Below are 55,591 nucleotides of genomic sequence, written 5' to 3' on the forward strand. Positions count from 1 at the left end.
TCTTCAGGAACGGCACGATGCCGTTGGAGTGGCCGTTGGTGCCGCGGATCAGCGAACCGCGGGCGCGGATGCGGGAGTACGAGAGGCCGATGCCGCCCGCGTGCTTCGACAGGCGCGCGACCTGGTGGTAGCGGTCGTAGATCGAGTCGAGCTCGTCCAACGGGGAGTCCAGCAGGTAGCAGGAGGACATCTGCGGATGCCGGGTGCCGGAGTTGAAGAGCGTGGGGGAGGACGGCAGGTAGTCGAGGCGGCTCATCAGCCGGTACAGCGAGGCCACCTCCTCGACCGCCTGGACGCTCTCGTCGGCGGCGAGGCCGCAGGCCACGCGCAGCATGAAGTACTGCGGGGTCTCGATGACCTGGCGGGTGATCGGGTGGCGCAGCAGGTAGCGGCTGTGCAGGGTGCGCAGGCCGAAGAAGCCGAAGCGGTCGTCGGCGCCCTCGGCGAGGGTGTGCTCGACCAGTGCGTCCAGGCGGCTCGCGTGGGTCCGTACGAACTCGGCCGTGCGGTCTGCGATGAGCCCCTCACGGTGGCCGACCTCGACGGAGGCGGAGAAGGAGGTGGCGCCCTGGCCGGCGGCCTCGTCGCGGACGGCCAGCGTCAGCAGCCGGGCGGCGAGCCGGGAGTAGGCCGGGTCCTCGGAGATCAGGCCGGCGGCGGCCTCCGTGGCCAGCCCGCGCAGTTCGGCCTCGTCGGCGGCGGAGCTGCGGCCGCGCAGCGCGGCGGCGGCGACCCGGCCGGGGTCGGTGTCGGGGAGGTCCGCCGTCAGTTCGGTGAGGGTACGCAGCAGCGTGGCCCCCGGGCCCTCGGTGGTGTCGCCAGAAGTGGACTCGGCGCGCGGTGCGGAAGGCGCGATGGTCACGGCGGGAGCTCTCCCTCGCTCGGCCCGGTCATCGGCGGAGCGGGGCGCGAGCGGGCGCATGCGGGCGCGCGGGAGCGCGTACACCGCATGGCGTCCACCGGCCCAACCGCGAGGCCCGGACGTGTCGGCACCCGGTTCGGTCGACCCGGGCGCACTGTCGGCAGGTCCTCGGACTTGCGGATACACCAATGGGTGTACTTCATACCGTTGCGGGACAGTTCCGGATTCGCACCGGATTCCCCTGCGGCGACAGCAGCCTTGAGCATACATGTGGGGGGCCGCGCATGCGCGACCCCCCACATGTTGTGTCGGTGCGGCTACAGCTCCAGACGGTACGTGAGCAAGGTCAGCCCGGGAACGGGCGCCCAGTCCCGCTCCGGCGTACGCACGAACCCGAGCCGCTCGTAGATCCGCTGGGCCCCCGTCATACCGCGCTGAGTGGACAGCACCAGGTGCGTGACCCCCGGCAGTTCGCGCGCCCGGGCCATGCACGCCCGCACCAGCGCCTCGCCCGCGCCGCGTCCACGCGCCTCGCGGGAGACGGCCAGCATGCGGAATTCGGCCTCACCGGGCCCGGCGATGTCGGCCAGCGGACTCCCGGGCGGGGCGAAGGTCACCCCGCCGAGGACGGCCCCCTCCTCGACGGCCACGAGCACCTCCCCGTCGGCGGCCCGCCCGGCGACATCGCGCAGGACCTTCGCGTAGAACGCCTCGCCGGAGCCGAGGAGCCCGTCGCCGACGTAGGCCTGCGCGGTGATCTCGCCCAGCTGTTCGTACTCGGCGGGCAGCGCCGCCCTGATCACTATGTCCATGGGGTCGAGTGTGCAGGACGGTGTCGGCGCCCGGCGTTACCGTGATGACCGTGATGACCGATCGGCCCCACATGCTGACCGAAGAGTTCGAAGAGCTCGCCCTGATCGCCCGCAACCGGATGGAAGGGCTGAGGCTGGAATTCATCGACGGGAAGCTGAGAAGCAAGGCGTTGCAGGACGGCGACCACGGGATGATCATCCAGTGGCTCACGCGGATCTGTATGCAGCAGCGGCCCGAGCTCTGGCCTCACCCGGGGCGGGGCCTCAAGGTGCAGGAGTGCCGGTCCGGCCGGGCGATTCCGGACGCTGCGGTGGCGCACTCGAAGGCGTTCGTCGGGCAAGGTGAGTGGTGCGACCCCGACTCCGTCCTCATGGCTGTCGAAGTCGTGTCGTGGGACTCGGACATCGACCACCGGGTCCGGCAGGAGAAACCCCGCGCCTACGCGGAGACCGGCATCCCCATCTACCTCCCCGACCCCGTCGGCATCACCCTCCAGACCGAGCCCCTCAAGGACTGGGTGCTGAGCACGCCGCAGGGCCCCGCCCGCGATGGGCAGGGCCCTGCGTACGGGCTCAGCAGCAGCCGAAGCCCTCGCGGGGGTCCGCCTCGCGGGCGTCCGTGCGGGCGCGTTCGAACGCGCGGCGGGTAAGGACCGCCGCGTCCGGGTCGTGGGAGCGGGCGTGGGCGACGTACCGGTCGTAGGCCGCCTCCCCCGAGAACTCCCGTACGAAGTACCGCGCCCTCGCCAGCGCGCTGCGCAGGCTCATCAGGCCACCGGCTCCTTGACCTGCCCGCCGCCCGAGTCCAGGCCCGCCGCGGCGAGCTCGGCCTTCTCCTCGGCGGTCGGGATCAGCCCCGCGGGAGCGATGATCTTCGACTCGGTCCAGGGGACCTCGGCCAGCTTCGCCGACTCCGGGTTGCCGATCGCCTTGAAGCAGGTGCGGGCCGCGTCGGCCAGCACGATGATGATCAGCAGCGCGAAGAGGGCGCACAGGACCCCGTCCACGGTGGCGTTGGTGACCACCGTGTGCATCTCGTCCATGTTCTTGGCGGGCGGCAGTACCTTGTCCGCGTCGATGCCGGCCTGGTACTTGTCGCGCTGGGCGAAGAAGCCGACCCGGACGTCCTCGGAGAAGATCTTCTGGTAGCTCGCGGTGAGCGTCACCGTGGCGTCCCAGGCCAGCGGAACCGCCGTCACCCAGGCCCACTTGAGCCGCCCCGACTTCACCAGCAGCGTGGTGCAGACCGCCAGGGCGACGGCGGCCAGCAGCTGGTTCGCGATGCCGAACAGGGGGAACAGCTGGTTGATGCCGCCCAGCGGGTCCTTCACGCCGACCCACAGGAAGTAGCCCCAGCCGCCGACCACGATGGCGCTGGCGAGCCACACGCCCGGCTTCCAGCTGACGTCCTTGAAGGACTTGTGCACGTTGCCCAGGGTGTCCTGGAGCATGAAGCGGCCGACCCGGGTCCCCGCGTCCACCGTGGTGAGGATGAACAGCGCCTCGAACATGATCGCGAAGTGGTACCAGAACGCCTTCATCGAAGCGCCGCCGATCACCGAGGCGAAGATCTCCGACATTCCGAGTGCGAAGGTCGGCGCGCCACCCGTACGGGAGAGCAGGCTCGTCTCCTCCACGTCCTTCGCGGCCTGGGCCAGGGCCTCCGGGGATATGGCGAAGCCGAAGTTCGTGACCGCCTGCGAGGCCGACTCCACCGTGGTGCCGATGACGCCGCCGGGGGAGTTGATGGCGAAGTAGAGGCCGGGCTCCAGGATGCAGGCCGTGATCACGGCCATGACGGCGACGAAGGACTCGGTGAGCATCGCCCCGTAGCCGATCATCCGGACCTGGGTCTCCTTCTGGATCATCTTCGGGGTGGTGCCCGAGGAGACCAGTGCGTGGAAGCCCGACAGGGCGCCACAGGCGATCGTGATGAACACGAACGGGAACATCGAGCCGGCGAAGACCGGGCCGTCGCCGCGCGAGGCGAAGTCGGTGACCGCGGGCATCTTCAGGGTGGGCATCGCGATGAACACCCCGATGGCCAGCAGGGCGATGGTGCCGACCTTCATGAAGGTGGAGAGGTAGTCGCGCGGTGCGAGCAGCATCCAGACCGGCAGCACCGAGGCCAGGAAGCCGTACGCGATCATCCAGATGACCAGCGTCTCCTTCTCCAGGGTGAAGGTGTCCGCCAGCGAGGACTCCGCGACCCAGCCGCCCGCGACGATGGCGAGCAGCAGCAGGGCCACACCGATCAGCGAGACCTCGGTGACCCGGCCGGGTCGCAGGACGCGCAGGTAGAAGCCCATGAAGAGGGCGATCGGGATGGTCATGCCGATGGAGAAGACGCCCCAGGGCGAGTGCGCCAGGGCGTTGACGATCACCAGCGCGAGCACGGCCAAGAGGATGATCATGATGGCGAACACGGCGATCAGGGCGGCGGCTCCGCCCACCGGGCCGATCTCGTCCCGGGCCATCTGGCCGAGCGAACGGCCGTCGCGCCGGGTGGAGAAGAACAGCGTCACCATGTCCTGCACGGCGCCGGCGAAGATCACGCCCACGACGATCCAGATGGTGCCGGGCAGGTAACCCATCTGCGCGGCGAGCACCGGCCCGACGAGCGGTCCGGCGCCGGCGACGGCGGCGAAGTGGTGGCCGAAAAGAACCCGTCGGTCGGTGGGGTGGAAGTCGACACCGTTGTCAAGGCGTTCGGCGGGGGTGGCCCGCGTCTTGTCCACCTTCAGTACGCGGTGGGCGATGAACCGCGAGTAGAAGCGGTAGCCGATGGCGTACGAGCCCAGCGCGGCGGCGAGCAGCCAGGCGGCGGAGATCTCCTCGCCGCGTGAGAGCGCCAGCACGCCCCAGCCGATGGCGCCGACGAGTCCGACGAGCACCCACACGGCGATGGACTTCGGAGAAGGCGAGCCCGGCCTGGTGGCCGGACTCGCCGCGTCCCGTTCTGTCCCTGTTGCTTCCGGTTCAGGCATGACCCTCGTCCCCTCGTCGATCATCTGCGTAAGGGCAGGGAATCTACGGGGAATCGCCCGGTGGGCGTAAGACCCCGTCCGTATTCCGGTCTGTGAAGATTCCGGTGGTGCGGGGCGGGGCGGGGCGTGTGCCGGGCGGCCGGTGTCAGACGGCCGGGCGCTTGAGCCTGGCGACGAACTTGTACCGGTCCCCGCGGTACACCGACCGCACCCACTCCACCGGTTCGCCGTCGGCGTCCAGGGAGTGCCGGGACAGCATCAGCATCGGCAGACCGACATCGGTGCCGAGCAGCCCGGCCTCGCGCGGGGTGGCCAGCGAGGTCTCGATCGTCTCCTCGGCCTCGGCCAGGTGGACGTCGTACACCTCGGCGAGGGCGGTGTAGAGGGAGGTGTACTTGGCGAGCGAACGGCGCAGCGCCGGGAAGCGCTTGGCCGAAAGGTGGGTGGTCTCGATGGCCATGGGTTCACCGCTGGCCAGTCGCAGCCGCTCGATGCGCAGCACCCGGCCGCCGGTGGTGATCTTGAGCAGTCCGGCGAGGGTGTCGTCGGCCGTCACGTAGCCGATGTCGAGCAGCTGCGAGGTCGGTTCCAGTCCCTGCGCGCGCATGTCCTCGGTGTACGAGGTGAGTTGGAGCGCCTGGGAGACCTTGGGCTTGGCAACGAAGGTGCCTTTGCCCTGGATTCGTTCCAGTCGTCCCTCTACGACCAGTTCCTGGAGGGCCTGCCGGACTGTGGTCCGCGAGGTGTCGAATTCGGCCGCGAGCGTGCGCTCCGGCGGCACCGGGGTGCCGGGCGGCAGTGTCTCGGTCATGTCGAGCAAGTGCCGCTTGAGTCGGTAGTACTTGGGTACACGCGCCGTGCGAGTGGCCGCCCCGCCTTCCGGCTCCGTGATCGCCCCTTCGGTGGCCATCGCCGCCCGCCTTCCCGACTCCAGTTTCGCTGCCGTCACCGGCTCCTCCGATATGTGCGGTCACATCGTGACACGTGTGGGGGGACAGGCCTTCTCTCTCCCCAGGTGTCGGTCCGATAACGGACCCGGCACCCGCTCATTAGACCCTTGACACCCCTAAAGGTCTAGGCCAAGCTCCAGCTACTGGTCTAAACCAATATGGATCAGATCCCGGCCCCACGTGCAGTACTTCGCGTATGTCACCGCGGCGGCCAAGGGAAGTGCAGGCAGGCATCCCTGAGGAGGGTGGCGTGAAGCGCAAGCTCATCGCGGCGGTTGGAGTCGCGGGCATGGTTATCGGCCTCGCGGCGTGCGGTGATTCCGGCAGCAAGGGCGGCGACAAGGCCTCCGGCGCCAAGGAACTCACCGTCTGGCTCACGGTCGACGCCCAGAACAACTGGCCGGAGCTGGTGAAGGCGGCCGACGACGCGATCGTCGCGAAGCACCCGGGCCTCACGATCAAGCACGAGTACTACAAGTGGGCGGACAAGAACGCCAAGCTGGACGCCGTCCTCGCCACGGACAAGGCCCCGGACGTTGTCGAGATGGGCAACTCCGAGATGATCGGCTACATGTCGACCGGGGCCTTCGCCGAGGTCGACCCGTCGAAGTTCGAGAACTCCGGCGCCTGGCTGGACGCTCTCAAGCAGTCCGTCACGTACGACGGCAAGACCTACGGCGTCCCCTACTACGCCGGCGGCCGCGTGGGCACCTGGCGCAAGGACATCGCCGCCGAGGTGGGCGTCACCGCGGCCCCGAAGACGTGGGCCGAGTACACCTCCGCCCTGGACAAGATCCAGGCCGCGAAGGGTGACAAGTTCAGCGCGCTCTACCAGCCCTCCCCGGACTGGTACGCCGCGATGTCCTTCGTCTACGACGCCGGCGGCGCCATCGCCAAGAAGGACGGCGACAAGTGGAAGGGCACCCTGTCCTCCCCCGAGTCGCTGAAGGGGCTGGGGCAGTACAAGGAGCTCATCGACAAGTACATGCACGCGGACAAGACCAAGGACGAGGCCGACCGCCCGGTCGTCTTCGGCCAGGGCAACTCCGCCGCCATCTTCGCCGCCGCCTGGGAGGGCGCCACCGCGGCCGCCCCGGAGAGCGACAAGGTCGGCGGGCTGAAGGAGAAGCTCGAGAACTTCGTGCAGCCCGGCCCGAACGGCAAGAACCTGCCCGTCTTCCTCGGCGGTTCGGACCTGGCCATCCCGGCCAAGTCCAAGTCCAAGGACATCGCGGCCGAGTGGATCAACGTCTTCACCGGCGCCCAGGGCCAGAAGGGCCTGATCGCCGAGGGCAACCTGCCCAACAACAAGACGGACCTCGGCCCGCTGAAGGCCGACCCGAAGACCCAGGTCGCCGCCACCGCGGCCGAGTCCTCCTGGTTCGTCCCGACGGCGTCCGGCTGGGGCCAGATCGAGAAGGCCAAGGTCCTCCAGACGATGCTCCGTGACATCGGCACCGGCAACAAGTCGGTCGAGGACGCGGCCAAGGCCGCCGACGCCGAGATCGACAAGGTCATCAACACCAAGTGACCTGTCGTCAGCAGGGCCCTGCCGAACCGGCGGGGCCCTGCTGCCCGTCAAGAGAGGGACCCCCGAGGAGCGCGCGATGAGTGCCGCACAGACAACCACCGCCGACCTGCCGCCGGCGCAGCAGAAGACATCCCCCGGAGCGAAGACGGAGACCACCGGCACGCCGGGCCGGCCCGACCGCAAGGGCCCCGGCGCCACCCCCTGGCTGCTGCTGGCCCCGTGCCTGCTGGTCATCATCCTCGTCATGGGGTACCCGCTCTTCAGACTGGTGTCCCTCTCCTTCCAGAGCTTCGGCAAGTCCGAACTGTGGGGCTTCAAGGAAGCCGAGTTCGTCGGCTTCGACAACTTCACGAAGATCCTCGGGGACGGCGAGTTCTGGTCCGTCGTCCTGCGCACCGTCGTCTTCGCGGCCGGCGCCGTCATCCTGACCATGGTCATCGGCATGCTCATCGCGCTGCTGCTGCAGAAGGTCTCCGGTTGGGTCAAGGCACTCATCAGCATCGCCCTCGTCGCGAGCTGGGGCATGCCCATCATCGTCGCCACCGCCGTCTTCAAGTGGCTCTTCGACGCCGACTACGGCGTCCTCAACTACCTGATGAGCAAGCTCCCCGGCGTCGACATGATCGGCCACAACTGGTTCGCCAGCGGCCCCCAGGGCCTCGCCGTGATCATGCTCCTGGTGGTCTGGGGCGCGGTCCCCTTCGTCGTCATCACCCTCAGCGCCGGTCTGACGCAGGTGCCCAAGGAGCTGGAGGAGGCCGCGCGCCTCGACGGCGCCGGCGCGTGGGGCGTGTTCCGCCACGTCACCCTCCCCATCCTCAAGCCGATCATCGTCATGCTGACGACCCTCTCGGTGATCTGGGACATGGGCGTCTTCCCGCAGGTCTTCGTGATGCGTAACGGCAACCCCGAGGCCGAGTTCCAGCTGCTGACCACCTACTCGTACCAGCAGGCCTTCGTGGTCAACGACTACTCGGGCGGCTCCGCCATCGCCCTCGTGACCGTCCTGCTGCTGCTCGGAGTGGTCGCCGTCTACATGCGCCAGATGCTCAAGATCGGAGAGGTGGAATGACCGTCACCGCCACGTCCACCGCGACCCCGCGCGTCGCCCGCCCGAAGCAGAGGAAGAAGTCCAAGCTCGGCTGGAACCTCGTCGGGCTGCTGGTCTTCGTCATCGCGGGCTTCCCGGTCTACTGGATGCTCAACACGGCCTTCAAGCCGGCCAAGGACGCGATCGACCCGAACCCGCACTTCTTCCCGACCACCTTCACCCTGGACAACTTCAAGCGTGCGCTGGAGATCTCCGACTTCTGGGGCCCTGTCGGCCGAAGCATGATCGTCTCCCTCGTCGTGGTGGCCATCGGCATCGTCGTCGGCATGCTGGCGGCCCTGGCCATCTCCCGGTTCGCCTTCCGCGGCCGCAAGATCGTGATCGTCGGCATCCTCGCCGTCCAGATGATCCCGCTCGTCGCGATGATCATCCCGGTCTTCCTGCTGCTGAACGACCTCGGTCAGTACGACCGGCTCACCGGCCTGATCATCACGTACCTGACCTTCATCCTCCCCTTCACGGTGTGGACGCTGCGCGGCTTCATCGTCAACATCCCGAAGGAGCTGGAGGAAGCGGCCATGGTCGACGGCTGCACCCCGACCGGCGCCTTCATGCGGGTGGTCTTCCCGCTGCTCGCCCCCGGCATGGTCGCCACCTCCGTCTACGGCTTCATCCAGGCGTGGAACGAGTACCTCTACGCCCTGATGCTGATGAGCCAGCAGAACCAGACGGCCACCGTGTGGCTCGGCAACTTCACCACCAAGAACGGCACCGAGTTCGCCCCCATGATGGCGGGCTCCACCATGATGGCGCTCCCCATCGTGGTCCTCTTCCTCATCGTCCAGCGCAAGATGGCCGCGGGCCTCACCGCCGGCGCCGTGAAGGGATGACGGCACCATGACTGTCCTCGCGCACCGCGTCGACACCCTCACCCGTGACGCCCTCGCGGTCCTCCAGCCCGGCTTCGAAGGCACCACCGCCCCCGCCTGGCTGCTCCGCCAGGTCGGCGAAGGCCTCACCGCCGTCGGCCTGTTCGGCCGCAACATCGCCTCGCCCGAGCAGCTCGCCGCGCTGACCGCGCAGCTGCGTACCGAGCGCGACGATGTCCTGGTCGCCATCGACGAGGAGGGCGGCGACGTCACCCGCCTGGAGGTCGGCGGCGGCTCGTCCTTCCCCGGCAACCTGGCCCTCGGCGCCGTCGACGACACCGGCCTCACCCGGGACGTCGCCCGCGAGCTGGGCCGGCGCCTCGCCGAGTGCGGGGTCAACCTCAACTGGGCCCCGTCCGCGGACGTCAACTCCAACCCGGACAATCCGGTGATCGGCGTACGGTCCTTCGGCGCCGACACCCACCTCGCCGCCCGGCACACCGCCGCCTACGTCGAGGGCCTCCAGGCGGCAGGCGTCGCCGCGTGCACCAAGCACTTCCCGGGCCACGGCGACACCAACGTCGACTCGCACCACGCCCTGCCGCGCATCGACGTGGACCTGGACACCCTCCAGGCCCGCGAGCTCGTCCCCTTCAAGGCGGCCATCGAGGCCGGCACCAAGGCCGTGATGAGCGCGCACATCCTGGTCCCCGCCCTCGACCCGACCCGCCCGGCCACGCTCAGCCCGCGGATCCTGACCGGTCTGCTGCGGGGGGAGCTCGGCTACGAGGGCCTCATCGTCACGGACGGCATGGAGATGAACGCCATCGCCGGGACGTACGGGATCGAGCGCGGCTCGGTCCTGGCCATCGCGGCCGGCGCCGACGCCATCTGCGTCGGCGGCGGACTCGCCGACGAGGCCACCGTCCTGCGGCTGCGCGACGCACTGGTCGCGGCCGTGCGCGAGGGCACGCTCCCCGAGGAGCGCCTCGCCGACGCCGCCGCCCGGGTCCGTGCGCTGGCCGCGTGGACCCGGGCGGCCCGGCCGGACGCGCGGCCGGAGGGGAGCCGCGCGTCCGGCATCGGCCTGACGGCCGCCCGCCGCGCCGTGCTCGTCACCGGCTCGGCGGGCCCGATCCGCGTCCCGTACGTGGCGACCCTGACCCCGGTCGCGAACATCGCGGTGGGCGACGAGACCCCGTGGGGCGTGGCCGGCGAACTGGCCGCGCTGGTACCGGGCACGGAGGCGGGTACCTACCCTCAGGGGGCCACGGCCGCGGACATCCTGGCGGCGGCGGGGGAGCGGACCGTCGTCGCGGTGGTCCGCGACGCGCACCGCCACCCGTGGATGACCGAGGCCCTGGACGCGCTGGTCGCCGCCCGGCCGGACACGGTGGTGGTCGAGATGGGCCTGCCCCGGGCGGAGCCCCGCGGAGCCCTCCACATCGCGACGCAGGGCGCGGCCCGGGTCTGCGGCCGGGCCGCGGCCGAGGTGATCGCGGGGTTGTAGCGCCCCTGCGGCGCCGCTGCTGGGGCTCCGCCCCAGACCCCGCGCCTCAAACGCCGGCGGGGCTGAAATACAGCCACCCGCACACGCGAAGGGCCGGGCCCCCTGACGGGAGTCCGGCCCTTCGACGCGTGCGGTACGGCTACCGCTACAGGCCCTGCCAGGCGGGCTTGTTGGCGTACGTGTGCCGGAAGTAGTCCGCCAGCTTCAGCTTCGACGCGGCGGCCTCGTCCACGACGACGGTCGCGTGCCGGTGCAGCTGCAGCGCGGAGGCCGGGACGAGCGCGGACAGCGGGCCCTCGACGGTCTGCGCGACGGCCTCGGCCTTGCCCTCGCCGGTGGCGAGGAGGACCAGGTGGCGGGCGTCGAGGATGGTGCCGATGCCCTGGGTGATGACGTGGTGCGGCACCTGGTCCATGTCGTCGTCGAAGAAGCGCGCGTTGTCCACTCGCGTCTGCTCCGTGAGCGTCTTGATGCGGGTGCGGGAGGCGAGGGAGGAACAGGGCTCGTTGAAGCCGATGTGACCGTCCGTGCCGATGCCCAGCAGCTGGAGGTCGACGCCGCCGGCCTCGGCGAGCGCCCTGTCGTAGGCCTCGCACGCGGCGACGATGTCCTCGGCCGCACCGTCGGGGCCCATGAAGGAGGCCTCGGACAGGCCGAGGGGCTCGACGACCTCGCGGAGCACGACGGCGCGGTAGGACTCGGGGTGCCCGGCCGGCAGGCCGACGTACTCGTCGAGCTGGCAGACGCGGGCCCTGGAGGCATCGACCTGACCGGCCTTGACCTTGGCCGCGAGGGCCTCGTAGACGGGCAGCGGGGTAGAGCCGGTCGCCACGCCGAGCAAGGCGTCGGGCTTGCGGCGTACCAGGGCGGCGATGGCCTCCGCGATGAGCTCGCCGCCTGCCTTGGCGTCCGGGACGATGACAACTTCCACGCGAGGGCCTGCCGATCTGGAGTGGGGTGTGTGGTATAGACCAATCTAGCAGAGGTGGCCGCTCCTGGCGGGGGGTCCGCCCTTATCCACGGCGGGAGAACCTTCAACCTTTTGGTTGTCCGGTCTACAACCGCCTTGTCCTCTACGGTGGTTTATGTAACTAAATCATGGTATGTGCGATTGGAGTGGTAGTCATGGGCAGGCGCACCACTTACGCCTTCGAGACCTACAGAGCCGTTGCCGACGCCGGTCGAGCCGAGCTGCTCGCCGCGACCACCTCCCCGTTCCAGATAGAGGTGCGGTTCATCGGAGGGCTGACGAGCGGCCAGAGGGACGTCTTCGCCGAGGCCGCCGAACGCTGGGCGAGGGTCATCGTGGGTGACCTGGAGACCGCGGTCATTCGCGACTTCAGCGGCGACGTCATCGTCGACGACCTCTTGATCGACGCCGAAGGCGTGCCGCTCGACGGCCTCTTCGGCGTTCTCGGGGAGGCGGGCCCGCGGGTCTTCCGGCGTGACACGGCGACCACCGGAGCACGCCTCCCCGCGAAGGCCATCATGAGGTTCGACACCGCCGACCTGGCCCAGATGGAAGACGAGGGCACGCTGCTCGACGTCATCACGCACGAGATGGGTCACTGCCTGGGGATCACCAGCCTCGTCTGGGACGACTTCGGCTTGCTGAAGGACTTCCCCGGCCCCGACCCCACCTTCGTCGGTCCCGGTGCCATGAAGGAGTTCGGCATACTCCTCGACGCCGATCAGCCCACCCCGGTACCGGTCGCGAACGTGGGCGGCCCGGGAAGTGCGGGCAGCCACTGGCGGGAGTCGCTCTTCGGCAATGAGCTCATGTCGCCGAACATCGGGATCGCCGGCAACCCGACGATCGAGAACAAGCTGAGCCGCCTGACGGCGGCGAGCCTGGGAGACCTCGGATACCAGGTCGACCTCGAAGGCGCCGAGGACTACGCGCTCCCGACCTTCCTCGAGATGGTCACGGCGAGCGCCGAGGTCTCCGAGGCACCGAGGGGCGTCATGCTCCCCACCGTCCCCAGCCGGATCCCCGCCGACCGTCCCTAGGGCGTGTCCCCCTAGAGCAGCGCCAGCTGGAGGCCGCCCGTCGCGTCCACGTGCTGGCCCGTGACCCAGCGGGAGTCCGCCGAGGCCAGGAAAGCCACCACGTCCGCGACCTCCTCCGCCGTGCCCACCCGGTGGAAGACCGAGCGGGCGGCCAGGTGGGCCCGGGTCGCGGGGTCCGCGAGCAGGCCCGCGTTCAGGTCCGTCTCGATGATGCCCGGGCCCACCGAGTTCACGGTGATCCCGCGCGGGGCCAGCGCGGCGGCCAGCGACCGGGTCATGGCGTTCGCCGCGCCCTTCGCCATGACCGTGGCCAGGATGGCCGGCAGGGCGAGGTCCGGGGTGCCGGTCACGTTCACGATCCTGCCCCCGTCCCGCAGGCGCGCCAGCCCGTGCTGGATGACGAAGAACGGCGCCTTGGCGTTGAGCGCGTGCGCCCGGTCGTACATCTCCTCGTCCGTCCCCTCGATCCCGGCGAAGAGCGCGGCGCCGGCGTTGTTGACGAGGATGTCCACGAGCTCGGTGTGCGCGGGATGGGCCTCGTACGCCGCCCAGAGCGCCCGCGCGTCGCCCGGCACCCCGAGCTCGGCCCCGATGGCGAAGGCCCGGCCGCCGGCCGCCTCGATCGCGGCCACGGTCTCCCCGGCCGCCGCTTCGTTGCGTCCGTAGTGCACCGCGACCAGCGCCCCGTCCCGCGCCAGCCGCTCCGCCACGGCCCGTCCGATGCCCCGGCTGCCGCCCGTGACCAGTGCCGTCTTCCCCTTGAGCACGCCCATGACGCGCCCCCCTTCGCAATCCCTAGTGGTCGCTACAGAAAGGACCGTATCAGATTTCCTAACGACCGCTATAGAATGTGCGCATGGTGACCGGACAGCGCGGCAGACCCCGTTCCTTCGACCGTGACGCCGCCCTCGACAAGGCGATGGCCGCCTTCTGGGAGCGCGGTTACGAGGCGACCTCCATCGCGGACCTGACCGCCTCGCTCGGCATCAGCGCCCCCAGCCTCTACGCGGCCTTCGGCGACAAGCGCACACTCTTCGACGAGGTCGTGGTGGTGTACGCAGGCCGGTACGGGGACTTCGCGAGCGTGGCGCTCGCCGAGGAGCCCACCGCCCGGGCGGCCGTCGAGCGCAGCCTGCGCGAGGCGGCCGAGGTCTACACCGACCCGGCCCACCCCCGGGGCTGCCTGGTGATCAGCGCCGCGATCAACACGACCTCGGACGAGGTCGCACAGGCGCTGCGCGAGCGGCGCGACGCCCATCTGGAGATGTTCGAGAGCCGGATCCGGGCGGACGTGGCCACCGGCGTGCTGCCCGCGGACACGGACGCGCGGGCGCTGGCCCGGTACGCCGTAACCGTAATCGTGGGGATGTCCCAGCAGTCGCGCGACGGGGCGAGCCGGGAAGAGCTGGAGGCGGTCGCGGCACGGGCCATGCTGGCCTGGCCGCCGACGGCGCGGTAGGCGGAGGTATCGCGCCCAGAAATTCCGCCCAGAAATTCCTCTGGGCCACGGTGCAGGACGGGACCCTCAACCCGTCCGGCACCGTAGCCCGGAGTACTTACGGCCGTCAGGTGTGCGGTTCCCGGCGGCCGGTGGGAGGTGCCTGCGCGGTCAGGGCAGAGCGCGCGGCTTACCTCGATCCGTCCTCCTGTGCGGGGAGGGCGGAGGCTTTGAATCAATTGTGGACTAGACCATTCTGATCTGTCCATCCAATGGCGGGGTACACAAGCCCGTCACTTCCTCCAACAGTACGCGGCCCCCGCCCCTCCTGGATACTCCTGAGTACCGCCGTGGGGAAAGTCATCACGCGTACCCGGGGTACGCTCGCAACGTGCCCTCCATGAACGACCTCGTACGCCAGCACACCGCTCTCAGTGAAACCGACCTGGAGTGGCTCCACCTGCTGGTCTCGGAGTGGCAACTGCTCTCCGACCTGTCCTTCGCCGACCTCGTGCTGTGGGTCCCCACCCTCGACGGCACGCGGTACGTCTCGGTGGCCCAGATGCGCCCGAACACCGGGCCCACCTCCTACCAGGACGACATGGTCGGCCACCTGGTCCCGCGCGGCCGCCGTCCGCTGCTGGACGCCGCGCTCGACGAGGGACGGATCGTGCGCGAGGGCGACCCGGAGTGGCGCGAGGAGGTGCCGGTCCGCGTCGAGTCGATCCCCGTCCGCCGTGAGGGCCGGGTACTGGGAGTGATCGCGCGCAACACCAACCTGCTCACCGTGCGTACACCGAGCCGGCTGGAGCTGACCTACCTCCAGTCCGCCTCCGACCTGGCCCAGATGATCGCGGCGGGCTCCTTCCCCTTCCCCGGCCAGCAGGTCGACATGGACGCCTCCCCGCGCGTCGGCGACGGCCTCATCCGGCTCGACGCCGACGGCGTGGTCACGTACGCCTCCCCGAACGCGCTCTCCGCCTACCACCGGCTCGGCCTCGCCTCCGACCTCGTCGGGCAGCACCTGGGCGACACCACCACCGAACTCGCCCCCTCCCGCGGCCCGGTGGACGAGGCCCTGGTCAAACTCGTCGGCGGCTGGGCCCCCCGGGAGACCGAGGTCGAGGGCAACGGCGGGGTCATCCAGCTCCGCGCCATCCCGCTCAAGCCGAAGGGCACCCGGATCGGCTCCCTGGTGCTCTGCCGCGACGTCACGGAACTGCGTCGTCGCGAACGCGAACTGATCACCAAGGACGCGACCATCCGGGAGATCCACCACCGGGTGAAGAACAACCTCCAGACCGTGGCCGCGCTGCTGCGGCTCCAGTCCCGCCGCATGGATTCGCCGCAGGGCCGCGAAGCGCTCAATGAGGCCGTGCGGCGGGTCGGTTCGATCGCGATCGTGCACGAGACGCTCTCTCAGAACCTGGACGAGCGGGTCGAGTTCGACGAGATCGCCGACCGCGTGATCGCGATGGTCTCGGAGATCTCCCCGGGCAAGGTGGACTGCCGGCGCACCGGCCGGTTCGGCATCCTGGACGCGGAGGTCGCCACTCCGCTGTCGATGGTGCTGACCGAGATCCTGCAGAACGCCCTGGAGCACGCCTTCACCCAGGGTGAGGGGGGCACCGTGGAGGTGGCCGCGCTGCGCACCGGAACCGGCCGTGCCGACGGGCGGCTGCTGATCACCGTGGTGGACGACGGCAGCGGTCTGCCCGAGGGATTCGACCCTCAGCGCGCCGGCAACCTCGGGCTGCAGATCGTACGGACCCTCGTGGAGGGGGAGCTCGGCGGAAGCTTCGACATGGTCCGGGTGGAGCCGCGCGGCACCAAGGTCGTCCTCGACATCCCGTCCAGCCCGCAGAAGTAGCAGTGGCGGCGTGACGCGGCGTGACCGGCGGCGCCCCGCCCGCCCGGACGCGTACGGAGCCCCGCACAGCACTGAGCCCCGGACCGAGATTCCGGTCCGGGGCTCAAGAGCACGTTGCTGAGCGCTTATACGGTTACTACGCGCTGCGCGTCGAGGCTCGAAAGTCGTTGTCAGGCGCTGGCGTTGCGCGCCCGGTTGCGAGCGGCGCGGCGCTTCATGGCGCGGCGCTCGTCCTCGCTGAGACCGCCCCAGACGCCGGAGTCCTGACCGGACTCGAGCGCCCACTGCAGGCACTGCTCCATGACGGGGCAACGGCGGCAGACGGCCTTGGCTTCCTCGATCTGCAGCAGCGCAGGACCGGTGTTGCCGATGGGGAAGAAGAGTTCCGGGTCTTCCTCGCGGCAAACGGCGTTGTGACGCCAGTCCATGGCTGCTCCATCTCCTTGTATTGCGAACAGGTTGCTTGTGAATGTGAACGCTTTCACGAATCCCCCCGTGAGGGAAGGGCGACCGCCCAGTTTCCCGGGTGATCAGTCAGAGATTCGTGGAGGGGTTCTGGCGATCTGTGTGGGTGCCGGGTTCTGCGGGCTGTCCCGATCGCCATGAAGAGATTCGCAAACCTCGGACGGGGATACAACCCCTTCCGGAAAGTTTTTTTTGATTCGTCGGTGTCTACTAGGTCACAGCCCTACATCGTGAGGGTGGACCGGCGTGTAAACGTTCGAGTGAAAGGCCTTCTGGCCCTTCCACTCACACAATCACACGCAGTGCACGGCGTACGCCTGTGAACCGAACGCTGGTCCGCAGCCCCAGGTGGTCTCCGTCCATCTGGAACGGAAGCGGCACCTTGGAATGCAAGGTGAAGTCGGTCAGATCGTGTAGAGACACCGCGTGCTTGCCGTGCGGACCCCGCTCAGGAGTGGAGGTCAGCAGCTGTGTCGCGTACCGGGCGACGGCCGGAGTTGACAAACGGTCCAGCGCCAATACGTCAAGCGCGGTATCGAACGACGCCTCCGGAGAGGCGTAAAGCGGACGATTGCCCAGATACGTCCACGGCGAGGTGTTGCACACTATCGACAGCACCAGGTCCGTCACCGGATCCGCGCCGGGGCGCTCCAGCGTGACCGTGCCCTGCCGGCGGTTCGGTTCCTCCCAGAACTGCCGCATCAGCTGTCGCACGTACAGGGCGTGCGTCGAACGCTTGCCGCGCTCCCGCTGCTGCTCCACCCGGCCCACCACGCCCGCGTCGAAACCGAAGCCCGCGCAGAAGGTGAACCAGCGCGCCGGCACCGACTCGTCCTCCGTGCCCGGGGCGCCGGCCGCCAGACCCAGGCCCACCGTCCGCTCCCGCCGCTCCCGCAGCGCGTCCAGCAGGGCGCCGGTCGCCTCGACCGCGTCGTTGGGCAGCCCCAGGGCGCGGGCGAACACATTGGTGGAGCCACCGGGAACCACCGCCAGCCGCGGCAGCCGCTCCGGATCGGGCCCGTCGTGCAGGAGCCCGTTGACCACCTCGTTGACCGTGCCGTCGCCACCCAGGGCGACGACGAGGTCGAGTCCCTCGTGCGCGGCCTTGCGCCCCAGGTCCCGGGCGTGCCCGCGGTACTCGGTGGTCACCGCCTCCAGCTTCATCTCGCTGGCCAGGGCGTGGGTCAGGACGTCGCGCGTGCGCGCACTGGTCGTCGTCGCTGCTGGGTTGGCCACGAGAAGTGCACGCATGAGCGCCAGACTACCCACCCCTTCCCACGTCGACCCTACTGCCCGTCCCCTCCGGGGCCGGGGGTGCGCCGCTACCCTGCTGGGGTGAGTAAGAAGCAGCCCGCGCAGGCCCCCGCCCCCACTCCCACCCCCGCCGCCGTCCCGCCCGCCGCACTGCCCGGCCGGCTGACCGCCGCCGCCGTGCTCACCGCCCTGGAGGGCCTGGCGCTGGCCGGCCTCGGTGTCTACATGCTGTTCGTGGGCATCGCCGGCGACCCCGACTCGCCGCAGCAGGCCGAGACGGGCGGGCTCACCCTGCTCGCGCTCGCCGCGCTGCCGCTGGTCGCGGCCCGCGGGCTGCGCCTGGGCCGCCGCTGGAGCCGCGGCCCGGCACTGATCACCCAGCTGATGGCGCTGCCGGTCGCCTGGACCCTCTACAGCACGGGCGGCGCGATGGTCGCCGCCGCGGTCGCGCTGGCCCTGGCCGTGGTGGCCGTCGTCGTGCTGCTGGTGAACCCGACGGCGACCGAGGCACTCGGTATCGGGCCCGGCGCACAGGCCCGATAACCGGACGCCCTCTTTCCGGCTACTCCTCCACCAGGAGCTACTCCTCCACCAGGAGCTTCTCGCGGAGCTGGGCCAGCGTGCGGGCCAGCAGGCGGGAGACGTGCATCTGGGAGATGCCGACCTCCTGGGCGATCTGCGACTGGGTCATGTTGCCGAAGAACCGAAGCAGGAGGATCCGCTTCTCTCGCGGCGGGAGGCCCTCCAGCAGCGGCTTGAGGGACTCGCGGTACTCGACGCCCTCCAGGGCCTCGTCCTCCGCGCCCAGGGTGTCCGCGACCGCCGGCGACTCGTCGTCGGTGTCCGGGACGTCCAGCGAGAGCGTGCTGTAGGCATTGGCCGATTCGAGCCCCTCCAGCACCTCCTCCTCGGAGATCCCCAGCCGTTCGGCCAGTTCGTGCACCGTCGGGGAGCGGCCGTGCTGCTGGGACAGCTCCGCCGTGGCCGTCGTCAGCGAGAGCCGCAGCTCCTGCAGGCGCCGGGGCACCCGGACCGCCCAGCCCTTGTCACGGAAGTGGCGCTTGATCTCGCCGACCACCGTGGGCGTGGCGTACGTCGAGAACTCGACTCCGCGGTCCGGGTCGAACCGGTCCACCGATTTGATGAGACCGATCGTCGCGACCTGGGTCAGGTCGTCCAGCGGCTCACCGCGGTTGCGGAAGCGCCGCGCCAGGTGTTCGACCAGCGGCAGGTGCATCCGTACGAGCCGGTTGCGCAGCTCCGCCTTCTCCACCGAGCCTTCGGGCAGCGCCCGCAGCTCGATGAACAGGGCCCGCGCGCCACTGCGGTCGCGCGGGTCCGGCAGCGCCGCGGACACCGGGAACACCGGCGGCAGGGGCGCCACCGGCACCTCGGGGGCCGCGGTGGCGGCCTCCGGTGGCAGTGCCGGCAGTGATGGCTGTGGTTGGTCGTGCTGGTTCTCGCTCATAGGGCCCGCCCGTCGCTCCGCCGAGTCCAAAAAGCCGTCTTCCGCATCCGCGTCAGCCGGGTGCGGCCGGGCGTGCTGCTGCTCCGGGATGCCGCCGTCGACCTCGTGCCGTACCCGGGGCCGATCCCCGCCCCGCACCGGGATCTCCCCGCCGCTCACGCCGGGCCTGGTCCCGCGCCGCGCTGTTTGTAGAGGCTGATGCTCACCGTCCGGTTCTCCTCGACCGTGGCCTCGACCTTGCCGGCCAGCGCCGACAGGACCGTCCACGCGAACGTGTCACGCTCCGGCGCGCGCCCGTCGGTGGTCGGCGCGGAGACGGTCACCTCCAGCGAATCCTCGATCAGCCGGAAGACGCAGCTGAGGACGGAGCCCGGCACGGCCTGCTGGAGCAGGATCGCGCAGGCCTCGTCCACCGCGATGCGGAGGTCCTCGATCTCGTCGAGGGTGAAGTCCAAACGTGCTGCGAGGCCGGCCGTGGCCGTCCGCAGCACCGACAGGTAGGCACCCGCAGCGGGCAGCCGGACTTCCACGAAGTCCTGAGTCCCGGGCTCGCCTGCGATCTGGGACACCCTCACCTCCAAGGTGGTACGAGCTCTGTTCGCCGGTGACGCTATCGCGATCCGGGCGATCGTGTCGCGGCACCCCTCGTGGCACCCGCTGTGAGCGCCCGCCAGTCATGCCTCTGCCCAGTGACTGATGGTAAGCCCATGGGTACGCACAGTGGCTAGGGGTCTGCGGGGCCCAAATCGGGGGAGCCGGCGGAGGGTTGACCTACCCCGCCTCACACGATCGAACCGTCGACAAAACACCATCGCCAGGTCTCGCCCGGCTCGAAGCTCCGCATCACCGGGTGGCCGGTCTCCTGGTGGTGCGCGGTGGCGTGCCGGAAGGGGGACGAGTCACAGCAGGCCACGTGTCCGCACCCCAGGCACATGCGCAGCTGCACGGGGTGGCTGCCGAGCACCAGACATTCGGGGCACGTCTGTGCAGACGGGATGGGCTCGGGGCGCGGCAGTTCGGCAACGTGGGTGCACTCGCTCATGATGGCCAGCGTACGACCAGGGTGCGGGCGCGCGACGATGTGCGGAGGGATCTTCCATGGAGGTATTGCCGCTGGTGGCGCTCGTCGCGGGCAGTGCGGCCGTGGCGGGGCTGGCCCGCCGTACGCCGGTGCCCGCGCCGCTGCTGCTGGTCGCCGCCGGACTGCTGGCCGCGTACGTCCCGGGCGTGCCCGCGTACACCCTCGATCCGCACATCGTGCTGCCGCTGCTGCTCCCGCCGCTGCTGCACACGGCCGCCGTCGACAGTTCGTACCTGGACCTGAGGACGAACATCCGGCCCATCGCGATGCTCTCCGTGGGCTACGTGCTCTTCGCGACGCTCGCCGTCGGGTACGCGACGTACCTGGTGGTGCCGGGACTGACCGTGCCGGTGGCGCTCGTGCTGGGCGCGGTGATCGCGCCGCCCGACGCCGTCGCCGCCACCGCGATCGCCCGCAAGCTCGGACTGCCGAACCGGATGACGACCATCCTGGAGGGTGAGTCCCTGGTCAACGACGCGACCGCGATCACCGCGTACAAGGTGGCGCTGGCGGCGGCGGTCGGGGTGAGCGCCGGCTGGGCGGGCGGGATCGCGGAGTTCCTGTTGGCCTCGGTGGGCGGGGTCGGCGTGGGCCTGCTGCTGATGGTGCCGATCCACCAGCTCCGCAAGCGGATGAAGGAACCCCTGCTCCAGAACACCCTCTCGCTGCTGATCCCCTTCGTGGCGTACGCGGCGGCCGAGCGGGTGCACGCCTCCGGAGTGCTGGCGGTGGTCGTGGTCGCGCTGTACCTCGGGCACCGCAACTGGCAGGTCGACTTCGCCACCCGGCTCCAGGAGGAGGCGGTGTGGAAGATGGTCGCCTTCGTGCTGGAGTCGGTGGTCTTCGCGCTGATCGGACTCCAGCTGCCGGTGGTCCTGAGGGGCCTGGGGGAGTACGAGGGCCTGGACGCGGCCTGGTACGCGACCGCCGTCTTCCTCGCGGTGGTGGTGGCCCGGTTCCTGTGGGTGTTCCCGGCGACCTTCGTGCCGCGCTGGATGTCGCGGCGGATCGTGGAGCGGGAGCCGGAGACCGACTGGAGGGCCCCGGTGATCGTGGGGTGGGCCGGGATGCGGGGCGTGGTCTCGCTGGCCATCGCCTTCTCCGTGCCGATGTCGGTCCCGCACCGGAACCTGATCCTCTTCCTGACCTTCACGACGGTCATCGGGACGCTGGTCGTGCAGGGGCTGACGCTGCCGCCGCTGATCAGGGCGCTGAAGCTGCCGCCGAAGGACGTGCGGGCCGAGACCCTGGCGGAGGCGCAGGCTCAGAGCGAGGCCTCGCGGGCGGCGGAGGAGCGGCTGGACGAGCTGCTGGAGGAGCCGGAGAACAGCACCCTGCCGCCGCCGCTGGCGGACCGGCTGCGGACGGTGCTGGAGCGGCGGCGCAACGCGGTGTGGGAACGGCTGGGCGAGGTCAACGCGCTGACGGGGGAGTCGGCGGACGACGTCTACCGGCGGCTCGCACGGGAGATGATCGAGGCCGAGCGGGAGGTCTTCGTCGCGCTGCGGGACGAGCGGCGGATCGACGACGAGATGCTGCGGGTGCTGCTGCGCAGGCTGGACCTGGAGGAGGCGGCGGCCTACCGCGAGGAGGCCTGACCCTGCCGGGGGCTTGGCGGGGTTGGCCGGGCCGAGCCCGGGGGTGCGGGTGCCGGTGTGAGGTGTCGGCCGGCCCGGCCCATCCTTCAGCCTCGCCGGCGCTTGAGGCGCGGTCCGGGGCCGAGCCCCGCTCCTCCAGCCTCGCCGGCGCTTGAGGCGCGGGGTCCGGGGCGGAGCCGCGCTCCTTCAGCCTCGCCGGCGTTTGAGGCGCGGGGTCCGGGGTCGAGGCCCGCTCCCTCTGCCTCGCCGGCGTTTGAGGCGCGGGGTCCGGGGTCGAGGCCCGCTCTTTCAGCCTCGCCGGCGTTTGAGGCGCGGGGTCCGGGGCGGAGTCCCGGGAAACGGAGAAAGGGCGGGGCGGGGAGCAGCTCCGCGCAGCGGGTGGGCCGCACCGGCTCGGACTGCCGGGCGCGGTCTGCTGCGGGGCCGCGGCTCGGGCGGACCGCCCGTCGCTCCGCCGCGCCTTCCGCGGCCTCCCGAGGGGTGCGGCTGGCCACGTACGCCGGAGCGCTCGCCTTCGTCCCGTACGCGGGGATGAAGCGGATCCAGGCGGCAGGCGGCGCCTTCGCCGGATACGGCTTGGACCTGGTGACGGCCACGCGCTCCTCCTGGCTGCGCACCCGCTCGGTCACGGCCGCCCCGTGATCACCGCGGCCAGAGTCGTGCCGGGCGGGAAGGTGCCGGAGGCGGTGAGCGTGGCCAGGGCCCACAGGAGCTTGGCCACGTAGATCCGCTCGACGGGCAGGCCGTGGCGGGACTCGAAGTCGGCGGCGAAGGCGTCGAGGGCGGCCGGGACCCGGGCGTAGCCGCCGTGGTGGAAGCCCTCGGCCAGGCTCCAGTCGCCCGCCGGGGCACCGAAGGCGGCCCGCTGGAGGGAACGTATCTCCTCGGTCAGGAAACCGCCCGCCAGGACCGGTACGCCGAGCGCCCGCTGTCCGGGGGCCAGCCCGGCCGCCAGGCCCGCCACGGTCCCGCCGGTGCCGCAGGCCACCGCCACCACCTCGGCCGCGCCCCGCAGCTCGCGGCCGAGCTCGGCGCAGCCCTCCAGGGCGAGGGCGTTGCTGCCGCCCTCGGGGACCACGTACGCGCCGGTCGCGCCCGCCCCGTCCACCAGCCGCGCCAGCGCCTGCGGCTCGGCCTTGCCGCGGTACTGCGACCGGGAGACGAAGTGCAGCCGCATGCCGTCGGCCGCGCACCGGGCGAGGGAGTCGTTCAGGGGCCGCCCGGCCAGCTCGTCGCCGCGCACGATGCCGACCGTGCGCAGGCCCAGCAGCCGCCCGGCGGCCGCGGTGGCCCGCAGGTGGTTCGAGTACGCCCCGCCGAAGGTGACCAGGCAGTCGTGCCCCGCCTCCACCGCGGCGCGGAGGTTCGGCGAGAGCTTGCGCCACTTGTTTCCCGGCAGCTCGGGATGGACGAGGTCGTCCCGCTTCAGCAGAAGCCGTACGCCGTGCCGGTCGAACCTGTCGTCGCGGATCTCCTGCAAGGGGGACGGCGGGCGTGGCTGCAAGAGCACGTCAAGGTTCGAGGGGCGGTTCACCCGTCCATTGTGGGGCGCTCCTGCCCGTGCCGTCGCACGTCAGAGCCCCGCCCACACCCATCGGGGCGCGCGAACGGGGCGGGAGCCGGCGCGCCCGGCCCCGCGCGTCCGCCTGCTCGTCGTGAGCGCCGGACTCGGCTCCACAGCCCTCGGCGACGCGTACCTAGGCCGACCCGTGCGCTGACAGGCCCTGCCGGGGGTTGCGGGCCCTTCCCAAGCGTCCTGAGCGGGCCGGCTGGTCGCCGTCCCCGTGCGGCTCCGGGGGCGGCGACCTTCACGGCCGGCCGGCGGGTGTCACTTCAGGCGCTCGTCGATGCGTTCGCGCAGGGACTCCATCGTGAAGCCCTTGGGGTCGATCTTGCCCGGCTGCCATTCGAGGTGGCCGATCACCGAGCGGGCCGTCCAGGCGTGGACCCGGCAGACGGCCGCCGCCGCGCGGGTGATGGCTTCGAGCTGGACCGCCGGCCAGGGGTCCTCGCCGTCGCCGAGGTTCTCGCACTCGAAGCCGTAGAAGTGGCGGTTGCCGTCGGTGTCCGCCTGCCGGTCCGGCGGGAGCCGCTTCTCCGCGATCACCGCCGCCAGGACGTCGGAGTCGCCGGAGCCGGCGTGGTTGGCGCGGCCGAAGCCGACCAGGTGGACGCGGCCGTCCTTGGCGATCACGCCGTGGCAGAGCGGGCCCGGCAGGGCGCTGTGGCCTTCGCGGCAGAGCTGGACGGTGTACGGGGTGCCGCGGGTGACGGTGTGGTGGATCATCACCCCGTGCACCGGGCCCCAGGGGCCCTTGTGATCGCGGTTGTGGGTGCGCCAGGCGCCGACTTCGACGACGGTCAGACCCTCGTTGCGCAAGGCGCTGATGAACCGGTCCGCGGACATGGGTGCGGCCATGGCCGCCTCCTTCGTTGCGGTGCGCGACGGATACCCTCTGTGCCCGTCTCGTCACTCAACGGTTTAGTGGAGGCGGCCCTTCCGCGGCTAGTGCCTTCGTACGGCGAGCGAGCCGATTCGGACACGAACACGGACACGAACGCGGACACGGACGCGCGTCCGGCCGAGGCGTCGACCTGTGTGTGCGTCAGGGCCCGGTCGCCGCGCGGTGGGTGCCCGAGCCGTCGCGGTGTGGACTCGCGTTCGAGCCCCGCCGTCGGGTCGGCTCAGGCGGGCCGGCAGGCGGTGGGAATCAGCCATCGGCCCGGGGGCGGCGGATGTCGACTCCCGTGTCGCCCTGCCCGAAATGCCCGGCATACCCGGCAGGCGTCCTGTCGGGGTCGCCGCCATGTCGTTCGTCGTCAGTCGGACCCGGGAGGTGGCGCCGGGCGGCCGCGCCAAACCACCACAAAACGGCGGCTTGGCTGAAACCGGTGGGGTGCAAGGGGCTCGCGGGGCGTCTGGGAGAAGAGTTGGACCCCAGAGAGTGCCCCGCCCCCGGATGGAGTAGTCCCACCCTTTTGTGTAATGGTCTCACCACGCTGCGTGCTGAAAGGCTCGTCCCGCAGGTCCACGAGTCATCGAAAGGGACATACATGTCGGTCCAGGCAGGCTCCGAGTCCGAGGCCCAGACACCGCAGCGCAGTCTCGGGACGACGGCCGCGCGGAACTTGGCCACCACGACCAAGTCCGCGCCGCAGATGCAGGAGATCACCTCGCGGTGGCTCCTGAAGATGCTGCCGTGGGTGTCGGTGCAGGGCGGCACGTACCGCGTCAACCGCCGGCTGAGCTACTCGGTCGGCAACGGCGTCGTGGAGTTCATCAAGACCGGGACCCAGGTCCAGGTCATCCCCGCCGAGCTCGGTGAGCTCCCGCTCCTGCGCGACTACGACGACGAGGCCGTCCTCACCGAACTCGCCCAGCGGTGCCGGCAGCTCGACTTCGAGGCCGGCCAGGAGCTCACCTCCTTCGGCAGCCCCTCCGACCAGGTATTCCTCCTCGCCCACGGCCGCATCGACCAGGTGGGCCCCGGCCCCTACGGTGACGACGCCGTCCTCCAGACCGTCGCCGACGGCGCCTTCTTCGGCGAGAACTCCCTCGTCGATGAAGAATCGATTTGGGAGTACACCGCCCGCGCCGCCACCTCCGGCACCGCACTGGTCCTGACCCGCCAGGACTTCCAGCTCCTCGCCGACCGGGTCGATTCGCTGCGCGAGCACGTGGAGCGCGTACGGGCCCTGCCCGCCCAGCGCACCAACAAGTACGGCGAGGCCGCGATCGACCTCTCCGCCGGCCACCAGGGCGAGGCCGTCCTCCCGGGCACCTTCGTGGACTACGAGGCCCACCCGCGCGAGTACGAACTCTCCATTGCACAAACGGTCCTGCGCGTGCACACCCGCGTCGCCGACCTCTACAACCAGCCGATGAACCAGACCGAGCAGCAGTTGCGGCTCACGGTCGAGGCGCTGCGCGAGCGCCAGGAGCACGAGATGCTCAACAACCGCGAGTTCGGCCTGCTCCACAACGCCGACTACGACCAGCGCATCCAGCCGCACGACGGCGCACCCAGCCCCGACGACATGGACCAGCTGCTCAGCATGCGGCGCGGCTCCAAGCTCTTCCTGGCGCACCCCAAGGCGATCGCCGCCTTCGGCCGCGAGTGCAACAAGCGCGGGCTCTACCCGGAGTCGGTGGAGATCAACGGCAATCGGGTGCCGTCCTGGCGCGGAGTGCCGATCTTCCCGAGCAGCAAGATCCCGATCAGCGACGCCCGCACCACGTCGATCCTGTGCATGCGTACCGGCGAGGAGGAGCAGGGTGTGATCGGCCTGCACCAGCCGGGCATCCCGGACGAGATCGAGCCGAGCCTGTCGGTCCGCTTCATGGGGATCAGCGAGCAGGCGATCATCTCGTACCTGGTCACCGCCTACTTCTCCGCCGCCGTGCTGGTGCCGGACGCGCTCGGCGTGCTGGAGAACGTCGAGATCGGCCGCTGGCGCTGAGTGCGGTGAACACCATCGCGACCGGCGAGGGTCAGGAGGCGGCGGCCCTGCTGGAACGGACGAGGGAAAAAGTCGACCCGGAACTGCGCCGGACGGTCGAGAGCCTGCCCGGTTCGATGCGGCGCGTGGCCATGTACCACTTCGGCTGGGAGCGCGAGGACGGCACCCCGGCCGCGGGCTGCGCCGGCAAGGCCCTCCGGCCGGCCCTGGTGCTGGCGGCGGCCCAGGCCCTGCGCGGGCCGGGGGCAGGGCCTGGAGCCGGGCCGGGGGCCGGGCCGGCTGACGACGCCGTACGGGCGGCGGCGGCCGTGGAGTTGGCGCACAACTTCACGCTGCTCCACGACGACGTCATCGACCGGGACGTCCGGCGGCGCGACCGGGCCACCGCTTGGACCGTCTTCGGGATACCGGACGCGATCATCACGGGCGACGCCATGATGGCCCTCGCGCTGCGGCTGCTCGCGGAGGATCCGCATCCGGCCTCGGCAGCGGCCTCGGCCCGGCTCGCGGCCTGCGTCATCGAGCTGTGCGGGGGCCAGCGGGCGGACTGCGCCTTCGAGCAGCGTACGTACGTCTCGCTCGACGAGTGCCTGGTCATGGCCACGGCCAAGACCGGGGCGCTGCTGGGCTGCGCGTGCGCGCTGGGCGCGCTGTACGCGGGGGCCGGGCCGGACGAGGTCGACGCCATGGACGCCTTCGGGCGGGAGGCCGGGCTGGCCTTCCAGCTGATCGACGACCTGATCGGCATCTGGGGGGACCCGGGGCACACCGGCAAGCCCGCCGGGGCCGATCTGATCGCGCGCAAGAAGTCCCTCCCGGTCGTGGCCGCCCTCACCTCGGACACCGCGGCGGGGGAGGAGCTGGCCGCCCTGTACGCGGGCCCCATGACCGGGGACGACGTACTCCGGGCCGCCGACGCGGTGGACCGGGCCGGGGGGCGCGACTGGGCGCAGGCCCACGCCGCGGACCGGATGGGCCGGGCGGTCCAGCAGCTGTCGCGTGCCGTCCCGGACCTCGGGGCGGCGGGCGGGCTGCTGGCGCTCGCGGAGTTCGTGACGCGTCGTACGAGGTGACGGCGCGGCGGGTGACGCGTCGTACGAGGTGACCGCGCAGCGGCGCGAGCAGGCCCGTCCCGGCATCACATGGTGCCGGAACGGGCCTTACCGCATGTTCGGGTCAACTCTAGGATCACTCACGGTTGTTGACACGTGAGCGAAGGGTGTGACCAGTGGCGCTGGAGATACGGCAGGCGGATCAGTCGGACCGGGACGCGGTGGCGCGGTTGCTCGACGAGGCCTTCCGCACCGACCCGGTGAGCAGCTGGGTCTTCCCGGACCCGGAGCACCGGGCCGCGGTGCACGGGAAGTTCCTGGGCGTCTTCGTGGACGTGGCGCTGGCCGAGGGCCGGATCGACTACGCGGTGGACGGCTCGGCGGCCGCGCTGTGGCTGCGGATCCCGGCGGGCGAGCCGGAGGGCGAGGACGAGATCCCGGCGCGGATGCGGGCGGTGGCCGACCCGGACAACGAGCGGTGCGAGCTGGTCGGCCGGCTCACGGGGGCGGTGCACCCGACGGCGGAGGAGCACGAGTACCTGCTGATGATCGCGGTCGCCCCGGGGCGGCAGGGGGAGGGGCTGGGCAGCGAGCTGATCCGGCCGGTGCTGGAGCACTGCGACCGCGAGGGCGTGCCGGCGTACCTGGAGGCGAGCAGCGAGCGCAGCAGGGGACTGTACGAGCGGCTCGGCTGGGAGCTCGCCGGAGAGCCGGTGCGGCTGCCGGAGGGGCCGCTGATGTGGCCGATGTGGCGCAAGCCGCGGGGGTAGGCACGCGAGGGTTGCGTAACCACTTCAGCTGAAGTACTTTAACCGGCGTGCCCCCGGTGCGGTGGCACTGTCGAACGGAAGAGAATCGCTTGCGCAAGCTCACGTACTTCATCGCCACGTCGGTCGACGGCTTCATCGGTGCCCCGGACGGCGACGGCGACTTCTTCTACAGCCACCTCGACCGCGAGTTCATCGACCACCTCAAGGCCGAGTACCCCGAGACCATCGCCGCCGAGGGGCGGGCCCAGCTCGGGATCCAGGACGCCGTGCCGAAGCGCTTCGACGCGGTGATCATGGGGCGCAACACGTACGAGCCGGGCCTCAAGCAGGGCGTCACCAGCCCCTACGGCCACCTGCCCGAGCAGTACGTCGTCTCGCGCTCCCTCACCACCCCGCCGGACCCGCAGGTGGAGCTCATCAGCGGGGACGTGGTGGCCCGGGTGCGCGAGCTCAAGGCCCGGGACGGGCTCGGCATCTGGCTGTGCGGCGGGGCGGACCTGGCCGGTCAGCTGATCGACGAGATCGACGAGTTCATCGTCAAGACGTACCCGGTCTTCGTGGGCACCGGGATGCCGATGTCACGGGCCGGCTTCGCGGTGCGTCCCCTGGAGCTCACCGGGGCCACGACCCTCGGCGGCGGCCAGACCATCACCACGTACGCCGTCAAGCGCTGACCGCGCCGGTCCCTGCGGTCGCTGCGGTCCCTGCGGTCGCTGCGGTCCCTGGTCACTCCGGCCCCTGCGGTCCTTCCGGCTCCAAAAGGTGCGGATCCGTCCTACCGTGGAGGTATGGCCGGTGAAGAGCAGCAGCACGCACACGAGACGGTGGCCCCGCAGGCCGGGCGCGAACAGCGGACGTGCCCGGCGTGCGGGAGCCCCGTCGACACGGTGCTCAGACGGCGCAAGTCCCTCGGGATCTTCATTCCGGAGTGGGTCCGGGGTCCTTGCAAGAACCCGGACTGCCCGGAGTACGTGGGCCCCGAGGAGCGGTGACTCAGCCCTTGGCGGCGAGATCCTTCGCGTCCAGGCCGGAGGCGAAGCCGTTGGCCCAGAGCTGGTTGACGCGCGCCCGCTCGGTGGAGTTCGGCGTGGCGTTCGTGCACGAGGTGCCCGGACCGCCACCCGACATCAGCTCGCTGCACGGGCCCGAGTAGTGGTCCGGCAGGCCCAGCACGTGGCCGGTCTCGTGCGAGGTCACCCGGGTGGAGTTGTAGATCTGGTTCTGCCGGTAGTCGAGGAAGATGTAGCCCCGACCGTGCCCGTCCGTGCTCGCGTACGAGCCGCGTGAGTCATTGCCCTCGCGGTACGAGAAGTTCCCGCCGGAGGACACCTCCTGCAGCTTGACGTTGGTCACCGAGCTGTTCCAGATCTGCGTGGAGCGGGCTATCTGGGTACGGAAGCTGGGCGCGTTGCGGGTGTTGTACGTGACGGTCACGGCCAGAGCGCCGGGGTTCGCGGCACGCTGCTCGGCGACCGAGCGCCGCACGGCCTCGAAGAAGGCGCGGTTGGCGGCCTCATTCTCCTGCGAGCGGTCGTAGGCGGCGTAGCTCGCGGCGTTGCCGGCGGGGGCGGGCGCGGCGGTGGCGGTGGGGACGACGCCGAGGGTGGCGGCGAGGCCGAGGCCGACGGTGGTGGCCAGCATGGCCTTTCGGGAGTGGCGCATGTGGGGGAGCTCCTACTCGTCCGGTGCGGTGGGGGGTGGTCGTTCGGTACCGGAGTCTGCGGGAGCGGAAGTGCCCGGCGGATGATGTCACTGCCCGATAGCGCCGGCCTATCGGGAAGATTTCGACAGCCCAACTAGCATGAGAATGGCGGGATTCGGGGGGCTATCGGTGGCTGGTGCGGTCCACCGGGACCGGCCTACTCTCGGGGCATGGAGCTCGAGGTCAGGCACCTGCGCGCGCTGTGCGCCATCGCCGATGCCGGCAGCCTGCACAAGGCCGCCCGGCAACTCGGCGTGAGCCAGCCCTCCTTGACGACCCAGCTGCGCCGCATCGAACGGGCCCTGGACGGCGAGCTGTTCCTGCGCGAGCGCACCGGGTGCCGGCCCACCCCCTTCGGCCGCACCGTACTGGGCCGGGCCCGCCCGCTGCTCGCCGAGATGGCCGCGCTGGTCGCGGAGGCCCGGGCGCTGGCCCACGGCCCCCGGCTGCGCATCGGCTCCACGGCCAGCCGGGCCCTGCCGGGGTGGCTGCGCAGGCTGCACCGGAGGCTGCCCGACACCGAGACCTCGCTGGTCGTGGACGTCTCCGCCAACGCGCTGCTCAGGATGGTGGACGCGGGGCAACTGGACGTGGCGTTCGTGCACGAGGTGGAGGGCAGCCCGCTGCGGGTGCCGGCCGGGCTCCAGACGCACGTGCTGATGGAGCGGGAGCCGCAGTTCGTCTCGATGTCGCGGGACCATCCGGCCGCCGTGCAGGATGTGGTCTCCTTACGGGACCTGGCCGCCGACCGCTGGATGGTGGACCCCTCGGTGGACGGCGAGTGGGACGGGCTGCGGCGCGTCTTCGCGGGGGCCGGGCTGGACCCGCCGGTGCTGCACGCCGACTACCACACGGCGGCCTCGCTGATCATCTCCGGCGAGGCGGTGGCGCCGTGCCAGCCGACGTCCGGGCCGCGCGAGGACATGGCTATCCGGCCGCTGTCGGGGGACCCGCTGGCGGTGCGGCTGCTGCTGGCGACCCGGCCGGGGGCGCATGCGGAGGTCTACGCGGATCTCCGCGCCGCCTATCGCGAGGCGGCGCTGCGGACGCCGCCGTACCGCGCGTGGCTGCGGCATCACGAGAGCCCGCTCCTGGAAGCGGCCTGACCCGCCTGCCCGCCTACGGCCGAGCCACCGCTCCCGGGGCTCCGCCCCAGACCCCGCGCCTCAAACGCCGGCGGGGCTGAAAAGACCGGGGCTCCGCCCCGAACCCCGCGCCTCAAACGCCGGCGGGGCTGGATCTTTCAGCCTCGCCGGCGTTTGAGGCGCGGGTCCGGGCGGAGCCCGGGAAACGGTGAAAGGGCGGGGCGGGGAGAGGCTCCGCGCAGCGGCTCCCGGCCCCGCCCAGCGCGACGTACGAGCGTTCGCCGTCCTAGATCGGCGTGTTCACACGCTCGGGCACATCACCTCACATCGCGGACTCCGGCAGCGCCCTTGACTTCGCCCGACCGCGATATATCGTGTTGAACAGAAGACGCGATATGTTGCGTGCGTCGAGCCCCGTCCGTGAACGCACGAGGAGGATCAGCACCATGGCAGAGCAGTCGTCCCAGCCGTCGCAGTCGACGTGGCACTTCGCCGGGCCCGGGAAGCTCACCTTCGAGGAGCCGGTCACCGAGCTCCGCGTGCGCGTCGTGAGCGGCACCGTGAACGTGGTCGCCGCCGAGGACGGGCCCGCCCGCCTGGAGGTGACCGAGGTCGACGGACCGCCCCTCTACGTCGTGCAGGACGGCGGCACCCTCACCGTCTCCTACGAGGACCTGCCCTGGAACGGTGCCCAGGGCTTCAAGCAGTGGTTCGAGGCCAAGCCCTGGAAGACCTGGTCCGGCTCGGCCTCCGGCCGCAAGGCCTGGGAGCGCAGCGCCGCCTTCACCCTCACCGTCCCCGCGTCCACCCGGGTCCACGTGGCCGCGGTCGACGCCACCGCCTTCGTCTCCGGCATCTCCGGCGGCACCGACGTCAACGGGGTCTCGGGCGACGCCACGCTGGTCGGGCTGTCCGGCCGGGTCAAGGCGCACACCGTCTCCGGCAGCGTCGAGGCCCAGTCGGTCACCGGCGACCTCGGCTTCCACTCCGTGTCCGGCGGCCTGACGGTGGTCGACGGCGCGGGCGTGAGCGTACGGGCCGACTCGGTCAGCGGTGACATGCTCATCGACCTGGACCTCGGCCCGGCCGCCGCGACACGCCCCGTGGACATCGCGCTGAAGTCCGTCTCCGGCCAGCTCGCGATCCGCCTCCCGCACCCCGCGGACGCCCGCGTGGAGGCCAACACCGCCACCGGCGGCGTGTCCAACGCCTTCGAGGACCTGCGGGTCTCCGGCCAGCTGGGCGCCAAGCGGATCGCCGGCACGCTCGGTTCCGGTACCGGCACCCTGCGGGCCACCACCGTCTCCGGCGCCATCGCACTGCTGCGCCGCCCGCACCCCGACGCCGACGCCTCGGCCCCCGCTCCCGCTCCCCTCGCGCTCGACAAGAAGGTGCTCTGACATGCCGCCCGTCTTCGCCCACGGCCGCCTCCGCCTCTACCTCCTCAAGCTGCTGGACGAGGCCCCGCGGCACGGGTACGAGGTGATCCGCCTGCTCGAGGAGCGCTTCCAGGGTCTCTACGCGCCTTCCGCGGGCACCGTGTACCCGCGCCTGGCGAAGCTCGAGGCCGAGGGCCTGGTCACGTACGCCACCGAGGGCGGGCGCAAGGTGTACTCCATCACCGAGGCCGGCCGCGCCGAACTGGCCGACCGCAGCGGCGAACTGGCCGACCTGGAGCTGGAGATCCGCGACTCGGTCACCGAACTGGCCGCCGAGATCCGCGACGACGTCCGGGGCGCGGCGGGTGACCTGCGGCGCGAGATGCGGGCGGCGGCCTCCGCGTCGGCGGCCCACGTGGGCGAGGACGAGTCCTGGAAGGCGGCCAAGGAGGAGCTGCGCAAGGCGAGGCAGGAGTGGAAGGAGCAGGCGCGCCGGGCGAAGGACGAGAGCCGCCGGGCCCGCGAGGAGGCGCAGCAGGCCCGCCGCCAGGCCAAGGAGGCCCAGGAGCGGGCCCGCGAGGAGGTGCAGCGCATCGCGGGCCAGCTCCAGGAGCAGTTCGCCAAGTCCGGGGGCGTCCTGGGCAGCCTGGCCGGCGCGTGGCTCGGCGGCGGTACGTCGGCCGTGCCGCCGGTGGCGGATGTGGCGGCGGATGATGTGGCGGCGGACGCGGACTGGGCCGAGGACCTGACGCCCACCGGCGACCCGGCCCGCGACCTGGACCGGCTGCTGGACCGCTTCCGCGACGAGGTGCGTGACGCTGCGCGCGACCACGGGGTGAGTCCGGCTCAGCTGGCGCAGGCGCGTACGGATCTCGCGGCCGCGGCGGCCCGGCTCAGGACGACCCTTCGGGAGGGGCAGGGGCAGTAGGTCCGGCTGACGCGCCGCCGCCGGGGCTCCGCCCCGGGCCCCGCGCCTCAAACGCCGGCGAGGCTGAAAGGCCGGGGCTCCGCCCCGGACCCCGCGCCTCAAACGCCGGCGAGGCTTTTTGGGTCAGGCCGCCAGGGTTGCCTCGGCCGTGGTGTAGGTGATGCCGTGGTCCGTCAGGACCTCGGCGACCGTGCCGGGGCGGGAGAGCAGGGCCAACAGCAGGTGCAGGGTGCCGATGTGGGGGTCCTTGCGGTCGAGGGCGATGCGGAGGGACTGCTCCAGGACCTTCTTCGAGCCCTCGGTGAAGGGGACGTGGTAGCTGCCGGCCCGGTCGTCCGGCTCGGCGCGGCCCAGGACCGAGCGGAGCGAGGCGCCCAGCGTCCGCCTGCGCGGCGCCGGTGCGCAGAGGGCGCCTTCGCCGTGGGTCTCCTCGATGCGGGAGACGATCTGCGTGAGGTCGATGCCGAGTCCGGCCAGTGCCTCCTCGTCCGCCCGGGACATGCCGCCCCGGCGGCGGGCCGCCGTGAGGTCGGCGGCCACGGCGGCGCGGTCCACGCCCAGGGGGTCCAGTGCCCCCAGGGTCAGCAGGGAGAGCAGCAGGTGCTCCTCGGTGACCGTGGCGTCCCCGTGCTGCCGGGCCTCGGTGACCGCCCCCGTCACGGTGGACCGGGCGTCGTGGGTGAAACGTTCGAACATCAGAGCCTCCCGTACTTCTTGTGCACGGCCTGCCGGCTGACGCCCAGCTCGGCCGCGATCTCCTGCCAGGACCATCCCTGCGCGCGGGCGCTGCGTACCTGTACGGCCTCCAGCTGCTCCAGCAGCCTCCGGAGGGCGGCCACGGCACGCAGGCCCACGCGCGGGTCACGGTCACCGGCCCGCTCGGCGAGATCGGTGGCTTCCGTCATGAGTGTCAATGTAGGTTGACGGAGGAGGAGCTGTCAACCTTTGTTGACGTCTTCCGTTACGGCCTGAGGACGATCTTTCCGAAGAGGTCGCCCGACGCGAGCTTCTCGAACCCCTCGCGCGCCCGGTCCAGCGGCAGGACCTCGTCGATCACCGGCCGCAGCCCGGTCGTGGCGCAGAACGCCAGCAGGTCCTCCAGCTCGTCCTTCGAGCCCATCGTCGAGCCGACCACCTTCAGCTCCAGGAAGAAGATCCGGGTCAGCTCGGCGTGCGCCGGGCGGTCGCCGCTCGTGGCGCCGGAGATCACCAGGGTGCCGCCCGGGCGCAGGGACTTCACCGAATGGGACCAGGTGGCCGCGCCCACCGTCTCGATCACCGCGTCCACCCGCTGCGGCAGCCGCGCGCCCGGCTCGTACGCCTCCACCGCGCCCAGCTCCACGGCGCGCTTGCGCTTGGCCTCGTCCCGGCTGGTGGCGTAGACCCGCAGGCCGGCCGCCTTGCCGAGGGCGATGGCGGCGGTCGCGACCCCGCCGCCGGCGCCCTGCACGAGGACGGAGTCCCCGGGGCGTACCCCGGCATTGGTGAACAGCATCCGATAGGCCGTCAGCCAGGCCGTCGGCAGGCAGGCGGCCTCCTCGAACGACAGCTCGGCGGGCTTGCGTAGGACGTTCCAGGCGGGGACGGTCACCTGCTCGGCGAAGGTGCCCTGGTAGCGCTCGGTCAGGATCGAGCGGGGCTCGTCCGGGCCGACCCCGTGGCCGCTCTGGCCGATGACGGAGTGCAGGACGACCTCGTTGCCGTCCTGGTCGATCCCGGCGGCGTCGCAGCCGAGGATCATCGGGAGTTTCTCCTGGCCGAGGCCGACCCCGCGCAGCGACCACAGGTCGTGGTGGTTGAGGGAGGCGGCCTTGACGTTCACGGTCACCCAGCCGGGCCGGGCCTCGGGGGCCGGGCGGTCGCCCAGCTCAAGGCCGTTCAGCGGCTGGTCACGGTCGATTCGGGCGGCGTAGGCAGCGAACATGCCGCGACGCTACCGCTCGGTAGGCATGGTTTCCAGCCCTGACCGGGCTCGACCGGCCCGGCAGGGCACGCCCGGTCGCCGCCGCCGGAGCCACGTACGCGGTGCGGCCCTCGCTGGGCCCTGGGGCTCCGCCCCGGACCCCGCGCCTCAAACGCCGGCGAGGCTGTATTTGCGGGGCTGACATCAGACCGCGTACGCGAAGAGGCCCGGCGGGATCGATCCTGGATCGATCCCGCCGGGCCTCTCTCCGTACAGCTCGGCGCAGCGTTACGGCTCAGCGCGCCGTTCAGGCCAGGCGGGCCACGCCGTCGGCCTTCGCCGCCGCGGCGACGGCCGCGGCGACCGCCTCGGCCACGCGCTCGTCGAACGGCGACGGGATCACGTAGTCGGCGGCGAGCTCGTCACCCACGACACCGGCGATGGCGTCGGCGGCGGCGATCTTCATGCCCTCCGTGATCCGGGTGGCGCGCACCTTGAGGGCGCCCGCGAAGATGCCCGGGAACGCCAGCACGTTGTTGATCTGGTTCGGGAAGTCCGAGCGGCCCGTGGCCACGACCGCCGCGTACTTGTGCGCGACGTCCGGGTGGACCTCCGGGTTCGGGTTGGCCATGGCGAAGACGAAGGCGTCCTTCGCCATCGAGGCCACCGCCGCCTCCGGGACCGTACCGCCGGAGACGCCGATGAAGACGTCCGCGCCCACGAGCGCCGTCTCCAGGGAGCCGGTCTGGCCCGTCTTGTTGGTCAGGCCCGCGATCTCCGCCTTGACGTCCGTCAGGTCGGAGCGGTCCGCGGACACGACGCCCTTGCGGTCGGTGACGCAGACGTCGCCGATGCCCGCGTCCACCAGGATCTTGGCGATGGCGATGCCCGCCGCGCCCGCGCCCGAGATCACGGCGCGCAGGTCGCCGAGGGTGCGACCGGTCAGCTTGGCGGCGTTGCGCAGGGCGGCCAGCGTCACGATGGCGGTGCCGTGCTGGTCGTCGTGGAAGATCGGGATGTCCAGCGCCTCCTGGAGGCGGCGCTCGATCTCGAAGCAGCGGGGGGCCGAGATGTCCTCGAGGTTCACCCCGCCGAAGGAGGGAGCGAGACGGATGACCGTCTCGATGATCTCCTCCGTGTCCTTGGTGGCGAGCGCGATCGGAACCGCGTCCACACCACCGAACTGCTTGAACAGAATGGCCTTGCCCTCCATCACGGGGAGCGAGGCTTCGGGACCGATGTCACCGAGTCCGAGCACGGCCGTGCCGTCGGTGACGACGGCGACCACGTTGGACTTCCAGGTGTACTCGTTCACCAGCTCCGGCTGCTCGGCGATGGCGCTGCACACCTTCGCCACGCCGGGCGTGTACGCGAGCGACAGGTCGTCTTTGTCGGTGACCGGTACCGTGGCCTGGATGGCCATCTTGCCGCCCCGGTGCAACGCAAACACAGCGTCCGGGTTGTTCTCCGTGACGCTGTCGCTGTGAGGGTTGATGATCTCCGCTGCCACTGTGTGTGACCCCTTAAGTCCTTTGAATCGTTGAGGGTGGCCACTCCTGGTTAAGGGGTGGGCGGGCACCGCGTCCGTACTCCGCATCGACGGTTGGCCCGTCTCCGCGAAGGGGAGGTTCGTACGCGCGGGCGCGCCGCACGCGCGCCCTGAGCCCCGGATGAGGGGTGTAAGGATCTGTTCTACCCGAAGAACGCTCGCCCAGACGAGTCGATTCCCGCTCAACTGTAGGTCCGTTGTCCCGCTTTTGGCGAAAAGTCCAAACCTCAGTGTCCGGTAGGCGAGACGCTCCGTAGAAACTGCGGCCAAACTGCCTGGTCACGGCAGTATCTGCGGTCTTGATCCCCAATTCCCGCAGGCCTGTTGGGTGGCGCGGGTCGCCCGTTATCCGATTTTGACCTGACGGGCACCCTGAATGTCTCAGTCCGAATGGCAAGATGCCGTAATCACACGAGGTCGTGACACCCGATGGTGCGTGTCCGACCGTTTTCGATGCTTTTCCACCAGCCGGAGGAACGAAGCCATGACCGCAAGCACCACCCGTCGTACGACCGCCGCCCGGTCCCGGATCGCCGCGGTCGGCGCGATCGCGGTCGCCGGCGCCCTGATCCTCACCGGCTGTGGTGACCAGACCGACAAGTCCTCCACGGCTCCGTCGGGCCAGGCGAACAGCAGCGCGCCGCTCTTCTCGAAGCTTCCGAAGAAGATCCAGGACGCCGGTGTGATCAAGGTCGGCACGGACGCGACGTACAAGCCGATGGAGTTCACCGAGGGCGGCAAGATCGTCGGCGTGGACCCCGACATCGCGGCGGCCATGGCGAAGCAGCTCGGCGTCACGTTCAAGTTCGAGTCGGGCACCTTCGACACGCTGATCAGCAGCATGCAGACCGGCCGCAGCGACGTGGTCATGTCCTCGCTCAGCGACACCCCGGCCCGTCAGGAGGGCCTGGACGACAAGGGTGAGAAGACCGGTGCCGGCGTCGACTTCGTCGACTACTTCTCCTCCTCCACCGCCATCCTGGTCAAGAAGGGCAACCCGGAGGGCATCAAGACCCTCGACGACCTGTGCGGCAAGACGGTCGCCGTCCAGCGCGGCACCACCTACGAGACGGTCGCCAAGGGCCTGGCCGAGAAGTGCAAGACGGACGGCAAGGGCGAGCTCGCGATCGAGTCCTTCCCGACCGACGCCGAGGCCCAGACCCGCGTGAAGGCCGGCGGCGCGGTCGCCGACCTGAACGACGCCCCGGTCGCCTCGCACATCGCGAAGGAGGCGGGCGGCGGCAACGACTTCGAGGCCGTCATCACCGAGAGCGACGCCGGCTTCTTCGGCATCGCGGTGGACAAGAAGAACACCGAGCTGCGTGACGCGCTCAAGGAAGCCCTCGACGCGATCATCAAGGACGGCACGTACAAGGCCGCTCTGGACAAGTGGGGCGCGGGCTCCGGCGCCGTGACCGAGGCCAAGATCAACGCAGGCAAGTGACTCCCCGCGCCACCGCAGCACACTGAAGGGCAGTCACTGTGACTGACAAGCTCGACAAGGTCCCGGACCCGGCGGACACCCCGCCGGCCGGGCCCCTCCCCCCCGAGGCGATCCGCGCCATCCCGGTCCGCCACTACGGTCGCTGGATCAGCGCCGTGGTCGTCATCGGCCTGGTCGTGACGCTCGCGATCGCCTTCTCGCAGGGCAACGTCCGCTGGGCGACCGTCCCGGAGAAGCTGTTCGACCCCACCATCGTCCGTGGTGTCGGCAACACGATCTGGATCAGCGTCGCCTCGATGGCCCTGGGCCTGGTGCTCGGTGTCCTCTTCGCCGTGATGCGGCTCTCGAAGAACCCGGTGACCAGCACGATCGCCTGGTTCTACATCTGGCTGTTCCGCGGCACCCCGGTGTACGTGCAGCTCCTCATCTGGTTCAACCTCGCCCTGATCTTCCCGATCCTGAACCTCGGGTTCTACAAGGACGAGATGACCCAGGTCATGACGCCGTTCCTGGCCGCCCTGCTGGGTCTCGGCCTCAACGAGGGCGCGTACATGGCGGAGATCGTCCGGGCCGGCATCCAGTCGGTCGACGAGGGCCAGACGGAGGCCTCGCACGCGCTGGGCATGACCCGCATGCAGACCATGCGCCGGGTCGTGCTGCCGCAGGCCATGCGGGTGATCGTGCCGCCGTCGGGCAACGAGTTCATCAACATGCTCAAGACCTCGTCGCTCGTCGTCGCCGTGCAGTACTTCGACCTGCTGCGCGCGGCCCAGGACATCGCGTCCACCTCGTTCGCGGTGATGGAGATGTTCTTCGTCGCGTCGATCTGGTACCTCGCCCTGACCAGCGTGTTCAGCGTCGGCCAGTACTACCTGGAGCGCCGCTACGCCCGCGGTTCGCTCCGCTCCCTGCCGCCCACACCGTTGCAGAAGATCAAGGCGAAACTGTCCAGCCTCTCTGACCGCAAGGCGGTGGCCTGATGACGACTCCCATGGTGAAGGCCGAGGGCGTCCACAAGTCCTACGGTGCGGCGCACATCCTCAAGGGCATCGACCTGGAGGTCGCCCCGCGTGAGGTCTTCTGCCTGGTCGGCCCGTCCGGCTCCGGCAAGTCGACCTTCCTGCGGTGCATCAACCACCTGGAGCAGGTCAACGCCGGACGGCTGTACGTCGACGGGCACCTCGTCGGCTACCGCCAGAAGGGCGACAAGCTCTACGAGCTGAAGGACAGCGAGGTCGCGGCCCAGCGCCGGGACATCGGCATGGTCTTCCAGCGCTTCAACCTCTTCCCGCACATGACGGCCATCGAGAACGTCATGGAAGCCCCGGTCATGGTCAAGGGCGAGTCCAAGGCGGTGGCGCGCGAGCGCGCCGTACGCCTCCTGGACCGCGTGGGCCTCGGTGACAAGGGCGGGAACTACCCCACCCAGCTCTCCGGCGGCCAGCAGCAGCGCGTGGCGATCGCCCGCGCGCTCGCCATGGAGCCGAAGCTGATGCTCTTCGACGAGCCCACCTCGGCGCTCGACCCGGAGCTGGTGGGCGACGTCCTGGACGTCATGCGGGACCTGGCCGAATCGGGCATGACCATGATCGTGGTCACGCACGAGATGGGCTTCGCCCGCGAGGTCGGCGACAACCTCGTCTTCATGGACGGCGGCGTGGTCGTCGAGTCGGGCAACCCGCGCGACGTGCTGGGCAACCCGCAGCACGAGCGGACGAAGGCGTTCCTGTCCAAGGTGCTCTAGCGGCACAGGCGCGGCAGGCGCAGCACGGGTGAGGGGCGGTACGGATTCCCGTACCGCCCCTCACCGTTTCCTGCTGCCTGCTGCCTGCTGCCTGCTGCCTGCTGTTCCATGTCCACCCGGCCCCGCGTCCGTCCGTCCGTCCCCGAACCCGTTTCCGCCGTATTCGCCCTCCCGAACCCCTCTGTACGTAATACCCTCGAATACGTCTCAGTCGTTACTGGGGACATCAATCGCAGCCGTAAGGACTACAAGTGGAACTGGCCCATTACTCGGACTACGCCGTGCGCCTGGTCAACACCGAGGAGCCGGCCCGCAACAAGGACGTGCTCACCTCGGTGGACGCCGTCCGCGCCCTGTTCGGCGAAAGCGTGCAGATGGCCCGCCGCGTCACCGACACCGACGTCACCCGCTTCCGCAACGTCCGGGGCCGGCTGCGCGCCGTCTTCGAGGCCGCCGACGGCGGCGACCACGTCCTCGCGGTCGACCTGCTGAACTCGCTGCTCATGGAGTTCCCCGTCAGCCCCCAGGTCTCCGGCCACGAGACCCTCGGCGAGGACGGTGGCCCCCACTGGCACATCCATCTCGCCGACCACCCCTCCAACGCCTCCGCCGGCTACGCCGCCATCGCCTCCATGGGCCTGGCCTTCCACCTCACCGAACACGGCCCCGACCGCCTGGGCCTGTGCCAGGCCGCGCCCTGCCGCAACGCCTACCTCGACACCTCCACCAACCGCTCCCGGCGCTACTGCTCCGACCGCTGCGCCACCCGGGCCAACGTCGCCGCCTACCGCGCGCGCAAGCGGCTGGAGGCCGAGGCGTCCGCCCGCAGCGGGCGCAATGCCGACGCGGCCCAGGACAGCCGGGCCTTCAGCGAGCGCTGATCCGGCTCGCGCGGCCGAAAGCGCAGGACCGCCGTCGCCAGCACCAGCTCGCCGGGCACCGGCCCGTAGACGGTGCTGTCGCCGGTCTCGTTGTACGGGTTGTCGCCCAGCACCCACCAGCAGCCGCCCGGCCGCCGCTCCACCGCCCGCTTGACCACCAGCAGGTCCTGCTGGAAGGGGTGGCGCAGCACCACCACGTCACCCGGACGGACGACCGCCCCGTACCGGACCACCAGCCGGTCCCCGTTCAGCAACGTGGGCACCATCGACGCCCCCGTCACCTCCACCACCTCGAACCGCTTTCGCGGGCGCCCGTTCTCCGCCATGCGCGTCCTCCTCGTCACCTTCGCATGCTGCCGTACGGCCCCGTACATTCGCTCACCGGTCCGGCCGTGACCCTGGACTTTTGTCCTAAGCCCATGGGGGCGCCCGCGAAATCCGGTTCCTCAGCGAGTAATCTCCCCCTTGAGAAGACGATCACGAGGAGGACAAACTCCATGCTTTCCCGCCTCTTCGCCCCCAAGGCGAAGGTCTCCGCCCACTGCGATCTTCCGTGCGGCGTGTACGACCCTGCCCAGGCCCGCATCGAGGCCGAGTCCGTCAAGGCCGTGCAGGAGAAGTACCAGGCCAACGACGACGCCGACTTCCGCGCGCGCGCCATCACCATCAAGGAGCAGCGCGCCGAGCTCGCCAAGCACCACGTCTCGGTGCTGTGGAGCGACTACTTCAAGCCGCCGCACTTTGAGAAGTACCCGCAGCTGCACACCCTGGTCAACGACACCCTGAAGGCCCTCTCGGCCGCCAAGGCGTCCAACGACCCGGCGACCGGCGCGAAGGCTCTCGAGCTCATCGCCGAGATCGACCGCATCTTCTGGGAGACCAAGGCCGCCTGATCCGGCGCCTTGTGCCCCGCTCGGGCACCCTGACGACAACGGCCCGACTGCTCCTCGCAGTCGGGCCGTTCTCGGCTTCCGGGCCGCCCGGTCTACTCGTCGGCGTCCTCGTCCTCGTCGTCCAGGCGGGCCAGCCAGGTGGCCAGGCGTTCGACCGGTACCTCGAAGTCCGGGTTCAGGTCGACGAAGGTGCGCAGCTGCTCGGCGAGCCACTCGAAGGTGACCTCCTCCTCGCCGCGCCGCTTCTCCAGCTCCTCGATGCCGCGATCGGTGAAGTACAAGTCGGGCTCCGTGCCGTGATGGGGTGGTCATGGGGTGTTTTCCGCCAGGATAATCCGCCCGGCCCCGGAGGCCTCCCGCCCCCGGCGGCTCCGGCGCTAGCCTGGATGCCTCACGAGCGGGGGGCGCGGATGACGGACGGGCGCACGACGGGCTCCGCGCGCGCCTTCGAGCTCCTCGAGCCCCTCGTCCAAGCCGCGACGGTACGCGTTCACGCCCCGCCGGGCGGGTATGAGAACCCCGGCAGCCATCGGACCGGTCCCACCTGGGGGAGCGGCTTCTTCATCGCCCCCGGCTGGGTCCTGACGTGCGCGCACGTGGTCGGCGAAGGGGGTGCTGCGGTGCGTCTGACAGGGCGCGAGGTCGGCATCACCTTCTCCTCCGGGCGCCGCGGCGTGCGCGGAGCGGTCACCGGGACGGTCACCGGGCGCGTGGAGTGCGTACTGCCCGAGCGCCTGGAGGAGCGGCGGCCCGGCCGGCACGCCCTGTGGGACCTGCCCGACCTGGCGCTGATCAGGGTCCTGGCTCCCGTCTCGCACGCCTGTGTCTGGCTGACCGACCGCTCCAGGCCCCGCTTCGACGAGGTCGCCTACTTCGGCTGCACCGAGGACCTCGGCATCCCCGAGATCACCGGCCGTACCGCCCGGCTGCGCGGCACCGCCGGGAACGGCGCGGCCATCCGGCTCGGCGACGACGACGAGATCGACCCCGGGATGTCCGGCGGGCCCGTGGTGGACCTGGCCCGCGGGGAGGTCGTCGGCGTGGTCAAGGCCCGGCGGCACACGGGAGGCGGCGGGCTGGCCGTCTCCGTCGTGCAGCTGCGCACCCTTCCGATGGCCGCGCGGGGCCAGGTCGGGCTCTACCGCCGCGTCATGCAGGCCCACGACCTGTACCACTACGACCAGCACCTCAGCGATCTCGACAACCGCCGGACCTGGACCGACGTGCACGGCGAGCTCCCGGCGGAGGAAGGCGATCCGTACGCCGGCCGCGGCCGGCTGACCCCCGGCGAGCGCACCACCCTGTGCGGCCTGCTGGCCGAACTGCCTCCGCCGGGCTCCTCCGAGGTCGTACGGGCCCTGGTCGAGGCGGTGCGCGGGGAGGAGCCGGATCCGCAGCCGCCGGCCCCGCTGAGCTGGCGCGACGGACTGGGGCTGCTGCACGATCCGCCGGGCGGGGCGGGGGAGGCCGCGGCGATGCTGCGGTACGCGACGGACGTGAGCGTGGCCGACTACCGGGAGCCGCCGACCCCGGGCGCGGACGAGGAGCTGTGGGACTGGGTCCGGGCCACGGCCGAGCGGCTGTGGCGGCCGCTGCGCCGGGAGCTCGGCGAGCGCCACGAGCGCGGCCTCGCAGAGCGGGAGCGGCGCCGCCGGGCCTCGGCCGTGCGGGCGGTGAACGGCCCGTCCCGGCGGGCCGCCGGGCTGCCGCCCGGGGCCTCGGTGCTGCTGGAGGTGTGGGCGCACGGCTGGGAGGACGTCTACGACTGGCGGGTCTCCGTGCTGGCGGGCCCGGCGCATCCCGGGCGGGTGACACCGGTGGACTCGGGCGTACGGGCCACCCTGGCGGCTCTGCCGGAGGCGTTGCGGGTGCCGCTCGCCGAGGCCTTCCGGCGGTGCGACACCCACGAGGCGGCGGCCCTGCTCGAAGTGGCGGTGGCCCCCGAGCTGTTCGGGCTGGCCGTGGACGAATGGGCGGTGGTGGGCGGAGTACCCCTGGGGGTGCAGCGGCCCGTGACCCTGCGTCACCCCGGCGGCGCGCGGGAGCACTCCGGCGGGGCGAGGGAACACCCCGGCGGGACGCGGGAACCCGCCGGCGGGGCGAGGGAGCACCCCGCGGACCGCGAAGGCACCGAAGCGACCGCCCGGTGGGCGCGGGTGCAGGCGGGACCGCTGCTGGACGAACGGGCCGACTGCGTACGGGGACGCCCGCGCGCCCCCGCCGCCGAGTGGCTGTCGGGCCTGCCGGACAACACCGTGCCGGTGCACTGCCGGGCGGCGGAGCAGGAGCCCACGCTGGGATCGCTGCACGCGGTACGGGACGCCGGGTACGGGGTGGTCGTGACCCGGCGGCCCCCGCCGGGCCCGGGGGTGTCGTGCGCGCCGTTCCACCGCGGGGTGCGGGAGGAACTGGCCGAGGCCGGGCGGGCGGAGGTGCTGCCGCTGCGGTTGCAGACGCTGCGGGGGCGGGCGTACGGGGCGGACCCGGACGCGTACTGGGCGGCCGGGACGGGGCTGGTGTGGGAGGACCCGGCACGGCCGCTGCCGGACGACGAGCCACTGCAGGGCGATCTATGACGCGGTCTCCGACGCGACTTGTGTCGCGACCTGTGCCGCGATCTCTGAGGCGACCTGTGAGGCGACCCGTGAGGCGACCCGTGACGGCGCCGCGCCCGGCGGATTCGAAGGAGGGAGCTCCATGAACGACGAGTGGCTCATATACCGCGGGGTCGGTGAGCCCCATGACGGGATCGACGCCCTGCCCGACCCGCCGCCCTGGCGGGACTTCGACGGCGAGCCCGTGGCGGAGGCGGACGGCGCGGCCGGGATCGCCGACGGCAACGTGGCCCGGCGGCTCGGGGCGCACCGGCAGGCCGCCGAGCTGCACCGGCCGGAGCCCGAGGAGCTGGAGGCCATCAACGCGGCGCTGTACCTGCGGCGCCCGCTGCTCGTGACCGGCTTCCCCGGAACCGGGAAGTCCACCCTCGCGCACGCCGTCGCCCACGAGTTGAAGCTGGGGCGGGTGCTGCGCTGGCCGGTGGTGTCGCGGACCGTGCTCCAGGACGGGCTGTACCGGTACGACGCCCTCGCCCGGCTCCAGGACGTGCAGATCGCCGCGAGTGGCGGTGCCACCGGCGGGGCTCCCGGCGGCCCGGGCGGGGCTCCCGGCGCGGGGGCGGGGGCCGTTGCCGATGCCGGGCAGCCGCCCGGCATCGGGAAGTACATCCGGCTCGGGCCGCTGGGCACCGCCCTGCTGCCCACCGGGCGGCCCCGCGTGCTCCTCATCGACGAGCTCGACAAGAGCGACATCGACCTACCCAACGACCTGCTGAACGTGCTGGAGGAGGGGGAGTTCGCACTCCCCGAGCTGGAGCGGGTCGCCGACACCGAGCCCGAGGTGCGCGTGCTCACCGACGACGGGACCAAGGTGACCGTCCGGGGCGGCCGGGTCCGCTGCCGGGCGTTCCCCTTCATCATCCTGACCAGCAACGGTGAGCGGGACTTTCCCGCCGCCCTGCTGCGGCGCTGCATCCAGCTCAAGCTCGGGCAGCCCGGCGAGAAACGGCTCGCCACCATGGTCCGCGCCCACCTCGGCGAGGAGGCCGCCCGGCTGGGGGCGGACCTGATCCGGGAGTTCCTCAGCCGCTCCCAGTCGGAGCTGGTCGCCGCCGACCAGCTGCTCAACGCCGTGTACCTGACCCACTACGCCGCCCCGCCCACCCGGGAGGACCTCGCGGACCTGCTCATCCAGCGCCTCGACCGTCCGAGGTGACGGGCCGTGGCACCCGCCGGACCGCCCGGTGTCCGCGAACTGGTCGCGCTGCTGCGCGCCGCCGGGCTCGATCCGACCGCCGAGGAACTGGCCGACGCGCTGTGGCTGGCCGGCCACATCCGCGGGCCGGGACCGGCCGCCCCCGGCGAGGAGGGGGCGGACCCGGAAGCGGAAGCTGAGGATCTGGTCAAGGCGCCTGTGGAGTCCGTACGGGGTGAGGCGGAGGCTGAGGATCCGGTAAGGCTCTACGCGCCCGGGGCGCACCGCCCCGGCGGGGTGGAGGGAGAGGCTCCGGGGGAGTCGCCCGAGGAGTACGGAGTGCCCGTACGCGTGCCGGGAGCCGCCGCGCTGCCCCGCATCCTGGACATCCAACGGGCCCTGCGCGCCCTCCAGCGCCACCGCCCGCCGACCCCGCCCACCCGGCTGGTGATCGACGAACCGGCCACCGCCGAGGCCAGCGCCCGGGCCCTCGGGCTCGTCATCCCGGTGCTCAGGCCGGAGAGCCGGCGCGAGGCGACCGTACGGCTGGTGATGGATGCGTCCCCCTCGATGGCCGTCTGGCAGGACATGTTCGAGGAACTGCGTTCCGTGTGCGAGCGCCTGGGGGCCTTCCGGGACGTCCAGGTGCACTACCTGCACCGGCTCGCGGACGGTACGGCGGCGCTCGGGCGCAGCCCCGTACCCGGCTCCGGGGTGCGCTCGGGGGATCAGCTGCGGGACCCGACCGGCCGGGCCTTGACCATGGTGGTCTCGGACTGCGCCGGGCCGCTGTGGCGCGAGGGCGCGGCGCAGCGGCTGCTGCACCGGTGGGCCGAGTGCACGCCGTGCATGGTCGTCCAGCCGCTGCCGCAGCGGCTGTGGGGACGCAGCTGGCTGCCGACCGAGCGCGGGACGCTCTCCCGGCTGGAGGGCGGCGGGCAGAAGCTGAGATTCCGGTCAGACCGGCCAGCGCGGCCCGGGCGGCCCACGGGAGGGCTGACCGTGCCCGTACTGCCGCCGAGCGCGACCGCCCTCGGGGCGTGGGCCCGGCTCGTGGCCGGGCTCGGCACCGGGCCGGTACCGGCCGCGGTGGGCCGGGTCCTGGCGGACCACCCGGCCGCGCCCGTGCCGCCGCCGCGTGCCGTACGGCCGCCGCGCGAGCTGGTCGCGCGCTTCCGGTCCTCGGCCGCGCCCCGGGCCGTACAGCTGGCCGTGTACCTGTCGGCGGCGCCGCTGACGCTGCCCGTGATGCGGCTGGTGCAGCGCACGATGCTGCCGGACTCGGAGCCCTCGGACCTGGCGGAGGTGCTGCTGAGCGGGCTGCTGCGGCGCAGCGCGACGGGGCCGGGCCACTGGTACGAGTTCGTCCCCGGGGTCCAGGACGTGCTGCTGGGGCCGCTGGGGCGGGACGAGGCCACGCTGGTGCTCAAGCACTGCTCGGAGTACGTACTGGCGCACTTCGGGCGGGGCGTACGGAACTTCCCCGCGCTCGCGGTCTCGCAGCTGACTGGGGCGCCGCCGGCGGTGGGTCCCGTGTCCGAGGACGCCGAGCGGACGTCGGCGGGGCGGCTCCCGCAGGCCTTCGCGCAGGTTTCGGCCAAGGTCGTACGGCGCTACCTGCCCGGGATGCCGGAGGAGGGCCCCGCGGTGCGGGAGCCCGCCCCGAGCCCGGCGCCCCGCAGGGCCGGGGCGGTGCGCGCCGCGCGGGACCGGCTCGCGGACGTGGACGCGGACGGGGACGGCGGCCCGCGGGCGCTGTACGAGGCCGTCGCGGTGCTGCGGCGGGCGGTGGCGGCCCCGGCGGGGCCCGGCGACCCGCCCGAGGAGGCGGAGACCGAGCTGGCGGGGGCGCTGCTGCGCCTGTGGTCGGCCCAGCGGGATCCGGAGCTCCTGGCCGAGGCGGAGCGGGCCGTGACGGGACTGCGGACGGCTGCGGCGGGGGCGGTGCTCGGCCGGGTGCTGTACGAGCGGGCGCTGGTCGCGGGACCGGACGCGGAGCTGCTGGCCGCGGCGGAGCGGGAGTTCGCGGCGGCGGGGGCCGCGGCGGGGGCGGCGGCGGATCCGGAGCTGCGGCGGGACTGCGCGGTGCGGCGGGCCAAGACCCTGATCCGGCTGAGCGGGCTGCGCGACGACGCGGACGCGCTCCGCGAGGCCCGCGCGGCCCTCGAACCCCTGGCGGGCCCCGCACCCGGCGGGGACACCGGCCTGGGCGGGGACACCGGCCTGGGCGGGGACACCGGGCCCGGCGGGTACACCGGCCCGTACCCGGAGGGGTACTCGGAGCCGTCTCCCGCGCCGTACCCCGAGCTGCACCTGGCGCTCGGCCGCGTCCTGCTGGCCCTGTTGCCCCGTACCCCGGATCCGGCCGAGCGCACGGCCCTGGCCGAACAGGCCGCGGCCCGGCTGTCGAGGGTCCTGACCACCGGGCCGGCCGGCTCCGGCGGCACCGGTGGGGGGACCGCGCGGGCGCGGGTGCGGGTGGAGCTCGCCGATGCGCTGCGGTACCTGCCCGGGCGGCTGGAGGAGGCGGTCGGACAGCTGGTCGCGGCCCTGGCGGAGGCGGGCGGGGACCCGGAGCTGCGGGTGACCGCCCTGGTGTGCCTGGCGCGCGTGCACCGGGAGCGGTACGCGCGGGACGCCGATCCGGTGGCGCTGGAGGAGGCGGCCGAGGCGTACGGCCGGGCCCGGCGGCTGATCTCCCGGGACGGGGAGGTCTTCGGGGAGCTGCTGCCCGAGTGGGGCGACGTACTCCTGGAACGGGCGCGCGGCACCGACGGGCGGCGCTTCACCGGGGCGGCCGTACGCGTCCTGCGCGAGAGCCGGGCGGCGGTCCCGCAGTCCGATCCCGGGGCGGCGCACAGGCTGCTGCGGCTGGCCGCCGGGCTCCGGTTGCGGCACGCCTACGAGGGCGACCTGGTGGACCTGCGCGAGGCGGAGTACCTGCTGGAACTGGCCGTCCGGCAGAGCCGCAGCCCGCTGGAGCAGGCCCGCGCCTGGCGGGACCACGGCGACGTCCAGCAGGAGATCCACGGCCACACCCGGGCGGCGGAGCGCCTCGACCGTGCGGCGGACTCCTACCGGCGGGCCTGGCGGGCCGCCCTGGAGGCCGACCGCGAGGACCGCGAGGACCACGAGGGCAGTGCGGACCCCGAGGACACCGCCGTCCGGCTGGCCGCCGACGTACAGGAATTGCGCGGGGAGGTGCTGGAACGGCTCGCGCGCCCCCGGGCGGCCCTGGACGCGTACCGCTCCGCGCTGGACCTGTGGACCCGGCTCGGCGCGGGCACCGACCCCCGCCCCGAGGCGCTACGCGCCCGCGTACGAACCCTGGAGACCGACCTCTGATGCCACCACTTCCCGCCGAGCCGCAGCCCGACCCGCCAGCGGGGCTACAGGTCGGACTCCAGCCCGGGTCGCCAGCCCGGCGACCGACTGCGCCTCCGCCCGAGCCGCCCGCCCCGAGGCGGCCGTCGCAGCGACGGCCGCCTCGTAGAGCCTCAGCCAGAGCGGGCAGCCGGGCTACAGGCCGGACTCAGCCCGCGCCGCAAGCCGGGCGACCGGCAGCCTCAGCTCGCGCCGCAGCCGGGCCGGCGGCCGCGCCGCCAGCTGGCAGCCGAGTCGCCCGCCGAGCCGCAAGCCGGGCTACCGGCCGTGCCGAGCCGCGAGCCGAGCCCCTGGCCGCGCCACGGGCGTGGCCACGGGCGGGGCCACGGGCGGGGCCAGCGGCCGAGCCTCGGCCAGAGCCGCCAGCCGGGCTACAGGCCGGACCTCAGTCCGAGCCGCGAGCCGGGCGGCGAGCCGCGCCTCAGTCCGAGGCGCGAGCCGGGCCGCAGGCCGAGGTGCCCGCCGAGGCGTAAGCCAAGCCGCCCGCCGGGCCCCGCTCGCGCTGCAAGCGGAGGCGGCGGTTTCCGTGGGGTGGGCGGGGGGAAAGGGCAGTGGACCATCCGGTGTGCGACGTGACAGGGGGAGCAGCGGCACATGGTGATGAAGCGTCAGGAAGTGGCAGCGGCGACTCCGGGACCGGAATGTCCGGGGCGGATGTTGCCGGACCTCTCCGGCCTGGACCTCGCCGCGCTGCGCGGGATCGACCATCCCGTGCTGGCCCAGGTGATCGAAGGCATGGTCGAGCGGGTGACCCACCCGGCCGAGATCCTCAACGCCTTCGACTCCAGCGTGGCCTGACCGGGCGCCGCGCCGCGCCTGATCCGCCCCACCTCCACGCGAGTTGACCACTTTCCGCCGTTAGCCGGGACCGTCCGAAGGGCAGGGATGGACCGTCCGCAGGGGGACAGCGGTAGCCGGGGGAGGAAGGGGCGGCGATGAGGCGATCCATCACGAGCGACTCCGCACTGGACGCGCCGCCCGCGCCGCCCGCGCTGAACGCGCCGCCCGCACCGAACGAACCGCCCCCCTCACCCGCACCCGGCAGCCCCGGCCCCGACCCCGCCCCGCACCACGACGACCCCGCCGCGCAGCTGCTGCGCCACGCCCGGCACGCGCCCTGGCCCTACACCCGGCTCGACGTGGCCGCCGTACGGGCCGCCGGACACCGGCCCCACCCCGTACGGCAGTTCGTGCTCAAGACCCGCAGCCGCTGCAACCTCGCCTGCACCTACTGCTACGTCTACGAGATGGCCGACCAGGGCTGGCGCGGCCAGCCCGCCGCCATGACCCCCGCCACCACCGCCCGCGCCGCCGAGCGGATCGCCGAGCACGCCGCCGCCCACGACCTGCCCCGGGTCGACCTGGTCCTGCACGGCGGCGAACCGCTGCTCACCGCCCCCGCCGCACTGGCCGCGCCCGTCGAGGCCGTACGGGCCGCCGTCGCCCAGGCCGCCCCGCGCACCCTGGTCACCGCCACCGTGCAGACCAACGGCACCCTGCTCACCCGCGCCCGCCTCGCCGCCCTGGCCGCCGCCGGGATACGCGTCGGCGTCAGCCTCGACGGGGGGCTGCCCGCGCACAACGCCCGGCGCGTGGACCACGCCGGCCGGCCCGCCTTCGCCGCCGCCGCCCGCGGCTTACGGCTCCTGGCGCGGCATCCCGACAGCTACGCCGGGGTGCTCAGCGTCGTCGACCTCGACCACGACCCGGTGGAGACGTACGAGTCCCTGCTCGCCTTCGCCCCGCCCAGCGTCGGGCTGCTGCTGCCGCTCGCCAACTGGAGCGTCCCGCCCCCCGGCCACCACCCGGGCCGGACCCCGTACGCCGACTGGCTCCTCGCCGTCTTCGAGCGCTGGTGGCACGACGGCGTACGGCGCACCCGGATCCGGCTCTTCGAGGAGATCATCGCCCTGTTGCTCGGCCTGCCCGCCGCCACCGAGACCCTCGGGCTCCAGCCCGCCGCCACCGCCGTGATCGAGACCGACGGCTCCATCGAACAGGCCGATTCACTGAAATCCGCGTACGAGGGCGCCGCCGCCACCGGCATGAGCCTCGACACCCACAGCTTCGACCAGTTCCTCGACCATCCCGGGCTCGCCGCCCGCCAGCTCGGGCGGGACGCGCTCGCCGCCGGATGCCGCGCCTGCGAGCTGGTCGAGGTGTGCGGCGGCGGGCACTACCCGCACCGCTACCGCGCCGGCGAGGGCTTCCGGCAGCCGTCCGTGTACTGCGCCGACCTCCAGGTCCTGATCCGGCACGTCGCCGCCGCCGTCCAGCGGGCGGCGCGGGCCACCACCGTCCAGCACACCGTCCAGCCCACCGCACAGGCCGCCACCGTCCAGCCCACCGTCCAGCCCACCGCACAGGCCGCCACCGTCCAGCACACCGCCCAGCCAACCGCACAGGCCGCCACCGTCCAACAGACCGTCCAGCCCACCGCACCGCCCACCGTCCAGCACCCCGCACGGGCCACCGTCGCCCACCCCCCGGCGGTCGCCTCATGACCGCCGCCCTCGCCGCCTTCACCGTCTCCTCGCCCACGCTGCGCGCCCTCGCCTCCACCGAGCCCTCCCCGGAAGGAACCCGCCTGGTCCGCGACGTACGCCGCTCCAAGCGCCTGGTCCTGCTGCGCGCGGTCCTCGACGCCGCCCCCGGCGGCCGGTCCGGGGAGGCCGCCGACCACTGGGCCCTGCTGGAAGAGGCCGAGCGGCACGACCCGGACGCCGTGCGCGACGTCCTGCACTACCCGGCCACCGGGGTCTGGGCCGAGGAGACCCTGCGCCGGCTGCACGCCCGGTGCGGACCCCCGCCCGACCTCGGCCACCTCGGGGCCCTCGCCGTCGCCGCCGCCCTGCGCGCCCGGATCGCCTTCACCCACACCCTGCGCCCGCTGCACGGCCGGCTCGTCCTGCCCACCCTCGGACTGCTGCGTCCGGACCGCCCCGGCCCGATCGCCCTCACCGAACGCTCCTGGGACCCCGACGACCCGGCCACGCTGCCCCTGCACGCGCTGCCCGGGGGCCGGACCGCCCTCGACGACCTCGACCCCTACCGGGCGCCCGGTCCCGCGCAGCCGGTCTCCGTACGTCCCGCCCGCCGGCTCACCCCCAAGGGCCACAAGCGGTGGGACACCCAGTGGTCCGGCGCGCTCACCCTGCTCCAGCGGTACGACACCTGCCGCGCGGAGGAGACCGTCGAGCTGCTGCGCTCCGTCGTACCGCTGGCTGGCGGCGCCCGCTCCAACGGCGCCACCCTGCCCGCGGCGGCAGGCTCCGTACTGGCCCGCGCGCAGGCCCCGCCCGCGCTGGCCGCCACCCTCGTCCACGAGGTCCAGCACGGCAAACTGGCCGCACTCGCCGACGTCCTGACCCTGCACACCGCCGACCGCACGCCCCGCCACTGGGCCCCCTGGCGCAGCGACCCGCGCCCGCTGGAAGGACTCCTGCACGGCGCCTACGCCCACCTGGCCCTGGCCGGGTACTGGCAGCGCGCCGCCCTCTACGGGGCCCGCGGCGCCTGGGCCCAGCACGCCCGGATCCGCGCCCAGGTGGCCGCCGTCCTGCCCGCCCTGCACGCGCACGACCAACTGACCTCTGTGGGGCGGGTGTTCATCGATGCGATGAGCGCCGCCGAGCGGGCCATGGACGAACTGCCGCCGCCCGGCGACCAGCACGCCGCGGCCCGCCGGGCCGTCGACCGGGCGCGCCGCGCGTGGTGCGAGGCGCACCCCGAACTCGCCGCGTTCGTACGGGTTTGAGGGGGCCCGTCACCGGCACTGCTGCGGTACCTTTTCAGTCCCGTCCACTGCCCGGAGCCCAGGGAGACGGCGCATGACCACCGGTAGTCGGCAGGACCGCGAATCGGCGGCGCAGCAACACGAGCAGCAGCAACACCAGCAGCAGCAGCACCAGCAGCACCAGCAACTCCCGCCGCAACACCAGTACCAGCCCCAGCGTTTCGTCATCAGCTTCGCCGGGTTCAACCGCCCCTGGGCCGTATGGATCGCCCACCGCCTGGAGGAACACGGCCACCGCGTAGCGCTCCAGCGCTGGGACCCGCAGAACAGCCCCGGCCTCGCCCCGGCCCTCGACGACCTCGCCCGCTCCGGCAGCCGCGTCCTCCTCGTCCTCAGCGAGCGCTACTTCTCCGCCGGCACCCACACCGACGAGGAGTGGAACACCGCCCTGCGCACCGTCACCGACGACCACCCCGACCGGTTCGCGGCCGTCTGCCTCACCGACGCCCCGCTGCCCAGCGCCGTCGCCGTACTGGAGAAGACCGACCTGTGGGGCCTGGACGCGTACGAGGCCGAATACCGCGTGCTGCGCCGCCTGGAGCTGCCCACCGACCGGATCGGCACCGACACCGGCCGCCGCGGCCCCCGCTTCCCCAACGACCCGCCCGAGATCTGGGGCCGGGTCCCGCGCCGCAACCCGCGCTTCACCGGCCGCAACGACGTCATCGGCACGCTGCGCGCGGCGCTGACCGAGGCCCCGACCGGCGCGTCCACCGTGACCCTGCTCGGGCTCTCCGGCGTCGGCAAGACCCAGGTCGCCACCGAGTACGCCTACCGCTTCGCCTCCGAGTACGACGTCGTGTGGTGGGTCCCGGCCGAGGACCGGCCCACCCTGCGCGAACGCCTCGCCGACCTCGCCCCCGCCCTCGGACTGCCGCGCGGCGCGGGCAGTTACGGCGAGCAGATCCGGGCCGTCCTCGAAGCGCTGCGGCGCGGATCCCCGTACGGCCGCTGGCTGATGGTCTTCGACGGCTGTGACAACCCGGACGACCTGATCGACCTGCTGCCCTCGGGTGCGGGCCATGTGATCATCACCTCGCGCAACCGCGAGTGGGCCGCCCGGCACACCAGCCTGGTCGAGGTCCCGCTCTACGCCCGCCCCGAGTCGATCACCTTCATCCGCCGCCGGGCCCTGCGCCTCACCGCCGACGAGGCCGACCAGCTCGCCGAGGCCCTGGAGGACTACCCGCTCGCCCTCGACCAGACCGCCGGCTGGCTCGCCGACTCCCCGCTCCCGGTGGGCGACTACCTCGCGCTGCTACAGCGCCGGATGGACTCCCGCGAGGCCGTCACCCTCTCCGAGGACTACCCGCTGCCCTTCCCCACGGCCCTCGCCATACTGCTCAACAACGTCCGGGAGAACTTCCCCGACGCCCTCGCCCTGCTGCGGCTGTTCGTCTTCTTCGCCCCCGGGCCGGTGCCGCTGCGGCTGCTGCGGGAATTCCCCGCCGACGACGTGCCCGAACAGCTCGCCGGGCTGATCAACGACCAGATCCGGTGGAACGCCGCCCTCAACAAACTCGTCCAGTTCTCCGTGGTGCGGCTGGAGTACTCCGACCTGGCCGTGGAGGAGGGCGGCGGCGGGCTGGAGACCGTACAGCTGCACCGCATGGTCCACGGCATCGTCCGCGAGAACCTTTCCGAGGAAGAGGCCGAACCGCTCGCCCGGGCCGTCCGCCAGGTCCTCGCCGCCGCCGACCCCGGCCGGCCCTCCGACTCCCGGCTGTGGCCCCGGTACGCCGAACTCATCCCGCACCTGGCCACCTCCGGGGTCCTCACCAGCAGCAACCCGCGCATCCAGAACTTCCTGCTGCACTGCCTGCGCTACCTGATCCTCGCCGGGGAGTACCGCACGTGCCTGCGGCTCGCCGAGGAGACCGACCTGATCTGGCGGGCCATGCTCGGCGAGGACCACCCCAAGGTCCGCGAGCTCAGCTACCAGTACGGCGGTGCGCTGCGCAACCTCGGCCTGTTCCGGCGCGCCGAGACCGTCACCCGGGCGCGCGCCGCCCAGCTCGCCCGGGAGCGCGGCGAGCGCGACCTGGAGACCCTGCGCGCGAGCAGCTCGTACGGCGGCGTCCTGCTGTGCATCGCCCGGTTCGAGCCGGCCCGGGAGATCTTCGAACACTGCCTGGCGACCTACCGCGAGCTGCTCGGCGAGGACGACTCCACCACCCTGGCCGCCCAGAACAACCTGGCCGCCACCTACCGCCTGCTCGGCCGCTACCAGGACGCCTACGACCTCGACCTGGACACCCTGCGCCGCCGCGAGCGCGTCCTGAGGGACCACCACATCTCCACGCTGTCCTCGGGGATCGCCTGCGCCATGGGGCTGCGGCTGATGGGCCGTTACCACGAGGCCCAGACCCGGCAGGAACAGAACCTCAAGGTCAACACCCAGGTGCTGGGCCTGGAGCACCCGCAGACCCTGCGCGCCGAGCACAACCTCGGGATGTGCCTGCGCCGCTCCGGGGACATCCCCGGCGCGGGCCTGCGGCTGCGGACCGTGTGGGAGCGGGCGACCCGCGTCTTCGGGGTCGACTACCCGTGGACGCTGATGGTCGCCTCCGACTACGCGACGTACTTGCGCGAGTACGGGGACATCGGCGAGGCCCGCCGGATCTCCGAGGACGTGGTCCGCGGGTACCAGTCGCAGCTCGGCCTCGCCCACCCCTACAGCATCGGCACGGTCGGCAACCTCGGGCTCGTACTGCGGGCGCAGGGCGAGCGCGCGGAAGCCCTGTCCCTCGCGGAGCAGGCACTGGTCGGCATGCGGGGCGCGCTCGGCGACCGGCACCCCTGGACGCTGGGCTGCGCCCTGAACGCCACGGGACACCGCAACATCACAGGGCGGCTGGAGGACGCGCTGGACCTGAGCTCGGAGACGCTGCGCACGGCCGCGAGGGTCCTCGGCCCGGACCACCCGATGACGCTGAGCGCCCACATCGCGCTGGCGGCCGACCTCCGCTCGGTACGGGAGCACGCGGAGGCAGGCAAGCACGAGGACGCGGGCATCAGGGGGCTCATCCGCACGCTGGGCCCCCAACACGTCCACACGGTCTCGGCCCGCCAACAAACCCGCCCGTACTGGGACTTCGAGCCGCAGCCGTAGGC

General features: G+C 72.1%; 52 protein-coding genes and 1 riboswitch (1 of these 53 cut by a window edge). Of the genes, 31 read left to right on the forward strand and 21 right to left on the reverse strand.

What is annotated here, in order from left to right; genetic code table 11:
• On the reverse strand, window positions 1–862 hold the beginning of the coding sequence (locus ACZ4TV_RS09210) for a ribonucleoside-diphosphate reductase subunit alpha (protein WP_468132372.1). The gene continues 1,517 nt to the left of window position 1, outside the view; 862 of the gene's 2,379 nt are visible here — the first part of the coding sequence; its start codon is at window positions 860–862; the stop codon falls past the left edge of the window.
• A 142-nt stretch (window positions 863–1,004) separates the two neighbouring features.
• Window positions 1,005–1,138: riboswitch (cobalamin riboswitch) on the reverse strand.
• A gap of 41 nt (window positions 1,139–1,179) precedes the next feature.
• Window positions 1,180–1,674, reverse strand: coding sequence for a GNAT family N-acetyltransferase (locus ACZ4TV_RS09215; protein ID WP_468132374.1), 495 nt, complete (start codon window positions 1,672–1,674; stop codon window positions 1,180–1,182).
• A 44-nt stretch (window positions 1,675–1,718) separates the two neighbouring features.
• Here ACZ4TV_RS09215 and ACZ4TV_RS09220 point away from each other — a divergent pair, with 44 nt between their 5' ends.
• Window positions 1,719–2,324 carry a Uma2 family endonuclease gene (locus ACZ4TV_RS09220; RefSeq protein WP_468132376.1) on the forward strand — a complete coding sequence of 202 codons (606 nt, stop codon included), beginning with the start codon at window positions 1,719–1,721 and terminating at the stop codon, window positions 2,322–2,324.
• Here the strand turns inward: ACZ4TV_RS09220 and ACZ4TV_RS09225 are convergent.
• The 3 genes from ACZ4TV_RS09225 to ACZ4TV_RS09235 form a co-directional block, all read right to left on the reverse strand.
• A complete protein-coding gene (locus ACZ4TV_RS09225; RefSeq protein WP_468132378.1) occupies window positions 2,248–2,442 on the reverse strand; it encodes a CstA-like transporter-associated (seleno)protein in 195 nt (64 codons plus the stop codon). The genes ACZ4TV_RS09220 and ACZ4TV_RS09225 overlap by 77 nt on opposite strands.
• Complete coding sequence (locus ACZ4TV_RS09230) at window positions 2,442–4,685, reverse strand: carbon starvation CstA family protein (protein ID WP_468132380.1); 2,244 nt, start codon at window positions 4,683–4,685, stop codon at window positions 2,442–2,444. The genes ACZ4TV_RS09225 and ACZ4TV_RS09230 overlap by 1 nt, the downstream gene beginning before the upstream one ends.
• Before the next feature lie 121 nt (window positions 4,686–4,806).
• Window positions 4,807–5,571 carry a GntR family transcriptional regulator gene (locus ACZ4TV_RS09235; protein ID WP_215015257.1) on the reverse strand — a complete coding sequence of 255 codons (765 nt, stop codon included), beginning with the start codon at window positions 5,569–5,571 and terminating at the stop codon, window positions 4,807–4,809.
• Between the two features lie 290 nt (window positions 5,572–5,861).
• Between ACZ4TV_RS09235 and ACZ4TV_RS09240 the strand changes: the two genes are divergently transcribed.
• The 4 genes from ACZ4TV_RS09240 to ACZ4TV_RS09255 all read left to right on the forward strand — a co-directional run bounded on the left by ACZ4TV_RS09240 (window position 5,862) and on the right by ACZ4TV_RS09255 (window position 10,572).
• Window positions 5,862–7,142, forward strand: a complete 1,281-nt coding sequence (locus ACZ4TV_RS09240; protein WP_468132382.1) for an extracellular solute-binding protein — start codon at window positions 5,862–5,864, stop codon at window positions 7,140–7,142.
• Between the two features lie 76 nt (window positions 7,143–7,218).
• Window positions 7,219–8,214, forward strand: a complete 996-nt coding sequence (locus ACZ4TV_RS09245) for a carbohydrate ABC transporter permease (RefSeq protein ID WP_468132384.1) — start codon at window positions 7,219–7,221, stop codon at window positions 8,212–8,214.
• On the forward strand, window positions 8,211–9,083 hold the full coding sequence (locus ACZ4TV_RS09250) for a carbohydrate ABC transporter permease (protein WP_468132386.1): 873 nt from the start codon (window positions 8,211–8,213) through the stop codon (window positions 9,081–9,083). The genes ACZ4TV_RS09245 and ACZ4TV_RS09250 overlap by 4 nt, the downstream gene beginning before the upstream one ends.
• Window positions 9,084–9,090: 7 nt before the next feature.
• Window positions 9,091–10,572: a glycoside hydrolase family 3 protein gene (locus ACZ4TV_RS09255; RefSeq protein WP_468132388.1), complete on the forward strand. Its 1,482-nt coding sequence runs from the start codon at window positions 9,091–9,093 to the stop codon at window positions 10,570–10,572.
• A gap of 145 nt (window positions 10,573–10,717) precedes the next feature.
• Here the strand turns inward: ACZ4TV_RS09255 and nagB are convergent, their stop codons facing one another.
• Entirely contained in the window at window positions 10,718–11,503 is a 786-nt protein-coding gene (nagB, locus tag ACZ4TV_RS09260; protein WP_468132390.1) for a glucosamine-6-phosphate deaminase, read from the reverse strand.
• A gap of 194 nt (window positions 11,504–11,697) precedes the next feature.
• Here nagB and ACZ4TV_RS09265 point away from each other — a divergent pair, with 194 nt between their 5' ends.
• The gene (locus tag ACZ4TV_RS09265) at window positions 11,698–12,582 is read left to right on the forward strand and encodes a leishmanolysin-related zinc metalloendopeptidase (RefSeq protein ID WP_468132392.1); all 885 of its coding nucleotides are present in this window, start codon (window positions 11,698–11,700) and stop codon (window positions 12,580–12,582) included.
• A gap of 11 nt (window positions 12,583–12,593) precedes the next feature.
• Here the strand turns inward: ACZ4TV_RS09265 and ACZ4TV_RS09270 are convergent, their stop codons facing one another.
• Window positions 12,594–13,355 carry an SDR family oxidoreductase gene (locus ACZ4TV_RS09270; protein ID WP_468132394.1) on the reverse strand — a complete coding sequence of 254 codons (762 nt, stop codon included), beginning with the start codon at window positions 13,353–13,355 and terminating at the stop codon, window positions 12,594–12,596.
• An 83-nt stretch (window positions 13,356–13,438) separates the two neighbouring features.
• Between ACZ4TV_RS09270 and ACZ4TV_RS09275 the strand changes: the two genes are divergently transcribed.
• Window positions 13,439–14,041 carry a TetR/AcrR family transcriptional regulator gene (locus ACZ4TV_RS09275; protein ID WP_468132396.1) on the forward strand — a complete coding sequence of 201 codons (603 nt, stop codon included), beginning with the start codon at window positions 13,439–13,441 and terminating at the stop codon, window positions 14,039–14,041.
• A 379-nt stretch (window positions 14,042–14,420) separates the two neighbouring features.
• Window positions 14,421–15,890, forward strand: a complete 1,470-nt coding sequence (locus ACZ4TV_RS09280) for a sensor histidine kinase (RefSeq protein ID WP_468132844.1) — start codon at window positions 14,421–14,423, stop codon at window positions 15,888–15,890.
• A gap of 170 nt (window positions 15,891–16,060) precedes the next feature.
• Here ACZ4TV_RS09280 and ACZ4TV_RS09285 read toward each other — a convergent pair whose 3' ends face one another.
• Window positions 16,061–16,318, reverse strand: a complete 258-nt coding sequence (locus tag ACZ4TV_RS09285; RefSeq protein ID WP_003953983.1) for a WhiB family transcriptional regulator — start codon at window positions 16,316–16,318, stop codon at window positions 16,061–16,063.
• A gap of 322 nt (window positions 16,319–16,640) precedes the next feature.
• On the reverse strand, window positions 16,641–17,606 hold the full coding sequence (locus ACZ4TV_RS09290; RefSeq protein ID WP_468132398.1) for a diacylglycerol/lipid kinase family protein: 966 nt from the start codon (window positions 17,604–17,606) through the stop codon (window positions 16,641–16,643).
• A gap of 84 nt (window positions 17,607–17,690) precedes the next feature.
• Here ACZ4TV_RS09290 and ACZ4TV_RS09295 point away from each other — a divergent pair, with 84 nt between their 5' ends.
• The gene (locus ACZ4TV_RS09295; RefSeq protein ID WP_468132400.1) at window positions 17,691–18,152 is read left to right on the forward strand and encodes a hypothetical protein; all 462 of its coding nucleotides are present in this window, start codon (window positions 17,691–17,693) and stop codon (window positions 18,150–18,152) included.
• Window positions 18,153–18,189: 37 nt separating this feature from the next.
• On the opposite strand, the gene ACZ4TV_RS09300 is transcribed toward ACZ4TV_RS09295, so the two are convergent.
• The 3 genes from ACZ4TV_RS09300 to ACZ4TV_RS09310 form a co-directional block, all read right to left on the reverse strand.
• Window positions 18,190–19,236: an RNA polymerase sigma factor SigF gene (locus tag ACZ4TV_RS09300; RefSeq protein WP_468132402.1), complete on the reverse strand. Its 1,047-nt coding sequence runs from the start codon at window positions 19,234–19,236 to the stop codon at window positions 18,190–18,192.
• Window positions 19,233–19,646: an ATP-binding protein gene (locus ACZ4TV_RS09305; RefSeq protein WP_215015185.1), complete on the reverse strand. Its 414-nt coding sequence runs from the start codon at window positions 19,644–19,646 to the stop codon at window positions 19,233–19,235. The genes ACZ4TV_RS09300 and ACZ4TV_RS09305 overlap by 4 nt, the downstream gene beginning before the upstream one ends.
• 212 nt (window positions 19,647–19,858) lie before the next feature.
• Complete coding sequence (locus ACZ4TV_RS09310) at window positions 19,859–20,119, reverse strand: UBP-type zinc finger domain-containing protein (protein WP_468132404.1); 261 nt, start codon at window positions 20,117–20,119, stop codon at window positions 19,859–19,861.
• A 56-nt stretch (window positions 20,120–20,175) separates the two neighbouring features.
• Here ACZ4TV_RS09310 and ACZ4TV_RS09315 point away from each other — a divergent pair, with 56 nt between their 5' ends.
• On the forward strand, window positions 20,176–21,756 hold the full coding sequence (locus ACZ4TV_RS09315; protein WP_468132406.1) for a Na+/H+ antiporter: 1,581 nt from the start codon (window positions 20,176–20,178) through the stop codon (window positions 21,754–21,756).
• Between the two features lie 480 nt (window positions 21,757–22,236).
• A complete protein-coding gene (locus ACZ4TV_RS09320; protein WP_468132408.1) occupies window positions 22,237–22,398 on the forward strand; it encodes a hypothetical protein in 162 nt (53 codons plus the stop codon).
• On the opposite strand, the gene ACZ4TV_RS09325 is transcribed toward ACZ4TV_RS09320, so the two are convergent.
• Both ACZ4TV_RS09325 and ACZ4TV_RS09330 read right to left on the reverse strand, forming a co-directional pair.
• A complete protein-coding gene (locus tag ACZ4TV_RS09325) occupies window positions 22,382–23,290 on the reverse strand; it encodes a 1-aminocyclopropane-1-carboxylate deaminase/D-cysteine desulfhydrase (RefSeq protein WP_468132410.1) in 909 nt (302 codons plus the stop codon). The two genes, ACZ4TV_RS09320 and ACZ4TV_RS09325, sit on opposite strands and share 17 nt — an antisense overlap.
• A gap of 294 nt (window positions 23,291–23,584) precedes the next feature.
• Window positions 23,585–24,175 (reverse strand): N-acetylmuramoyl-L-alanine amidase, encoded by a 591-nt coding sequence (locus ACZ4TV_RS09330; RefSeq protein ID WP_468132412.1) that lies wholly within the window; start codon window positions 24,173–24,175, stop codon window positions 23,585–23,587.
• Window positions 24,176–24,810: 635 nt separating this feature from the next.
• Here ACZ4TV_RS09330 and ACZ4TV_RS09335 point away from each other — a divergent pair.
• The 5 genes from ACZ4TV_RS09335 to ACZ4TV_RS09355 all read left to right on the forward strand — a co-directional run bounded on the left by ACZ4TV_RS09335 (window position 24,811) and on the right by ACZ4TV_RS09355 (window position 29,031).
• A complete protein-coding gene (locus ACZ4TV_RS09335) occupies window positions 24,811–26,217 on the forward strand; it encodes a family 2B encapsulin nanocompartment shell protein (protein ID WP_468132414.1) in 1,407 nt (468 codons plus the stop codon).
• Window positions 26,214–27,290: a family 2 encapsulin nanocompartment cargo protein polyprenyl transferase gene (locus tag ACZ4TV_RS09340; RefSeq protein WP_468132846.1), complete on the forward strand. Its 1,077-nt coding sequence runs from the start codon at window positions 26,214–26,216 to the stop codon at window positions 27,288–27,290. The genes ACZ4TV_RS09335 and ACZ4TV_RS09340 overlap by 4 nt, the downstream gene beginning before the upstream one ends.
• A 155-nt stretch (window positions 27,291–27,445) precedes the next feature.
• Window positions 27,446–28,039, forward strand: a complete 594-nt coding sequence (locus tag ACZ4TV_RS09345; protein WP_468132416.1) for a GNAT family N-acetyltransferase — start codon at window positions 27,446–27,448, stop codon at window positions 28,037–28,039.
• Window positions 28,040–28,128: 89 nt separating this feature from the next.
• Complete coding sequence (locus tag ACZ4TV_RS09350) at window positions 28,129–28,713, forward strand: dihydrofolate reductase family protein (protein ID WP_468132418.1); 585 nt, start codon at window positions 28,129–28,131, stop codon at window positions 28,711–28,713.
• A 114-nt stretch (window positions 28,714–28,827) separates the two neighbouring features.
• On the forward strand, window positions 28,828–29,031 hold the full coding sequence (locus ACZ4TV_RS09355) for a hypothetical protein (RefSeq protein WP_468132420.1): 204 nt from the start codon (window positions 28,828–28,830) through the stop codon (window positions 29,029–29,031).
• 1 nt (window position 29,032) lies between these two features.
• On the opposite strand, the gene snpA is transcribed toward ACZ4TV_RS09355, so the two are convergent.
• Window positions 29,033–29,701, reverse strand: a complete 669-nt coding sequence (gene snpA, locus ACZ4TV_RS09360; protein WP_468132422.1) for a snapalysin — start codon at window positions 29,699–29,701, stop codon at window positions 29,033–29,035.
• 210 nt (window positions 29,702–29,911) lie between these two features.
• Here snpA and ACZ4TV_RS09365 point away from each other — a divergent pair, with 210 nt between their 5' ends.
• The 3 genes from ACZ4TV_RS09365 to ACZ4TV_RS09375 all read left to right on the forward strand — a co-directional run bounded on the left by ACZ4TV_RS09365 (window position 29,912) and on the right by ACZ4TV_RS09375 (window position 33,133).
• Window positions 29,912–30,847, forward strand: a complete 936-nt coding sequence (locus ACZ4TV_RS09365) for a LysR family transcriptional regulator (RefSeq protein WP_468132424.1) — start codon at window positions 29,912–29,914, stop codon at window positions 30,845–30,847.
• Window positions 30,848–31,272: 425 nt separating this feature from the next.
• Window positions 31,273–32,226, forward strand: a complete 954-nt coding sequence (locus ACZ4TV_RS09370) for a DUF4097 family beta strand repeat-containing protein (RefSeq protein WP_468132426.1) — start codon at window positions 31,273–31,275, stop codon at window positions 32,224–32,226.
• Between the two features lies 1 nt (window position 32,227).
• A complete protein-coding gene (locus ACZ4TV_RS09375; RefSeq protein WP_468132428.1) occupies window positions 32,228–33,133 on the forward strand; it encodes a PadR family transcriptional regulator in 906 nt (301 codons plus the stop codon).
• Window positions 33,134–33,256: 123 nt separating this feature from the next.
• On the opposite strand, the gene ACZ4TV_RS09380 is transcribed toward ACZ4TV_RS09375, so the two are convergent.
• From ACZ4TV_RS09380 to ACZ4TV_RS09395, 4 genes are all read right to left on the reverse strand, one after another.
• Window positions 33,257–33,829 (reverse strand): Clp protease N-terminal domain-containing protein, encoded by a 573-nt coding sequence (locus ACZ4TV_RS09380; protein WP_468132430.1) that lies wholly within the window; start codon window positions 33,827–33,829, stop codon window positions 33,257–33,259.
• Window positions 33,829–34,038, reverse strand: coding sequence for a helix-turn-helix domain-containing protein (locus ACZ4TV_RS09385; protein WP_030013034.1), 210 nt, complete (start codon window positions 34,036–34,038; stop codon window positions 33,829–33,831). Before ACZ4TV_RS09385 ends, ACZ4TV_RS09380 begins: the two co-directional genes overlap by 1 nt.
• Window positions 34,039–34,094: 56 nt before the next feature.
• A complete protein-coding gene (locus ACZ4TV_RS09390; RefSeq protein WP_468132432.1) occupies window positions 34,095–35,057 on the reverse strand; it encodes a zinc-binding dehydrogenase in 963 nt (320 codons plus the stop codon).
• A gap of 286 nt (window positions 35,058–35,343) precedes the next feature.
• Window positions 35,344–36,546 carry an NAD(P)-dependent malic enzyme gene (locus ACZ4TV_RS09395; RefSeq protein ID WP_468132434.1) on the reverse strand — a complete coding sequence of 401 codons (1,203 nt, stop codon included), beginning with the start codon at window positions 36,544–36,546 and terminating at the stop codon, window positions 35,344–35,346.
• A gap of 523 nt (window positions 36,547–37,069) precedes the next feature.
• On the opposite strand from ACZ4TV_RS09395, the gene ACZ4TV_RS09400 reads away from it, so the two are divergent.
• The 4 genes from ACZ4TV_RS09400 to ACZ4TV_RS09415 all read left to right on the forward strand — a co-directional run bounded on the left by ACZ4TV_RS09400 (window position 37,070) and on the right by ACZ4TV_RS09415 (window position 40,654).
• Window positions 37,070–38,029, forward strand: coding sequence for an ABC transporter substrate-binding protein (locus tag ACZ4TV_RS09400; RefSeq protein WP_468132436.1), 960 nt, complete (start codon window positions 37,070–37,072; stop codon window positions 38,027–38,029).
• A gap of 38 nt (window positions 38,030–38,067) precedes the next feature.
• Window positions 38,068–39,009, forward strand: a complete 942-nt coding sequence (locus tag ACZ4TV_RS09405; protein ID WP_468132438.1) for an amino acid ABC transporter permease — start codon at window positions 38,068–38,070, stop codon at window positions 39,007–39,009.
• Window positions 39,009–39,773, forward strand: coding sequence for an amino acid ABC transporter ATP-binding protein (locus tag ACZ4TV_RS09410; protein ID WP_468132440.1), 765 nt, complete (start codon window positions 39,009–39,011; stop codon window positions 39,771–39,773). The genes ACZ4TV_RS09405 and ACZ4TV_RS09410 overlap by 1 nt, the downstream gene beginning before the upstream one ends.
• Window positions 39,774–40,024: 251 nt before the next feature.
• Window positions 40,025–40,654, forward strand: coding sequence for a CGNR zinc finger domain-containing protein (locus ACZ4TV_RS09415; protein ID WP_468132442.1), 630 nt, complete (start codon window positions 40,025–40,027; stop codon window positions 40,652–40,654).
• Here ACZ4TV_RS09415 and sodX read toward each other — a convergent pair.
• Window positions 40,558–40,980: a nickel-type superoxide dismutase maturation protease gene (sodX, locus tag ACZ4TV_RS09420; RefSeq protein WP_468132444.1), complete on the reverse strand. Its 423-nt coding sequence runs from the start codon at window positions 40,978–40,980 to the stop codon at window positions 40,558–40,560. The two genes, ACZ4TV_RS09415 and sodX, sit on opposite strands and share 97 nt — an antisense overlap.
• Before the next feature lie 171 nt (window positions 40,981–41,151).
• On the opposite strand from sodX, the gene sodN reads away from it, so the two are divergent.
• Window positions 41,152–41,547: a superoxide dismutase, Ni gene (sodN, locus tag ACZ4TV_RS09425; protein WP_030709803.1), complete on the forward strand. Its 396-nt coding sequence runs from the start codon at window positions 41,152–41,154 to the stop codon at window positions 41,545–41,547.
• A gap of 92 nt (window positions 41,548–41,639) precedes the next feature.
• On the opposite strand, the gene ACZ4TV_RS09430 is transcribed toward sodN, so the two are convergent.
• On the reverse strand, window positions 41,640–41,828 hold the full coding sequence (locus tag ACZ4TV_RS09430; RefSeq protein WP_468132446.1) for a DUF6104 family protein: 189 nt from the start codon (window positions 41,826–41,828) through the stop codon (window positions 41,640–41,642).
• Between the two features lie 129 nt (window positions 41,829–41,957).
• Here ACZ4TV_RS09430 and ACZ4TV_RS09435 point away from each other — a divergent pair, with 129 nt between their 5' ends.
• From ACZ4TV_RS09435 to fxsT, 7 genes are all read left to right on the forward strand, one after another.
• Window positions 41,958–44,123: a VMAP-C domain-containing protein gene (locus ACZ4TV_RS09435; RefSeq protein ID WP_468132448.1), complete on the forward strand. Its 2,166-nt coding sequence runs from the start codon at window positions 41,958–41,960 to the stop codon at window positions 44,121–44,123.
• Window positions 44,124–44,244: 121 nt separating this feature from the next.
• Window positions 44,245–45,318, forward strand: a complete 1,074-nt coding sequence (locus tag ACZ4TV_RS09440; RefSeq protein ID WP_468132450.1) for an AAA family ATPase — start codon at window positions 44,245–44,247, stop codon at window positions 45,316–45,318.
• Between the two features lie 6 nt (window positions 45,319–45,324).
• On the forward strand, window positions 45,325–48,642 hold the full coding sequence (locus tag ACZ4TV_RS09445; RefSeq protein ID WP_468132452.1) for an SAV_2336 N-terminal domain-related protein: 3,318 nt from the start codon (window positions 45,325–45,327) through the stop codon (window positions 48,640–48,642).
• A gap of 693 nt (window positions 48,643–49,335) precedes the next feature.
• Window positions 49,336–49,479 carry an FxSxx-COOH cyclophane-containing RiPP peptide gene (gene fxsA, locus ACZ4TV_RS09450; RefSeq protein WP_468132454.1) on the forward strand — a complete coding sequence of 48 codons (144 nt, stop codon included), beginning with the start codon at window positions 49,336–49,338 and terminating at the stop codon, window positions 49,477–49,479.
• A gap of 137 nt (window positions 49,480–49,616) precedes the next feature.
• Entirely contained in the window at window positions 49,617–51,185 is a 1,569-nt protein-coding gene (locus tag ACZ4TV_RS09455) for an FxsB family cyclophane-forming radical SAM/SPASM peptide maturase (protein WP_468132456.1), read from the forward strand.
• Window positions 51,182–52,438: an HEXXH motif domain-containing protein gene (locus tag ACZ4TV_RS09460; RefSeq protein WP_468132458.1), complete on the forward strand. Its 1,257-nt coding sequence runs from the start codon at window positions 51,182–51,184 to the stop codon at window positions 52,436–52,438. The genes ACZ4TV_RS09455 and ACZ4TV_RS09460 overlap by 4 nt, the downstream gene beginning before the upstream one ends.
• Before the next feature lie 73 nt (window positions 52,439–52,511).
• Entirely contained in the window at window positions 52,512–55,589 is a 3,078-nt protein-coding gene (gene fxsT / locus ACZ4TV_RS09465) for an FxSxx-COOH system tetratricopeptide repeat protein (RefSeq protein WP_468132460.1), read from the forward strand.
• The last annotated feature ends 2 nt before the right edge of the window (window positions 55,590–55,591 follow it).

The organism is Streptomyces sp. NPDC028910 (assembly GCF_055564955.1).

Bases quoted from the DNA above. Each gene is read 5' to 3' on its own strand.
- ACZ4TV_RS09215 (WP_468132374.1), bottom strand. From the start codon at position 1,674: ATGGACATAGTGATCAGGGCGGCGCTGCCCGCCGAGTACGAACAGCTG.
- ACZ4TV_RS09220 (WP_468132376.1), top strand. From the start codon at position 1,719: ATGACCGTGATGACCGATCGGCCCCACATGCTGACCGAAGAGTTCGAA.
- ACZ4TV_RS09225 (WP_468132378.1), bottom strand. From the start codon at position 2,442: ATGAGCCTGCGCAGCGCGCTGGCGAGGGCGCGGTACTTCGTACGGGAG.
- ACZ4TV_RS09230 (WP_468132380.1), bottom strand. From the start codon at position 4,685: ATGATCGACGAGGGGACGAGGGTCATGCCTGAACCGGAAGCAACAGGG.
- ACZ4TV_RS09235 (WP_215015257.1), bottom strand. From the start codon at position 5,571: ATGGCCACCGAAGGGGCGATCACGGAGCCGGAAGGCGGGGCGGCCACT.
- ACZ4TV_RS09245 (WP_468132384.1), top strand. From the start codon at position 7,219: ATGAGTGCCGCACAGACAACCACCGCCGACCTGCCGCCGGCGCAGCAG.
- ACZ4TV_RS09250 (WP_468132386.1), top strand. From the start codon at position 8,211: ATGACCGTCACCGCCACGTCCACCGCGACCCCGCGCGTCGCCCGCCCG.
- ACZ4TV_RS09255 (WP_468132388.1), top strand. From the start codon at position 9,091: ATGACTGTCCTCGCGCACCGCGTCGACACCCTCACCCGTGACGCCCTC.
- ACZ4TV_RS09265 (WP_468132392.1), top strand. From the start codon at position 11,698: ATGGGCAGGCGCACCACTTACGCCTTCGAGACCTACAGAGCCGTTGCC.
- ACZ4TV_RS09270 (WP_468132394.1), bottom strand. From the start codon at position 13,355: ATGGGCGTGCTCAAGGGGAAGACGGCACTGGTCACGGGCGGCAGCCGG.
- ACZ4TV_RS09275 (WP_468132396.1), top strand. From the start codon at position 13,439: ATGGTGACCGGACAGCGCGGCAGACCCCGTTCCTTCGACCGTGACGCC.
- ACZ4TV_RS09280 (WP_468132844.1), top strand. From the start codon at position 14,421: ATGAACGACCTCGTACGCCAGCACACCGCTCTCAGTGAAACCGACCTG.
- ACZ4TV_RS09285 (WP_003953983.1), bottom strand. From the start codon at position 16,318: ATGGACTGGCGTCACAACGCCGTTTGCCGCGAGGAAGACCCGGAACTC.
- ACZ4TV_RS09290 (WP_468132398.1), bottom strand. From the start codon at position 17,606: ATGCGTGCACTTCTCGTGGCCAACCCAGCAGCGACGACGACCAGTGCG.
- ACZ4TV_RS09310 (WP_468132404.1), bottom strand. From the start codon at position 20,119: ATGAGCGAGTGCACCCACGTTGCCGAACTGCCGCGCCCCGAGCCCATC.
- ACZ4TV_RS09315 (WP_468132406.1), top strand. From the start codon at position 20,176: ATGGAGGTATTGCCGCTGGTGGCGCTCGTCGCGGGCAGTGCGGCCGTG.
- ACZ4TV_RS09330 (WP_468132412.1), bottom strand. From the start codon at position 24,175: ATGGCCGCACCCATGTCCGCGGACCGGTTCATCAGCGCCTTGCGCAAC.
- ACZ4TV_RS09335 (WP_468132414.1), top strand. From the start codon at position 24,811: ATGTCGGTCCAGGCAGGCTCCGAGTCCGAGGCCCAGACACCGCAGCGC.
- ACZ4TV_RS09355 (WP_468132420.1), top strand. From the start codon at position 28,828: ATGGCCGGTGAAGAGCAGCAGCACGCACACGAGACGGTGGCCCCGCAG.
- snpA (WP_468132422.1), bottom strand. From the start codon at position 29,701: ATGCGCCACTCCCGAAAGGCCATGCTGGCCACCACCGTCGGCCTCGGC.
- ACZ4TV_RS09365 (WP_468132424.1), top strand. From the start codon at position 29,912: ATGGAGCTCGAGGTCAGGCACCTGCGCGCGCTGTGCGCCATCGCCGAT.
- ACZ4TV_RS09370 (WP_468132426.1), top strand. From the start codon at position 31,273: ATGGCAGAGCAGTCGTCCCAGCCGTCGCAGTCGACGTGGCACTTCGCC.
- ACZ4TV_RS09375 (WP_468132428.1), top strand. From the start codon at position 32,228: ATGCCGCCCGTCTTCGCCCACGGCCGCCTCCGCCTCTACCTCCTCAAG.
- ACZ4TV_RS09380 (WP_468132430.1), bottom strand. From the start codon at position 33,829: ATGTTCGAACGTTTCACCCACGACGCCCGGTCCACCGTGACGGGGGCG.
- ACZ4TV_RS09385 (WP_030013034.1), bottom strand. From the start codon at position 34,038: ATGACGGAAGCCACCGATCTCGCCGAGCGGGCCGGTGACCGTGACCCG.
- ACZ4TV_RS09390 (WP_468132432.1), bottom strand. From the start codon at position 35,057: ATGTTCGCTGCCTACGCCGCCCGAATCGACCGTGACCAGCCGCTGAAC.
- ACZ4TV_RS09400 (WP_468132436.1), top strand. From the start codon at position 37,070: ATGACCGCAAGCACCACCCGTCGTACGACCGCCGCCCGGTCCCGGATC.
- ACZ4TV_RS09410 (WP_468132440.1), top strand. From the start codon at position 39,009: ATGACGACTCCCATGGTGAAGGCCGAGGGCGTCCACAAGTCCTACGGT.
- sodX (WP_468132444.1), bottom strand. From the start codon at position 40,980: ATGGCGGAGAACGGGCGCCCGCGAAAGCGGTTCGAGGTGGTGGAGGTG.
- sodN (WP_030709803.1), top strand. From the start codon at position 41,152: ATGCTTTCCCGCCTCTTCGCCCCCAAGGCGAAGGTCTCCGCCCACTGC.
- ACZ4TV_RS09435 (WP_468132448.1), top strand. From the start codon at position 41,958: ATGACGGACGGGCGCACGACGGGCTCCGCGCGCGCCTTCGAGCTCCTC.
- ACZ4TV_RS09440 (WP_468132450.1), top strand. From the start codon at position 44,245: ATGAACGACGAGTGGCTCATATACCGCGGGGTCGGTGAGCCCCATGAC.
- fxsA (WP_468132454.1), top strand. From the start codon at position 49,336: ATGTTGCCGGACCTCTCCGGCCTGGACCTCGCCGCGCTGCGCGGGATC.
- ACZ4TV_RS09455 (WP_468132456.1), top strand. From the start codon at position 49,617: ATGAGGCGATCCATCACGAGCGACTCCGCACTGGACGCGCCGCCCGCG.
- ACZ4TV_RS09460 (WP_468132458.1), top strand. From the start codon at position 51,182: ATGACCGCCGCCCTCGCCGCCTTCACCGTCTCCTCGCCCACGCTGCGC.
- fxsT (WP_468132460.1), top strand. From the start codon at position 52,512: ATGACCACCGGTAGTCGGCAGGACCGCGAATCGGCGGCGCAGCAACAC.